Consider the following 44,925-nt stretch of genomic DNA (forward strand, 5'->3'; position numbering starts at 1 on the left):
CTAGAAAACAAAATCTATATAACTGTGTATTTACAAAATTATAATAATCGTATGAACTACCGATATAAGCAGTCAACATATGTGTACACTTATTCATTTTATCTCTAAACATATAAATTATTATCCCGCTAAAAAACTTTCATAAAAACAAAAAGAACTATATATTTTTGGTAACTGGATGACATAATTTATAAGAATTTTATGAATCTTAGTCCCTATAGCTTTGCGTCAATAAATTTCTATAGTTTTGCTGATTTAGTTTTATTCTACAATTACAATGATATATTAGAATTAATTATTATTCAACATACATGTCAGAAAATTAAAAATTTTAATAGTTATCTTAATAATATGAAAATTATTTCGCCTTAAAGAACAAAACAAATGGGTTGAATATATGGTAAATTTTACCTGTAGTTTTTGTATAAAAAAGCTCCTATTATTAATTTAAGCTAGATTGAATTTGAGGAAGTGACATAAAAATGGAGCAACAAGAGGTAATAGACAAACTACGTAGAGGAGAATTGATATTGATGGAATATGTGTGGAGGAAAAAGTCTATTCTATCTAAAAAAGAAATAATATTAGCAATGCAGGAGAGGTATAAATGGAGGAAAAGCACTACAGAAATTTTACTTAAAAGATTAGTAAAGATGAAAGTATTAAATAAGAAAAGAGCAGGTTTTAAATCAAATTATAAGGTACTAGTAACTAAAAAAGAATATTTAAGTGCTAGAAAAGAAGAAAGATATACAAGTAGAGATAATAACTTTTTTATAAGAATATTTACAACGATACATAAAATAAATAATGTTATAGAAGAAAAATCAAAAAGATTTATAAAAAATATGCAAAACATAGCAAAAAGATAATTTTATGTTTATATAGAAAGAAGGAATATATTATGTTGAATAAAAAATTGCCAGATGCAGAATTGAAACTCATGAAATTCATTTGGAACTCTGGTTATAAAACTGTAATATCAAAAGATGTTGCAGATGAGATAGAAAAAACGTATGGCTGGAAACATACAACTACAATTACACTTTTAACTAGACTAACTAAAAAGGGTTTTTTAATATCTCAGCGAATTGGAAAACATGTACACTATACAGTATTAGTTAAAGAAAAAGAATATCTAAAATTGGAAGGTAAAAGAATTTTTGGAGGTTTACATAATAATCCTCTCTCAGAACTAATTTCAAAGCTACATAATGGAGAAGAAATAACAGAAGATAAAATAACAGAAATAGGGGACTGGATAAAAAGTTGGAAGGATGAAGATTAATAGATGAAAGGTAGCGACTAATATAAGTGCTACCTTTTTATTGTTGTGGATAATTTTGTGGATAAGATGTGGAAAAGTTATGTAAAAAATGTGGATAAAATATTTTACTGACATTTAACTGACATAAAAGTTAGGATTTAATTTTCAAATGTTGAAATACCAATGAAAAATCACATAAAAACAGAAAAGATATTATTTTAATAAGGAATAATAAATATATAGATTATAAAAGGTTAAATCTAGTTAACAAATTTTAATAGCAGATATAAATAATAAATTACGTGTAGTACGTATTATTACTTATATCTGCTATTTTATTGTTGCCAAATATAGTTAAATTGTAAAGTAAATGTCAAATATAGTCCAAAAAGTAAAATTAATGTTAAAAAAGTGAATATAATTTTACACTTGTTTAACTTAAACCTAATATAGATTTAACTTAAAAAAAGTAGAATAAAAATATAGAAAATTTAATAATGACGAACTTATAAAAATTTAAATTTTAAATACAGAACGAAAATAAATAGGTATATTTTAATGGGAGGATATTATGATAGTAAAATCTAGGTTAGTAGGTTTAGAAAAAAATGACAATAATGGAAATAAGACTAAATATATAGTCGAAAAAGTAGCAAAAAATATATTTCTATTAAGTGCTTTAGTAGCAGTCGCAAGTTTACTTTTGATAATAGGATTTGTATTTTATAAAGGGTTAAGACCTTTTATATTTGAGGGATACTCATTTATAGATTTTTTAACAGGTGCGGATTGGGTTCCTTCAGCTAATAAGTTTGGAATATCATCTATGATAGCAGCATCAATAGTTGCTACAATTGGTGCACTTGTAATAGGAGTACCAATTGGAATATTAACATCTGTATTTATAGCAGAAGTAGCACCTAAAAGATTAGCAAAAATAATGTCACCAGCAGTTGAACTTCTGGCAGGTATACCTTCAGTACTATATGGGGTGTTTGGCCTTGCAGTAATAGTTCCAATGATACAAAGTATATTTAATCTTCCAAAAGGACAGAGTTTATTAGCAATAATAATAGTATTAGCAGTAATGATGCTTCCAACAATAATATCTGTATCAGAAACAGCTATAAGAGCAGTACCAAAAGCATATAAAGAGGGTTCATTAGCACTTGGTGCATCAAAAATAGAAACAATATTTAAAGTTGTATTACCAGCTGCAAAGTCTGGAGTATTAGCAGCAGTAGTACTAGGCGTAGGAAGAGCTTTAGGAGAGACAATGGCAGTAATACTTGTTGCAGGAAATTCACCAGTTATGCCAACTTCTATAACAGATAGTGTAAGACCACTTACAACTAATATAGCACTTGAAATGGGATATGCATTTGGGACACATCAAGAAATGTTATTTGCAACTGGAGTAGTATTGTTTACATTTATATTAATTTTAAACTTAGTTTTAAATAAACTTTCAAATAAGGCGGTAAATTAAGATGAGAAAGTTCAGAGAGAATATATTGAAATTATTAGTATATCTATCAGCATTATTTACAATAGTATCATTAGTAGTTATAGTAGGATTTATATTTATAAAGGGAATCGGAAATATGAATTTTAACTTCTTATTTAGTAATTATTCAGCATCAGGTGATGGTGGTATATTCCCAATGATAATTACAACATTATATACTGTATTGGTTTCTATAATTGTAGCAACACCAATAGGAATCTTAGCAGCTATATATTTACAAGAATATGCTAAAAAAGGAAAAGCAGTTACAGCTATAAGGTTTGCCACTGAAAGTTTGTCAGGAATACCATCTATAGTTTATGGGTTATTTGGAGGAATTTTCTTTGTAGTTACCTTAAAAATGGGATATTCAATAGTTGCAGGGTCACTTACAGTTGCAATAATAATATTACCAGTAATAATTCGTACAACAGAAGAAGCTTTAAAGACAGTTCCTCAATCATATAGGGAATCATCTCTAGCATTAGGAGCTACTAAATTTCAAACTTTATATAAAGTAGTACTTCCAAGTGCAGTACCAGGAATTTTGTCAGGAGTAATATTGTCAGTTGGTCGTATAATTGGAGAATCAGCTGCTATACTACTTACAGCAGGTACTGTAGCTAAGATGCCAGGAGGAATATTTGATAGTGCAAGAACACTAACTGTACACTCATACTTACTAACTAAAGAGAGTGGAGACATAGCGACAGCAGCTAGTATAGGTATTGTTTTAATAGTAATTGTATTAGTATTAAATATGTTAGCAAGATTTGTTGCTAAGAAGTTAAATAAGGCTAATTATTAAATTTAAGAGGTGTGAATGATGGAATTAATCAATAAAATAAAAATGAGTGTAAAAGATTTGGATTTATTTTATGGTGACAAACAAGCTCTAAATAAAATAAATATGGATATAAAAGAAAATAAAGTTACTGCCTTAATAGGTCCATCTGGATGTGGAAAATCTACTTTTATAAGAACATTAAATAGAATGAATGACCTAATAGAAAATGTAACAATTACAGGGACTATTTCCGTTGATGGAGAAGATATCTATACTTCAGATGATGTTATAAACCTTCGTACAAAAGTAGGAATGGTATTTCAAAAACCCAATCCATTTCCTATGAGTATATATGATAATGTTGCATATGGACCTCGTACGCATGGGTTAAGAGATAAAAAGCAACTAGACAAGATAGTAGAAGAAAGTTTGAAGGGAGCAGCTATTTGGGAGGAAGTTAAAGATAGGCTTAAATCATCTGCATTAGGATTATCTGGAGGACAACAACAACGTATATGTATAGCGAGAGCAATTGCTATGAGACCAGAAGTTATACTTATGGATGAACCTACATCTGCTTTAGACCCAATTTCAACATTAAAAGTAGAAGAACTTATAGAAGATTTGAAAAAGGACTATACAATAGTCATAGTTACACATAATATGCAACAAGCTGCTCGTATATCAGATGAAACAGCTTTTTTCCTAAATGGAGAGGTTATAGAATTTAGTGATACAAAAACTATGTTTACTACTCCTGTGGATAAAAGAACAGAAGACTATATAACAGGTAGATTCGGTTAAAATATATAACTATAAAGGAGTTAGACAATGGTCAATAATAGTTTAGATATAAGTATTGATACTTTAAAAGAGCAGACAGTACTTATGATGGAAAAATGTGAAGAGGCAATAGAAAAGTCTGTAACTTGTATGATAGAAAAAGATTTAGAGGGTGCAAGAAAAGTAGTGGATGATGATGAAGAAATAAATAAATTGAGAGAAGAAATAAGAGATAAAAGTATAGAATTAATAGTGCTAAAACAGCCAATGGCGAGAGACTTAAGATTTATTTATTCTTTGGGAAACATATCAATAGAATTAGAACGAATTGGAGATTATGCAGCGAATATAGCTAGAGAAATGTTGAAAATAGGTGGAGAAGCTTATATAAAAGAGTTGATAGATATACCTAAAATGGCAAAGGAATGTAAAAATATGATGTCTCAAACTAGAGAGGCTTTAATATCATTTGATGCAAGTATAGCTTATAATGTTGGAAGTAAAGATGACATTGTAGATGATTTATATGAGCAAGTACAAATTGATTGTTTAAAAATAATGCATGAAAATTCAAATACAATAGATCAAGGTGTAAAACTTTTACTTATAGGAAGATACCTTGAACGAATTGGAGACCATATAACAAATGTATGTGAAAAAATAATCTTTGCAATTGAAGGTAAAATGGTAGAGATAGGATAAAAAACTGCTTTATAGCAGTTTTTTTATTGTCTAAATTAAAAAGCAATTGTTAAAAAAATGCGATTAATGGGTAAATTTAAAAAATTGTGATATACTAGGAACATATTAAATATGAGGATGCGTATTTTATATAAGGTGCTTTTAGGAGGTGGAAATTTGAAACTTCAAAAGATGGGTATGAGGACTATAAAGACAGGAATTAGTGTAACTTTATGTATGCTTCTTGGTAATTATTTAGTTGAGAATATGTTTTATTCTCTAGTAGCATGTATAATTTCTGTTCAGGACACAGTGAAAGGTTCTTTAAAGACAGGAATCAATAGAGTAGAAGGTACTATTTTGGGTGGTATAATAGGATTTTTATTTGCTATCACCAAAGCAGGAGACCCATTTTTATGTGGTCTTGGTGTAATGTGTTCAATATATCTATGTAATCTGTTTAAAATAAAGTCAGTAGTTGTTGCCTGTGTCACTTTTCTAGCCATACATCTAGGTGTAGGAAACAATGACCCCGTATACTATTCTTTACACAGGGTATTAGATACATCTGTAGGAGTTTTATTTGGTGTACTCGTTAATTATTATGTTGCTAGACCAAACTACCTAAATAGTGTTATAGATGAGTTTAAAAAAATAGAAGAACTTTCAATGTTGCTTATTGAAGAAAAAATACTTAGAAAAGAAAATCTAGATGTAGAAAAATTTGAAGAAGAAGTAGAAAAATTGGAAGAAATATATTCAAAACTTATCGACGAGCTAGACTATAGTTTAAGTGAAACCAATATAGAAAAAATAGAAAATGCCTTAAGGATATGTAGAGAAATCCACTTTCACATGCAATCTATAGAGTTACTAGAAAATAAACTCTATTTAAAAGAGCATACATATAAATACCTTAAGAAAACATATGGTGTGGATGAACTGGATTGGAACGTAGATGAAGAAAAAAGTCCAGTGTTTAACTATCATTTAATGAAAATAATGCTTGAAATAGAATTATTGAAAAAATTAAATAAGTCATATCAATAATAGTCAATAAATAATAAATAAAAAATAGTATCTTTGTAAATATTAAACATATATAAGTTTAATTTACGGAGGTACTATTTTTTATGAATACTATAAATGATAATTCTAAAATATTAGAAAGATACAAAATGAAGCTTTTTGGAGAACTTGTAAAGGCAGTATGGAATGAGGATACAGAAGATATTGAAAACTTGCCTGAAAAAATTTTAAGTGAAGAGTTAAACGAAAATTTAGATAGTCATTTTGATAATCAATTTGACAAAGATACTATGGTGAATTTAATCAGGGTAACTATGGGATTGGATGTAACAGGAGATACAGATAAAAACCTAAAAGATGCATTGCACGAAGCTGTAAATTTGGATGAAGTAAAAAGACCAATAATATCTATAATATCAGATGCTTGTAAATATTGTGATGAAAATAATAAAGAAGATGAGTCATGCAATATAAGAAATAAGCATATTAATTGTAATGAGGAAGATACATGTAGTGCCTGTGGTGATTGTGTGTCAAGATGTAAATTAGGTGCGATATCAGATAAGATTGAATTCATACCAATGATAAAGCTATTAAAAGATATAAAAAGTCCCGTATATGCAATAGTCGCACCAGCTTTTGTAGGTCAATTTGGAAAAGATGTAAGTCCTGGTAAGTTAAGAACTGCATTAAAAAAGATAGGATTTGAAGATATGATAGAAGTTGCTTTAGCAGCAGATATGCTTACTGCAAAAGAAGCATATGACTATTATGAGCATATGAAAAAGGACGAAGAAGGATGCTTTATAACTAGTTGCTGTTGCCCTATTTGGGTTAGCTTAATACAAAATAGTTTTCCTCAAATATTAGATAAGGTATCACCATCTGTGTCACCTATGATTGCTTGTGGTAGAGCTGTAAAGATTTTAAATCCAGAGGCTAAAGTTGTATTTATAGGCCCTTGTATGGCAAAGAAGAAAGAAGCAATGTTGGAAGATATAAAGGATGCAGTTGATTTTGTACTTACGTTTAAAGAATTACAGGAAATATTTGATGCATTAGAACTAAATCCAGCAGTAATGGATGAAAGTAATAGAGTAGAAGCATCTCTTTCAGGTAGAGTTTATGCTAGAACAGGGGGTGTAAGTAAAGCAGTCAAATTATCAGTTAGAAGAATTGATAAAAACATAAAGTTTAAAGAAAAAGCATTTGAAGGAACAAAAGAATGTATGGATGGTCTGAAGAAAGTTTTAAATAAAGAGATAGAGGCTACTTTCATAGAAGGAATGGGTTGCGTAGGAGGTTGTGTAGGAGGTCCTAAGCGTATTTTAAGTGTAGAAGAAGGTACTAAGAATGTTGATGAATACAGTGAAAGTACAAATATGGAAACACCATTTGATAATTTAAATGTTCTACAATTTTTAACTTCTATGGGAATAAAGAGAGTAGAATCATTGGGAGAAAAAGAAGAAGAACAAGTAAAGAAAATATTTAGCAGAGACATAAAAAGTAATAAGAAGGACAATAAATATAAAAAATAATTTTTTTAGTTTGAGTTTATGTTTTTATAAAAAGGGAGATATGGGGGATGAAAATTAAAGATAATAAAACTGTTTTTCATGTAATTATACGTGTATTTCTTGTAGCTGTTTTAATTTTAACTGGGACATTATTAGAAGAAAAAATTAACAATGTTCCAGTTGAAAATCTCAATACAAAAGATAAAACTACATTAGAATTACTTTCTCAAAATAACACTTTAGGAGAAATTATATATAAAACATCTCAAGAAGAGAGGAAAGGACCAGGAGCTACATCTGAAAAAGTTGCATACATAACAATAGATGATGGACCATCAAAATATACAAATGCGTTGCTCGATATTTTAAAAGAAAATGATGTCAAAGCGACATTTTTCATGCTTAATCAAAATATGAAAAACCACAAAGAAGAGGTGAAGAGAGTCTTAGAAGAACAAAATTCGATAGGATTTCATAGTGTAAGTCATGATATACATAAGTTGTATAAGAGTCCAGAAGTAACAGTTGGAGAATTTGACACATGTAATAAAACGCTACAGGATATAACTGGTCAAAGCTCAAAGTTAATAAGACTACCATATGGAAGTAAGCCATATATGCCAGAAGGTTCATACGATAAGCTTATGGCAAATAATTACCTAATTTGGGATTGGAATTTAGATACACAAGACTGGAAATCGTCCACAAGTCAAATAGTTAGTAATATTTTATATTATGGAAGAAAAAGAGATGAATTAGTAGTATTAATTCATGAAAAAGAACAAAGTGTAAATGCTTTAAATAATATGATAAGAATTTTAAAAGAGAGAGGATATACTATATTGCCAATTACAGAGAATGTTATGCCTAAAAACTTCTGGCAAGAAAACCTATAGTGAACTTTAAAAAATATAAAATAAAGCATTTATAAAATATAATACATAACTTAATTACATTTAAAATATTATAGTTAAAATGTCATATAGGAAAATAACATATAAAGTGAAACTAACATAAAATTGATAAAATAGTAGTAAAAATGTCAATAAAGTAATAGAATAATTATTGACTATGTAAAACAAAATAATTTAAAAAAATAGTATAGATTATAATAATTAGCATAGAATATAAAAAATGATAATTGGGAAAATTCAGAAAAAATAAAATAAAAATAATTGACAAAGAGAATAATATTTGTATATAATAATATATAATATTAAAGACTAAGAAGAAGAGGAGTAAGTAAATACTACTAAAAGAGAGGAAAATTCACTGGCTGTAAGATTTTCTAAGTATAAGGTTTGCTGAATGTAGCTTTGGAGTTTCTAAACTGAACTATTAGTAAGTTTAGACGGTTAGAATCGTTAAATTCTTTGAGAGTCAAAGTTATTAAGATTGTCATTAACTATTAATTTAATTATGTGTTGATGAATTTTTAATCTTTGGAATTAAGGTGGTAACGCGAGCTTTTCGTCCTTTTAAAAGAGGATGAAAGGCTCTTTTTTATTCCCAAAAATATTTAAAAAATTTATTTATAAAAATATAGGAGGCAATACAATGGAAAATACGAACTTATCAAAAACTTATAATCCTAAAGATTTTGAGGCTAGGCTATATAAAAAATGGATGGATGAAGGGTATTTTAAATCTAAACCAAACCCAGATAAAAAACCATTTACAATAATGATGCCGCCTCCAAATATAACAGGTCAATTGCACATGGGACATGCTCTTGACCATACTCTTCAAGATATACTTATTAGATGGAAACGTATGGATGGATATGAAGCTTTTTGGCTTCCAGGAACTGACCATGCTTCTATAGCAACTGAAGTTAAAGTTGTTGAAAGAATAAAAAAAGAAGAAGGTAAGACTAAATACGAAATAGGAAGAGAAGAATTTTTGAAGAGAGCTTGGGCATGGAGAGACGAATTTGGAGGAAAAATAGTTAATCAGCTTAAACAATTAGGAGATTCTTGTGATTGGGATAAAGAAAGATTTACTATGGATGAAGGTTGTAATGAAGCAGTTATAGAGTTCTTTGTAAACCTATATGAAAAAGGACATATATATAGAGGGAATAGAATAATAAACTGGTGTCCAGACTGTAAAACTACTTTATCAGATGCAGAAGTTGAGCATGAAGAGCAGGATGGAAACTTTTATCATATAAAATATCCATTAAAAGATAGTGAAGACTTCTTGGAAATAGCTACTACTAGACCTGAAACAATGATAGGGGATACTGGTATAGCTGTGAATCCAGAAGATGATAGATACAAACACTTAATAGGAAAAACAGCAATACTTCCATTAGTAGGAAGAGAACTTCCAATAGTTGCAGATAGTTATGTAGATTTAGAGTTTGGAACTGGTGCTGTTAAGATGACTCCAGCTCATGACCCTAACGATTTTGAAGTAGGTTTAAGACATAATCTTGAGCAATTAAATACAATGAATGAAGATGGAACTATGAACGAAGTTTGTGGAAAATATGAAGGTATGGATAGATTTGAGTGTAGAAAAGCCATCATAGCAGACTTAAAAGAACAAGGATATCTAATCAAGATAAAAGAGCATAATCACAATGTAGGAACTTGTTATAGATGCCATACAGTAATTGAGCCTAGATTATCAGAGCAATGGTTTGTTAAGATGGAAGAACTTGCAAAACCAGCTATAGAGATTCTTAAAAAAGGAGAATTAGAATTTGTTCCAGATAAATTTGATAAAACTTATTTACAATGGTTAGAAAATATAAGAGATTGGTGTATATCAAGACAATTATGGTGGGGTCATCAAATACCAGCTTACTATTGTCAAGAGTGTGGAGAAATAGTAGTTGCTAAAAAGATGCCAGATAAATGTCCTAAATGTGGAAGCACTCATTTTAAACAAGATGAAGACGCACTAGATACTTGGTTTAGTTCTGCATTATGGCCTTTCTCTACCCTAGGATGGCCAAATAAGACAGATGCATTAGATTATTATTATCCAACAAGTGTACTTGTTACAGGATACGATATAATATTCTTCTGGGTAGTTAGAATGGCATTTGCAGGTATGTTCTGTATGAATGAAAAGCCATTTGACCATGTACTAGTTCATGGCTTAGTAAGAGACTCTCAAGGTAGAAAAATGAGTAAATCTTTAGGAAATGGTATCGACCCATTAGAAATAATCGAGCAATATGGAGCTGATGCACTAAGATTTACATTAACAACTGGAAATTCCCCAGGAAATGATATGAGATTCTATATGGAAAGAGTAGAATTTGCTAGAAACTTTGCTAATAAATTGTGGAATGCATCAAGATTTGTATTTATGAATATTGATGAGGAGATAATTAAGAATATAAATAGAGAAAATGTAAAAGATAATTTAACTCTAGCTGACAAATGGATAATATCAAGAGCCAATAATATTGTAAAAGAAGCTACTAATAATATGGATAAATTTGATTTAGGGATAGCATTACAAAAGATATATGATTTTACTTGGTCAGAATACTGTGACTGGTATATTGAAATGGTAAAACCTAGATTATATGGAGATGATACAGATGCTAAGTCTGCTGCTTTATATACATTAACTTATGTACTTGAAAAAATATTAAAATTACTACATCCATATATGCCATTTATAACAGAGGAAATATATACTCATCTTCCTACTGTTGAAGGTTGTATAATAGTATCTGAATGGCCAAAATATAATGAAGAAGATAATATGGTTGATGAAGAAGAAATGATGAGTTTATTAATGGAAGGTATAAGAAGTATAAGAAATGTGAGAGCAGAAATGAATGTACCACCTTCTAAGAAAGCTAAATTAATAATAGTACCAAGTGAAGATAAGATAGAAACTATTGAACTTGGTAAGGATTATTTTATAACTTTAGCATCTGCTTCAACTGTTGAGATAGCAAAAGACAAATCAAATGTACCAGAAGATGCAGTTGGTGTAGTTATTGATGGTGTTGAAATATTCATACCTCTTAATGAATTAGTTGACTTTGAAAAAGAAATTGAAAGGCTATCTAAAGAAATGAAAAAGTTAGAGGGAGAGATAAAGAGAGTTAATGGAAAACTTGCAAATCAAGGATTCTTAGCAAAAGCTCCTGAAAGCTTAATAGAAGAAGAAAAAGCTAAAAAAGAAAAATTTGAAGAAATGATTAAATCTGTTGAGGAAAGATTAGCAAATTTAAAAACTAAAGTAAAATAAATGTGTGGGATAAAAACATACAAAGAGTACTAAATATGTATTCTTTGTATGTTTTTCTTTCTATGTAGATAAATATGATGTTATAATTTTTTAGAGATATGTGATATTTTTATCTTATTATGACTGTATTAATTTTATATTTTTGAACTTTATAATCAATAAAAAATTGATATATTATAATATTTAATATAGGATAATAAATACATGTTGCGTTTGTTTTCCTATATTTTTTATGTTGTATAGTTAAAAAAAAAGATAAATATGTCAAAAAATAAGTTTATATATCAAAAATAATTGTTATGAGTAATTTAATCGACAATTTAAATTTATATCAAAATTTAAATATAAAGCTAGTTAGATACAGTTTGTAAATTGAAATAAAGTAAACTAAATGATATTTTAGATTTGGAGGTGATATTATGTTTAGGGTAGTTATATGTGATGACGAGAAAATACAAAGAAGCATACTAAAAGAGTTTGCAGAAAAACTGTTGTCTGAAAGGTGTCTAAATTATCAAATATTGGAATTTTCCTGTGGAGAAGATTTACTCTCCAAATACCCAGAAAAAATTGACATTATATTTTTGGATATCCAAATGAAAGATATTAATGGAATTGAGGTGGCTAAAAAAATAAGAAAATTTGATGAAAAGGTAGAGATTATATTTACGACAGCTTTTTCAGAGTATGCCCCACAAGGTTATGAAGTTCGTGCTTATAGGTATTTAGTAAAACCTATAGAGTATAGTAATTTCGCAATGGGTGTAAATCTTTGTATTGACAACCTTCAAAGAAAGAAGGAGCGTTATATAGTTTTGTACAATAAAAAAGGATTTAACAGAATACTGATAGATTCTATTTTGTATGTTGAAACTGTAAAGAGAGATTTAGTTGTACATACATCAGGTAGAGATTATAAAGCTAATATGAGTATGAAACAAGCGGAAAAGTTATTGTGTGAAAATGGCTTTTTTAGATGTCATACAAGTTTCATTGTTAACTTGAGAAGAATAGAAGATATTGGTGACAATATGATTACTATTAATGAAAAATTTATACCTATTAGTAAGTACAGACTTAAAGATTTAAAAGCAACTTTAACAAGCTTGTTATGTGATATAATGTATTAATTTTGAAAAAGGTAAAGAAATATAGTAAAAAATATTTAATGTCATCACAAAGCTATTGATTCAAAGCTGTCTTAATGTAGAAGAAATTTTCTATATTAAGACAGTTTCTATTATGTAAAGTGGTAATTTAGTAGTTATCAATATTGTTTTATATGTAAGGTATCCCAATTATAATCTGTATTAATTTAATTTTTAAATATTAACCTCAATATAGTATATTTTATATTTTGTACTATATCATATGTTGTATATAGTATTATAATATAATTCCAAATAAAAATATGGATATTGCACCTACAGCTATTGATACTGCAATAGATTTAAATTTATAAGCTACTAATAGTACTATTATGCCTGAAATAATCTTAGGATTAGTAAATGAAAGGTATAGATTATCTCCATTAAAGAAAATATCTTTTGCTATTAGTGAACTAAGTATAGCAATAGGTATAAATTTCATGATATCTTTAATAGATTCAGGCATATCATTTTTTGAGAATATTATCATAGGTAAAATTCTTGGAATATAAGTAACAATTGCCATGCCTAAGATAACTATAATTATGTAGTTATTATTCATAGTTGCCTTCCTTTCTATGTGTTAATTTTTGAATATAAAAACCAAATAAAGCAGATAAAATAGATGCTATTATAATAACTAAACTATTCTTAAAGAAAGTATATAAAACTACTGATAATAATATAGAAAGTATAGAAACAAGTACATATATTTTATTTTTAATTTGATTAACTATTAGAGTAATGAACATAGCTGTCAGCAGAAAGCCAGCAACAGAATCGCTTATATGAACAATCTCTCCAAGAAATGCACCCACGAAGCAACTTACAGCCCATACTATTATACAAAGGTTATTTAAGTATAAAGCATGTGTATCAGTCCAATTTCCATAAGTATATTTTTCTAAGTTTATAGCAAATGTTTCATCTGTAACACCATGACAAAAATACATTAAAAATTTCATGTTCTTATTTTTTATGTGCATATGTAAGTTAGAGCTCATTAGGAAGTTGCGAAGATTCAATATAAATGTAGTTAAAATTATTGAAGTAATACTTCCGTTTGAAGCGAGCATAGAAGCAGCTACAAATTGTGAGCTACCAGCAAATACTATAAATGACATAAACAATATATAGAAGGCTGGTAGACCTGATTTTTGAAGCATAATACCACAAATAAGTCCTAAGGGAATATATCCTAGAAATATTGGGATTGATGCTAGAAAGCTTTCCTTTAAGATTTCTCTTTTTGACATGTCTTTTTTCAAATACAATCACCCCTTAAAAATAATGAATATTTATAAAATTCTATAAATAATTGTTTCATTTTATTATAGCTATTTTAGCTAGTTATATCAATGATTAAGATGGTAGCCTGTAAGTATCAAAAATTCACTTATAGTCTGTAGAACTTATGGTAATGATTTTATAAATAGTTTAATTCTATTAAAAGATTTCCTTTTATGCAATTTATTTATTGAAATATGATATAATGTATAGATATATGGTATTATTTAACATGCAAGAGAAATTTTATTTGATTGGATTTTTTAGATACTAACAAAATATAGTTTTTTAATATTACTTACGGATATTAATTTTTAGAATAGTGCTTAAATGGGTTGTACAACATATAAAGATAATTATTCCCCTAGATAAATAGAATTAAGATATATAACATTTAAATTACAAAATATGAAATATAATTAATTGTGAATAATAAATAATAAAATATACAAGGGGATTGTCTAATAAAAAAGACAGTCCCCTTTTTACAAATAATTCTAAAATGTGATATAAATCTAAAAATTTTATCGTAATATTTAACAATTTAATGACAATAATTGATATAATTAAGATGAATTAAGTATATAGTGTACTTATTTTACGTTTTTAGCAACAAATATAGCATTTAAAAGATAAATTGTGCCACATAAATTAAAGTTTAAGATGAACTATTAATGTAGATATATTAAAAACTTTTAGTAATGGAGAATATATGTGATATGAATAATAAAGTTAAGGTTGCAGTATTAGATACAGGAATAGATAAAGAACATGATTACTTAAAAGATAACTTAGTTGGAGGAATTGCTTTTGAATGTATGCATGACTATATCTTTATATCAGACAAATTTGATGATGAGGATGGTCATGGAACTGCTTGTGCATCAATAATAAAAAAGGAGTATGAAGATGTAGAACTATTTGTGATAAAAGTTTTAGGTAAAGATAGTATTGCAAATATAAAGGTTCTTGAAGAGGCATTAAAATACCTTTTGGATACTAATATAAGACTGATTAACTTAAGTTTATCAGTTATAGGTGTAGAAAGTGTTAAAGGTTTATTTGAAGTTTGCTATGAATTGTTTAGAAAAGGAAAGATAATAGTATGTTCCTTAGCCAATAACTTTGACTTGAGTTATCCAGCTATGTTTAACAATGTTATAGGTGTAAGGGCTTCTACTTTAGATATAGAGAATTCTTTTTGGTACAATAAAAAATATGATGTTCAATGTGTTATGGATAGTAATTCATATATAAGTTGTGATATAAATAATTCTTTCAGATTGCCACCAAAATGTAATAGTTATGTAGCTGCAAAATTTACTGGGAAAATAGCTAAAATATTGTCAGAAGAACCAAACATAACAGTATCTGCGTTAAATAAAAAACTTGAGTCTCTAGCAACCAAAAATTGTTGGAGTAGTCGTGATTTAGATAAGTATAGTAGGATTCCAGATTTTAAAGTGGATTTATATGATAAGGAAAATGCTCTGCTTATGGAAGTTGCGGATGTTATTAGAGAGTGTTTAAATACTGAAGCTGAGAATGAAAAATTATTTCAATGTAGTCTTTTTAATAAAGAGATAGGATTAGTTTATGATAATTGTTTTAATCTATTAGAAAAATTAGAGAAAAGATTTGATTTGAAATTTAATTATATGGATATATCAAAATATGACTTAGTTTCAATATATACATTAACTGAATTAGTAGAAAGATATAAAAATACAAAAAATAAATAAAAATTTATTAACTAAATTTAATGTAGAAGGTGTTAGATTATATGTATTCTTTGTCAGTAGATTAAAAGTTAAAAATATACTATAATTAGATAACATAAAATAAAATGCCAATACAGGGGGAATTAGATAATGAAATATGAAGAAGCATTAGAATATATATCACAAACCAATAAGTTTGGTATAAGATTAGGGTTAGAGAATATTGGAAAATTATTAGAACTGTTGGGAAATCCACAAGAAACTTTAAATATAATACATGTAGCTGGAACTAATGGAAAAGGTTCAGTGTGTTCTTTTATTTCTAATATATTAAGAGAAAGTGGATATAAGGTCGGCTTATACACATCTCCATATCTAGAAACTTTTACTGAGCGTATAAGAGTAAATGGAGAGAATATACCACAAGAAGATGTTGCTAGAATAATTGGTTTAATAAAAGAAAAGATAGAAGTCATGGTAAGCCAAGGTTATGCATATCCAACTGAATTTGAAGTGGTTACTGCAATGGCATTTTATTACTATTCTGAGCAGAAAGTAGATTTTGTAGCTTTAGAAGTTGGATTAGGTGGAAGATATGATGCTACAAATATAATAACAAAATCACTTGTAAGTGTAATAACATCTATAAGTTTAGACCATACAGGAATACTTGGAGATACAATAGAAAAAATAGCATATGAAAAAGCTGGTATAATAAAGGAAAATGGAATAGTACTTGTATATGACCAGACTGATGAAGCAAAGGATGTTATAAAGTCAGTTTGCAAAGAAAAAAATGCAAAATACATAGAAGTTAATTTTGATGATATAAATATAAAAAAATCAAACATAAACTCTCAAATATATGACTGTAATATAATGGGAGAAACTTATAAGAATCTTGAAATAATGTTGATAGGTGAACATCAAATAAATAATTCTATATTGGCAATGAGTGTACTAAAATATCTAAAAGATATAAAAAAATTAGATAATATAAGTGAAGAATCTATAAGAAAAGGTCTTATAACTACTAAATGGCCAGGAAGAATAGAAAAGATAAAAGAAAGTCCAATATTTATAATAGATGGAGCACATAACGAAGATGGAGCAAAATCTTTAGCAAAAGCACTTGATAAACATTTTAAAGACAAAAAACTAACTTTATTAATAGGCATGTTGGAAGATAAAGATATTGATGGTGTCTTGGACATACTAATGCCTAAATTTAGCAAAGTAGTGACAACAACTCCTAATAATCCAAGAGCTATAAATTCAGATATATTAAAAGAAAAAATATTAAAATATGTAAGTGATGTAACATCAAAGCATGAAATAGAAGATGCAGTTAATTATACATTGGAAATATCAAACAAAGATGATATTATAATAAGTGCAGGTTCTTTATATATGATAGGCACAGTTAGAACTTTGGTAAAGAAATTATAATCTTATAAAATAAATACATAGATATAAATATATGGATATAAATAAAAGATATATAAAGAGGAGTTGGCTAAAATAATAGACAACTCCTTTTTTAATGAAATCAGTTTTTAGATTAGCGTATCACTATATATTAGTAATATCTATATAGATTGACGAATAGCTTTAGATAATTGGTCTGGACAAGAAGTACCCTTACCTCCACAATCAATACCATTTAATTTATCAGCAATTTCAAGAGCATTTTGACCAATTATTAAACTCTTAAGCCCTAATAAATTTCCATTACATCCGCCTATAAACTCAGCATCAACAATCACATTATTTTCATCAACTTCAAAAAACATCTCTCTACAACAAACACCACTTGGGTTAAAAGTAACCTTCATAAAAAAGACCTCCATTAATTATTATTTCATTGTGTCAACATCAATAATAATACCAAATATATGTATAATAATGCAACTATAAAGCATAATACAAGCTAATAAAATAATATATTATTGTAGTATATGTATTGTAGAGAGGAGGGGTTATGTGAAAATCTATATTTCTAACTACCTATCAAAGAGCATTAGTATAGTTGATTATTCTACACTTGAACTAGAAAAAGAAATAGTATTAGAGGATAATATATATCCACATCATTTTTGCATAGAAAAGGAAAAAAATTTGATATACATACCTAGTTCGAGCAATGGAATACTATATGTTTTAGACTTAAGTAATGATAAAATAATTGATACTGTTTCTATAGGAGGAAGTCTTAGTCAAGTTATGCTTAGTGATAATGAGCTATTTGTAGCAAATGAAGATTCAAATAGCATATATGTGTTGGATAAAAATACATTAAATCCAATAGGAATCATTGGTGTTGATAATATGCCACATGGATTTGATTTTGACAGAGAGAGTAAAAAGTTATATGTACCATGTATAAATTCGATAGTATGTATAGACACAATAAATAAAAGTATACAAAAGAAAATCAATATGGACTTTAGAGCATGGCATATAGCACTTGATAAACAAAAGAAAGAAATGTATATATCAACACTTGATGGAAAGCTTGTAATAGTTGATGAAGTAAGTATGGATATAAAAAAGGTATTATATGAATTCTTATTGCCAGTAGAAATAAGGTTTAATTATAGTGGGAAAAAAGTTTATGTTGCTGACTTGGGTTATAATAATGTAAGAATTTTGGATTATACAACAAGTAAATATATTGGAAATATTGAAATAGATGGAATTCCTCAGGGATTAGAAATATCTAAAGATGAAAAGTTATTATTTGTATCAGATACTCAAGAAAACTCAGTTAAAGTATATGAAACTGCAAATAATAAATTAATAAAAGTAATCAAGGTAGGAAAAGAGCCTACAACTATAGTTTGTTTGTAGGCCTTAATGTATGTCTCTTATAAGTAAGTCGATAACTTCAGCATACATATAAGATGCATTGTTTTTCCAATTGTTACAAATAAGTTTTGCTTGTTTCTCTGATGAAACATTTAGATTTAAATCTATTAAGTTAGATTGATTTTCTATGACTCTAAGATTGACAATAAATTCATTATCACTTTGTTTTACGAAGCTAGATTTTACTTGAGTATCTGCTAGTAAATTTTCTTTATTAGAATCTATATACTTGTCTATTTTTTCAGTAACACTAGTAGGTATTCGATTAAAAAAGTATTCTAGACTTTCTACACCTCTTTGAGTAAGAGCATAATATTCTCTGTCAGAGTCTTTATATGTAGTCAAAAACTTAGATTCCATAAGCTGAGATAAAAGCTGTTGTAATGAAAAGTAATTCATCATTTCAGTCTCTAATACTACTTGAGTTATTTGAGAATTAGTTAAATCCATTTTAATTTTTTCCAATATATACAAAATTAAAAGTTTGTGATAAGCTAATTCTTCAGATGAGTTTTCAAACATAAATATCATCCTCCGTCAAACTATTTCTATATATAATATATTAAACTAATTTATACAAAATTAAAAGAATAATTTGTATAGTATCATTAATCTTTAACAAATTAGATAAAATTAATTTTATAAATGAAGACAAGAAAACAGGGCTACCAATCGGCAGCCCTGTTGATACCCAGGTGTCAAAATTTACTATCTATTTTCCAGCCATTTGTCTTTCAGCCATTTCAACTAATTTCTTAGTCATGTATCCACCAACATATCCATTTTCTCTAGCTGTTAAGTTACCTTTGTCTATGTTTTCATAGTTAGATAAACCTATTTCGTTAGCTATTTCTAATTTCATTTGATTTAAAGCTGCTTTTGCTTCTGGCACTACTGTTCTGTTTGAATTTGACATAGTAAATTTCCTCCTTAAATAATTAGTTTATGATGTCTAACAACACTTTTATTTATGTGATGTTAATACTAATTTCTCCAAAATAAAAATAATATATACAGAAAAATAAAGGTAAAAATGTAAAAAATATAAAAAAATTAAAAAAAGTAGTATTTTAAAGGATTTAATTGGCCTAATATAGAGTTTATTTTTTTATTTGTTGTCCTATAAATTAAATATTACAGTACTTTTTTGAACTAAAAAAAAATAAATTTTAAATATAGAAGAATTTATTTAAAAGGGGGAACAGTATGAAAAGAGAAGTTAAGAGAACTAAAGCTTTAATATATAGTGTTTTATTTTTTTCATTATTATTGGTACTAATATTTGCTCTTGTTTATGGAATAAAATATGTGTGCGCTAAATCTGATAACTCAAAAATGCCTATATATAGAGTTGATACAAATGAGAAAAAGATAGCTCTGAGTTTTGATGTTGCTTGGGGAACTGATAACATGGATGATATTCTTAAAATTTTGGATAAACATAACATAAAAGCTACTTTTTTTCTAGTTGGTAGTTGGGTGGATGATAACAAAGAAATTGTTAAAGCTATAGATGAAAAAGGACATGAGATTGGAAATCATTCGAATACACATGCTAATTTAAAAGAGATATCAAAAGAGGATATAAAAGAAGAAATAGAAACTACATCGGAAAAAATATTTAGCATAACAGGTAAAAAGACTAATCTATTTAGACCACCTTTTGGAGACGTAAACAATAAAGCTATGGACATTTGTGGGGATTTAGGTTATAAAGTAATTAAGTGGGATGTAGATTCGATAGATTGGAAAGAGCTTGGCCCAAATCATGTAATTGAAAAAGTAATAAAAGAATCTCAGCCTGGTTCAATAGTTTTATTTCATGCTAATATAAATGATGTAGATAACTATTTGGACACCATAATAAATAGACTTAAAAAAGATGGATATAGCTTAGTAAAAATATCTGATTTATTATATAAAGACAATTACATAGTTGATTCTAATGGAGTACAAAAACTAAAAAATTAATAATTAATAAATGTATATTTTTAGCAGTGTTGTGGAAAATTATATAGTATATGTTAGAAAAGTGTCGATAAAAAGACGGTGTCTGTTTTTTGACACTTTTTTATGTATGTATGTAATATCAATAATTATAGATTAAATCAGTAAAAAAAACGTCTAATAATTGACTTTTTTTTATTGGGTTTAAATGATTAAATTGAATTATAAACGCTGTAAGATAGTATTTTCAAAGGGTATAACTTTGTTTAAAAGTTGGCATAGAAATTGCTTTGATAATAAGCGATATGTTCTATAGAAATAAACAATATGTTAAAGTCTTGTAATAGAAAAACAAGATTAATATTATTTGAACAGCTTATAAAAAAAATTAATATATTTAAGGGGGCGTACTAGTTGAACAAACTATATTCTATTTTATTAAAACAACACGTTGGTGGTCCAGATAAGCCAGTAGTAAGTGTTGGAGATGTAGTAAAAAAAGGAACTCTAATCGCAGAACCAGCTGGATTAGGAGCAAATATTTATGCCAGTGTTAGTGGAAAAATAAGTGAAATAAATGACCAAGCTATAGTAATTGAAGCTGATGAAGCACAAGATGATACTTTTGAACCATTAAAAGGAGAAAGTATACTTGACTTAATTAAAGAAGCTGGAGTTGTAGGAATGGGTGGAGCAGGATTCCCTACTCATATAAAATTAAACATAGATTTAAAAGGTGGAACAATATTAGCAAATGCAGCTGAATGTGAACCTTTACTAGCTCATAACATAAAAGAAATAGAAGAAAATCCAGAAATAGTTTACAAAGGTATAAAATATGCTATGGAAGTTACTAATGCTGGAAAAGGTATGCTAGCAATAAAAAGCAAACATCCAGAAGCAATAGCAGCATTCAAAAAAGTAATAAAACCAGGAGACAATATAGAAGTTGCTGAACTAGTTGATATGTACCCAATGGGAGAAGAGAGAGCTATAGTAAGAGATGTTCTAGGAAAATTACTTGAGCCAACTCAATTACCTTCAGAAGCTAATGCAGTAGTAATAAACGTAGAAACATTAACTAGAATAGTAGAAGCTGTTGAGCAAAAAAGACCAGTTATATCTAAAAATATAACTGTAGTTGGTCAATTAAACAGTGGAAAAGAATCTATAGTATTTGAAGATGTGCCAATCGGAACTACTGTTGGAGAATTAATTGAAAGAGCTGGTGGAATAAAAGGTGAATATGGTGAAATAATCCTAGGAGGACCTTTCACAGGAAAAGCTACTACTTTAGATACTCCAATAACTAAAACTAGTGGTGGTATAATAGTTACTATGCCATTTGTTAATGAAAAAAGAAAAATGGGTCTTTTAGTCTGTGCATGTGGACCTAACGAAGAAAGAATGAGAGATATAGCAGCTAAAATGGGCGTTACTGATATAGTATCAGTTCAAAAATGTAAACAAGCTCAAGAAATAAAAGGTGCATTAAAATGTGAAAATCCAGGACACTGTCCAGGACAAGCTCAAAAATGTATAGAATTTAAAAAAGCTGGAGCAGAAGTTATATTAATAGGTAACTGTACTGACTGTAGTAATACAGTAATGGGTTCTGCACCAAAATTAAAATTAGGTGTATATCATATAACTGACCATGTAATGAGAACAGTTAATCACCCATTAATAAGAAGAATAAAAGGTGACGTAAGATTAAAAATAAAATAATTAATTAATGTAAAATCATATATTAATTAATGTAAAATCATATAATAAAAACATCTTTAGAAGTGAGTCTTAAAAATTACTTCTGAGGATGTTTTTTTATGTAATATATAAGTTAAATTTATAAAATATATAAATTAAATGGAAAAAATAGACAAAAATTAATCTATATTGTATAATAATGACAATAGCTATTAAAATTATATCAGACAAAAATAGTAAAGCTCAAGTATGTGATTTGTGTTGACATATATAAATTAAATTTAGTTAACTATCCAATAGAGTAAAAGTTTTTGTGTTATTTAAAGATACTCCATGGTATCTTTTTTAGTATAGAAACGAATTTTTGTCTTATTTTTGTCTTATATTAGAAAAATTATTTTGAAATATTAGTTTGTATTTTAATACATTCATAAAAAGTGCACTTAAAGAGTTAAAGCATTGAACAAAATATTAAAAAAATAAAAATTACAAAAACCTATTTATAGAAACTTTGAAGTATATCTTAAATTTGGGCACTTAAGGGATATATGGAGTTAGTAGTGCAACCTGCTATAAATATAAATAGGAGTAACTTTTAATTATCAAAAATATATAAACAGATATAATAAAGTACATAAATCATAGTAAATATAAATAAATATAAAATATATTTTTGAAATAGCTCCCTACATTCATAAAGAGTGTAGAGTGGCAGAACATCTGCCCAAAACTCCTTTAATTGCTGGAAGTTCCTAAAGCTAACTAAACCACAACATAATCATGAAATAAGGATAGATGTGATAGAGTGTTTATTTGATAGATACTTGATGGTTACGAAAGTAGAAAAAATTAGTTAGATAGCATAAGGTTAAATCCTAAGTGCCTTAAAAATGGATAATCAGCAGGTAAGCTTCGAAAAGAAGAAACTTCAACGACTAGAGAGAAATCTCGTACCTACAAGTGTGGGGAAATGGGGAGTACCTAATTATTAGGTAATGATATAGTCTGTGCTTAATAGAAATATTAAGAAGTTCATTAGAGAACTGGTTAGGATTAACGACCCTAATTGAACACGCTAAAGATGTATTGTGGAATCAAATCTATACAAGAATATAATATTTTGAATTATATTAGATAGATACAATATATATTTTTAGTATCAGGAGAATTTTGAAAGTAAAAATTAAAAAATCAAGCATAATTAGTTTAGCCATCGCTTTTAGTATGGTATTTGCTACATTTACGCCAATAGTATCTTACGCTGCTGAAATGAAGGGCAAAGATGTAGTTCTTGATGGTGAGAAGACATCAGAGGGACAAACTCCAGAAGGAGAACAACCATCAGAGGGACAAACTCCAGAAGGAGAACAACCATCAGAGGGGCAAACTCCAGAAGGAGAACAACCATCAGAGGGACAAACTCCAGAAGGAGAACAACCATCAGAGGGACAAACTCCAGAAGGGGAACAACCATCAGAGGGACAAACTCCAGAGGGAGAGCAACCATCAGAGGGGCAAACTCCAGAAGGAGAACAACCATCGGATGAACAAACTCCAGAAGGGGAACAGCCTTTAGAAGAACAAACTCCAGAAGAAGAACTAGTAGTAGAAGAAATGAACTTAAAGCAAAATATTGAGAAAATTCTTGATATGACTTTATCTCAGATAACTAAAATTGTATATAATTTCTGGGAAGATGAAGAATCTGTAAAAACAGATGAACAATCAGAAATTAGACAAGTACTTACTTCAAAAGATCAAAATTTACATCTATGGTATGATAAAAAAGCAAAAGTAAAAAATACATGTTTACTAAAAGAAGATGGTTCAAATAGACCTTATTATGATATAAGATTTGATGATATTACAAAGACGTTAACTTTTGATTATATAGTAGAGGGTCTTATAGGCGCAAGTACTAAAGATAACAAATATATAATAGATGGAGAAGATGGAGAACAAACTGCATTTTGTTATAATAATCATCTAAAAGCTCCAACCAGTGATGGTAAGAGTCCATATTTACCAGCAGAAGATTTTAATGGTCAAGAAAATAAAAATGAAGATGCAATTAAATCTATAATCTATGCAGGTTCTGAATTTGATGGATTTGGATATAAACAACAGTTCAATTTAGGTGGAGAAGAAAATGAAGGTGCAGTTTATTCAGCAACTCAAAGTGCAATATGGATTATGCTTGGACAAGTGGATGAACAAGCAAAACTTAAACAATATCAAGGAAGTATAAACTTTTATGATATACTTATAGAAAGTGCAAAGACTGAAGAAGAAAAAGCTGAATATCAAAAAGGTAAAGAACAAGCAATAAATATAAAAGCTTATTTAGAAGCATTGTTAGATGCAGGTCATAAACAACTAAAACCAGATGATACAGGAAAACCTAGCCTAAGCAATGGTTCAACTGATATTAAATTTGATAAAAATGAAGATGGAACTTATGAAACAGAAGCTATAGCTTTAGTGGGTTATAGTGGTGTAGTTAAGTTAAGATTGCCAAATGGAGTAACTGCCTATGACGAAGAGGGTAATATAATAGGTACAGGTGAAGTAGAAGTTTCAACACAACATAAATTTAAACTTAAAAGTGTTGAAAAGCCAGATTCAAAGGCTAATATCTCTGCAGTATCTTATGATTATATTTTCCCTAAAGCTATTCAATATTATAAGTCAGTTTTTGATTTTGGAGAGAAAGACCATTCATCTTTATTACCAGCTAGTAAGCAAAATTTATTGAGTTATACAATAGAACAAAAGAATGGTGAAGAAGTTAACTTTAATATAGGTTTACCAACAGATGGAGGTTCAGATGTAAATCCACCAGTGCCACCAACAGATGATACTGTAAATCCACCAGTACCACCATCAGGAGGAGGAGATTCAAATGGACATAAGCCATCACCACCAACAGATGACACAGTGATAAATCCACCAGTGCCACCAGCAGATGATACTGTGATAAATCCACCAGTGCCACCAACAGATGATACTGTGATAAATCCACCAGTGCCACCAACAGATGATACTGTGATAAATCCACCAGTGCCACCAACAGATGATACTGTGGTAAATCCACCAGTACCACCAACAGGTGATACTGTGGTAGATACATCAGTACCACCAACAGATGATACTGTGGTAAAATCACCAAAAACAGGTGACGAAACTCAAATAATGTCATATGTATTTATTGGCATAATTGCAATTTGTGGATTAGGGTATCATTGTAAAAGAGCAAAAAATTAATCTAGATTATTATTTATTAAGTTTAAAAATACATTGTCTCAAATTGATTTAAAAATCGTTTTGAGACATTTTTTTTGCGTAAGTATAACTTATTTTAAAGTGTACACTAACTGTTTTATGAATAGAAAAATGGTTTGAAGGTGAAAATAGTATTGAAAAAGTAATGTACTAAGTATATAATTCATTTGATTTTATTTGTATGAATTATAAGTCAATTTTAGTGATTATACAAATTTAGATATTAATCTCTTAAGAAATTTTAATATTAATTATTCAATAAATTATTATTATAATATGCTAGAATAAATATATATAAATAAGTTTTGATGAGGTACTACTATAAAGGGGGGACTTTATGTTTTCGATACCAGAAGTAAAAAAAGTAGAAGAAGTAATGGATACAAAATTTACAACTATAGACGAAGACACAAAAATAGAAAGTGCAATAAAAGAAATGATAAGAAGTAATACAAAAACTCTAATGGTAATAGATTCATCTAGTGAATTAAAAGGAATTATATCTATGACTGATATACATAATCTTTATGAGATGCATAAAAAATATGAAGGCCAACCAGTAAAACTTATAATGAAAAAAGATGTTATATATGTCAGTGAAGGCTTAACCTTAGATGAGTGTAGAGATATAATGATATTAAAAAATATAGGTATTCTTCCTGTGCTTAGAGATAATAAAATCATTGGTGTCTTGAAACAAGAGCATATTAGAGATTATTTATACATGCATTTAGAAGATTATGGATTAACTTTAAAATACATTATAGGTCAGATTAAAGAAGGAATTTGTGCTATAAATAATGAAGGTGTTGTAATTTTATGGAATAATTTTATGGAAGAAAGGTATGATATAAAGTCTGAAGACATAGTGGGTCGACCGATGAACGAGTTTTTGGAAAATACTATTTCAGAAAAAGTACTAAATAGTAAAGTCGGTATGAGTGATTTATATTTTACTGACAAAAAAGAAAACATGTATGCATTAGTTCATGCAAATCCTATATTTTATAAAGAAGAATTCATTGGTGTTGTATGTACTGAAGTAGACGTTACAGAAGCTAAGATATTAGCTCTTGAACTTGAAAAAGTAAATGATACATTAAAATATTTAAAAGATGAAGTAAAAAATTTATCTAAAGGTAGCTTTGACAAGATTTTAGGTAAAAGTTATAAATTGGAAAAATCGAAAGCGATTGCAAAACAAGTAGCTAGAACCAACAGTAGTATATTCATTTGGGGCGAAAGTGGTACAGGTAAAGAAGTATTTGCTAGAGCTATTCACGATTATAGTGAGAGAAAAGGTCAATTTATACCTGTTAACTGTAGTGCTATACCAAATGAATTATTTGAGAGTGAATTTTTTGGTTATGAATCAGGTGCATTCACTGGAGCAAGTAAAAAAGGTAGAATAGGTATATTTGAACTTGCGAAGGATGGAACAGTATTTTTGGATGAAATCGCAGATTTACCTCTTAGTATGCAAGCTAAATTGCTTAGAGTATTGCAAGAAAAAGAAATAAGACGAGTTGGTGGAGATACTACAATAAAAATAAATCCTAGAATAATATCAGCTACTAATAAAGATTTAGAAAAAATGGTAAAAGCAGAAAAATTTAGAGAAGATTTATATTATAGATTAAATGTTGTAGAAATAAAAATACCACCTCTTAGAGAGAGAAAAGAAGATATAGGATTATTAGTGCATAGTTTCTTGGAAGAAATATGCAAACAAAACAATAAGCCTGTTCTTACAATAAGTAAAGATGTAATTGATATATTTCAAAATTATAGATGGAAAGGGAATATAAGGGAATTAAAAAACACAATTGAAAATATTGTTGTCCTATCCCAAAATCCTAGAATAGAAGTAGATGATGTACCAAGCTATATGATGGATTCTAGAAATAACAATACAGAGGAAGAAGAATATCCTCTAGATTTGACGAAAGCTACTCAAAAGATTGAAGTAAAAAATATAACAAAGGCACTTAAAATGTCTAATGGAAATAAAGCTAAAGCTGCTAAAATATTAAACATACCAAGAACTACGTTATATTATAAGATAGATCAGTATAAAATAGATGTGTCTAAAATATGACACATGACTAAATTTTGACAAAATAATAATCTTTAATTTGAAACCAAGCAAAATCAATGTTTGGAGTAGTATGATATATGTGACTGTGTTAAAAAAAATAAAAAAGTGTTGATTAATTGACACTTTTTTTGTTTTGAGAAAATGTTTCCAAACATAAAAAACAGGGTGTTGTAAATAAATAGTTATATAATATTTGGCTAAAAATAGCGATAGAGGAAGGTTGTATTATAGAAAATATCTTTTTGTTAATAAGTTGGCATAGGAATTGCTTATATATAAAGTGACTTCAAATGAGAAAAAAATAGTATTAATTATGACGATTTATGTAAGTTGAAAAGTTTTAACACTTAGGGCTGTTAGTAGGGAACAGTAAATATGTTAATTATTAAGAGTGTTAGGGCATCAATATAAATTAAAAATCAAATGAAGGAGGCATTTTATTATGTCAATAACTTTAGAAACAGCTCAAGCCCATGCAAATGATCCAGCAGTATGCTGCTGTAGATTTGAAGAAGGAACAATAATAGCACCAGAAAACTTAGAAGACCCAGCAATATTTGGAGATTTAGAAGATTCAGGATTATTAGTTATTCCAGAAAATCATTTAACAGTTGGTCAAGTATTAGGAGCTAAATTAACAAAAACTTTAGATGCATTATCTCCAATGACTACAGATAATGTAGAAGGATATAAAGTAGCAAAAACAGATGCTGAAGAATCTGCTAAAGAAGTAGAAGCTCCAGTAGCTCAAGTAACGCCAGCTCAAGGTGCTACAGTTCAAGCTACAACAGGTCAAGTAATAAAAATACACATAAAAGAAGGTAAAGATATAAACTTAGAAATACCTTTGAAAATAGCTGCTCAAATGGGAGTAGTACCACAAAAATAATAGTTGAAATATAACTATTAAAGCCGGTTTTAATTTACTTGATTCCTCAGTTAAGGGGTTACCTGTTGAGGAATCGAGATTTAAAATAATAAATAAGAAAATAATGTAAGGAGGTATTTTATACTATGTCAATAACTTTAGAAACAGCTCAAGCCCATGCAAATGACCCAGCAGTATGTTGTTGTAGATTTGAAGCGGGAACAATAATAGCACCAGAAAACTTAGAAGATCCAGCAATATTTGCAGACTTAGAGGATTCTGGATTATTAACAATACCAGAAAATGGATTAACTATAGGTCAAGTACTAGGAGCTAAGTTAAAAGAAACTTTAGATGCTCTATCTCCAATGACTACAGAAAATGTAGAAGGATACAAAGCAGGAGAAGCTAAAGAAGTAGTAGAAGAAGCAGTAGTAGAAGAAGCTCCAGCAGCTTTAGAAGCAGTAGTGCCAGTAAGCACAGGAGTTTTAGGTGAAACAGTTAAAATACACATAGGTGAAGGTAAAGATATAAGCTTAGAAATACCTTTATCAGTAGCTGGTCAAGCGGGAGTTGTTGCTCCAGTAGCAAACGTTGCTGCTCCAGTAGCAGGTGCAGTAGCAGAAGTAGCTCCAAAAGCTGAAGAAAAGAAATTATTAAGAAGTTTAACTAAAAAACACTTTAAAATAGACAAAGTTGAATTTGCTGATGAAACTAAAATAGAAGGAACTACTTTATACATCAGAAATGCAGCAGAAATATGTAAGGAAGCTAATGACACTCAAGAATTAGTTGTTGATGTTAAATTAGAAATAATAACTCCTGATAAGTATGAAACTTACAGTGAGGCTGTATTAGATATACAACCAATCGCTACTAAAGAAGAAGGCGAATTAGGTTCAGGTATAACAAGAGTTATAGATGGAGCTATAATGGTATTAACTGGTACAGATGAAGATGGAGTTCAAATAGGTGAATTCGGTTCTTCAGAAGGTGAATTAAACACTACTATAATGTGGGGTAGACCAGGTGCTGCTGACAAAGGTGAAATATTCATCAAAGGTCAAGTAACAATAAAAGCTGGAACTAACATGGAAAGACCAGGACCTTTAGCTGCTCACCGTGCTTTTGATTATATAACTCAAGAGATAAGAGAAGCTTTAAAGAAAGTTGACAACTCTTTAGTAGTAGATGAAGAAGTAATCGAGCAATATAGAAGAGAAGGTAAAAAGAAAGTTGTTGTTATAAAAGAAATAATGGGACAAGGTGCAATGCATGATAACTTAATATTACCAGTTGAACCAGTTGGTACATTAGGAGCTCAACCAAACGTTGACTTAGGAAACATGCCAGTTGTATTATCTCCACTTGAAGTATTAGATGGTGGTATCCATGCATTAACTTGTATAGGACCTGCATCAAAAGAAATGTCAAGACATTACTGGAGAGAGCCATTAGTAATAAGAGCTATGCAAGATGAAGAAATAGATTTAGTAGGTGTTGTATTTGTTGGTTCTCCACAAGTAAATGCTGAGAAATTCTATGTATCTAAGAGATTAGGTATGTTAGTTGAAGCTATGGAAGTTGATGGAGCTGTAGTAACTACTGAAGGTTTCGGAAACAACCATATAGATTTCGCATCTCACATAGAGCAAATAGGTATGAGAGGTATACCAGTAGTTGGTGTAACTTATTCAGCAGTTCAAGGTGCTCTAGTTGTTGGTAATAAATACATGACTCACATGGTAGACAATAACAAGTCTAAGCAAGGTATAGAAAATGAAATATTATCAAACAATACATTAGCTCCAGAAGAGGCTATAAGAATCATGGCTATGCTTAAAAATGCTATTGCAGGTGTAGAAGTTAAAGCTCCTGAAAGAAAATGGAATCCAAATGTTAAGTTAAATAACATAGAGGCTATAGAAAAAGCTACAGGAGAAAAAATAGTATTAGAAGATAATGAGCAATCTTTACCAATGAGTAAGAAGAGAAGAGAAATATACGAAAAAGACGAAAACTAAAATTTAGATAATAACTAAGATTTAGATAACAATATAAATTTAGATCCAAGTTTAAAATAAGTATAGAGAGGTAAAATTATAATGGATAGATTAAAATATATCTCATCAGAGACTTTTTATGAGGGTGTTATAGTCGAAATCATGGGTGGTGGAGTAACTATAGACCTAAAAGGTAGACTTGGACAATTTAAAATACCTAATAGAATGCTTATAACTGACTACGAACTTAAGATAGGTCAAGAGGTTGGATTCATGCTAAGCTATCCTGAGGTATTAAGTCCAGAACCTAATCATGAGTATGTAGAAAATATTAGGAGAGAAAAAGAAAAGCAAGCAGAAATGCAAGCTAAAAAGAAGCAAGAAGAAGAAAAATAATAATAATTAATCGTTTGAAAATAGAAGGGAGAGGAAATATATGAGCCTTACAACAGTACAAGGACTTCAATCTGAAATATTTGTTCCAATAACACCTCCTCCAGTTTGGACTCCTGTAACTAAAGAATTAAAAGATATGACTATAGCTTTAGCTACAGCAGCTGGTGTTCACTTAAAATCTGACAAGAGATTCAATCTAGCAGGAGATACTACTTTTAGAGCTGTACCTAACACAGCTACAGTTGATGAAATGATGGTATCACATGGTGGATACGATAATGGAGATGTAAATAAAGATATAAACTGTATGTTCCCTATAGATAGATTACATGAATTAGCTGCAGAAGGATTTATAAAAGCAGTAGCTCCTATGCACTATGCATTCATGGGTGGTGGAGGAAACCAACATGTCTTCACTGAAGAAACTGGTCCTGCTATCGCTGCTAAACTTAAAGAAGAGGGAGTAGACGGTGTAGTCATGACAGCTGGCTGAGGTACTTGCCATAGAACTGCCGTGATCGTGCAGAGAGCAATAGAGGAAGCTGGAATACCTACAATAATAATCGCAGCTCTTCCTCCAGTAGTTAGACAAAACGGAACTCCTAGAGCAGTTGCTCCATTAGTTCCAATGGGTGCTAATGCTGGTGAACCACATAACATAGAAATGCAAACACATATATTAAGAGATACATTAGAGCAATTAGTTGCTATACCATCTGCTGGTAAGATAGTTCCATTACCATACGAATATAAAGCTCACGTTTAAAATGTAATTTATATTTGAAAATACAAAACCCTTCTCCTACATAATTAGGAGAGGGGTTTTAAGAACAAAGGTGGCTATTATGGAAGAAAAAATAATGAGAAGACTTGTTATAAAACCGTTTCATATGAATGAAGTTAATTTCGGTTCAAAAACTTCTATAAAGAAAGATGTACTTACAATTGATTTATCAAGTATAGATGAAATAAAAGCAAGAGAAGATTTAATAACAGATATAAAAGTAGATATTATAAAACCTGGAGACTATGACAGGGAAATTAATACTATTATGGACATTATACCAATATCAACCAAAGTTTTAGGCAGATTGGGAGAGGGAATTACACATACTTTAACTGGTGTATATGTAATGCTAACTGGTGCAGACGAAGATGGAAATCAAATGCATGAATTTGGTTCTTCAGAAGGAATTTTGAGTGAACAAATGGTGTTTGGTAGATATGGGACTCCATCAGTTGAAGACTATATAATCCATGTGGATGTAACTCTTAAGGGAGGTTTACCTTTTGAAAGAACACTTCCACTTGCAGCATTTAAAGCATGTGATGATTTTATACAAGAAATAAGAACGTCTTTGAAAATGGAAGACGGAAGAAATGCTACTCAAGTTCGTGAATATTTTGACAAAATTCGACCAAATGCAAAAAAGGTTGTCATAGTAAAACAAATAGCAGGTCAAGGGGCTATGTATGACAATCAGTTATTCTCAAAGGAACCTAGTGGTTTTGAAGGAGGAACATCAATTATAGATATGGGAAATGTACCTATGATTATATCTCCTAATGAATATAGAGATGGTGCCCTTAGAGCTATGACTTAAGAGAGGTGGATATTATGGGAATAGGACCTTCAACAAAAGAAACATCTCTTCATCACTTTAGAGACCCACTTTTGGATATAGTTGAAAGTGATAAGGATGTAGATTTACTTGGAGTAATAGTAGTAGGAACTCCAGATGGAAATGAAAATAAAACTTTTGTAGGACAGAGAACAGCTGCTTGGCTGGAAGCTATGAGAGTAGATGGAGCTATAGTCTCTTCAGATGGTTGGGGAAACTCACATGTTGACTATGCTAATACATTTGAAGAAATAGGAAAAAGAGATATACCTGTAGTTGGAGTAACATTTAATGGTACTCAAGCTAAGTTTGTTGTAAGCAATCAATATATGGATACCATAGTTGATATGAACAAATCAAAAGAAGGTATTGAGACAGAAGTTGTTGGAGAAAACAACACAAATGAGATTGATGCTAAAAAAGCTTTGGCATTTTTAAAATTAAAAATGAGAAAGCATGGATAAAAAATTTAAGTAAGGGGATGAGTTTTGTGGGAATTTCTACATCAATGAAAAACACATCACTTCAGATTTTTAGAGACCCATTACTTGATTTAATAGACAATGATCCTGACGTAGATTTGCTAGGAGTAGTTGTAGTTGGTACATCAGAGCACAATGAATGGAAATCCTTTTTATCAGCCAGGCTTGGAAGATGGGTTGAAGCATTGCGACCTGATGGAGTGATTATAACCTTAGATATGGCAGGAAACCAGCATATTGATTTTACAAATGCTATATCAGAGTTTGTAAAATCAGACATACCTACAGTAGGTCTTACTATTATGGGAGCAGATGGTCTAGTAGTTACCAATCAGTACTTAGATAAAGCTACCATAATTGATTATAAAAAGACAACAGGCTACATAGAAACAGAAGTAGTTGGAGACAATCACTTGGATGAAGTTGATGTAAAAAAAGCATTAGCTTTTCTAAAACTAAAAATGCGTAAAAACGCAAAATAAACCTAAGGGGGAATTTGATATGAAATTTAGCAGAAGTATACAAGCTATAGACTCTCATACAGCAGGAGAAGCAACTAGAATAGTTGTAGGTGGAATACCTAACATAAAAGGAAATTCTATGCCTGAGAAAAAAGAATATTTAGAAAAAAATCTAGATTATTTAAGAACTGCTATAATGTTAGAGCCAAGAGGACATAATGATATGTTTGGTTCTGTAATGACTCAACCTTGTTGCCCAGATGCTGACTTTGGAATAATCTTCATGGACGGTGGCGGATACCTTAACATGTGTGGCCATGGTACAATAGGAGCTATGACAGCAGCTATAGAAACAGGTGTAGTTCCAGCAGTAGAGCCTATAACTCATGTAGTTATGGAAGCTCCAGCAGGAATAATAAGAGGGGACGTTACAGTTGTAGATGGAAAAGCTAAAGAAGTATCATTCTTAAACGTACCAGCTTTCTTATATAAAGAAGGTGTTGAAGTTGACTTACCAGGTGTTGGAACAGTTAAATTTGATATATCATTTGGTGGAAGCTTCTTTGCTATAATACATGCAAGTCAATTAGGTTTAAAAATAGAACCTCAAAATGCTGGTAAATTAACTGAACTAGCTATGAAACTTAGAGATATAATAAACGAAAAAATAGAAATACAACATCCAACTTTAGCTCATATAAAAACTGTAGATTTAGTTGAAATATATGATGAGCCAACTCATCCAGAAGCTACTTACAAAAACGTAGTTATATTTGGTCAAGGTCAAGTTGACAGATCTCCATGTGGAACTGGAACAAGTGCTAAATTAGCTACTTTACATGCTAAAGGTGAATTAAAAGTAGGAGAAAAATTCGTATATGAAAGTATATTAGGAACTTTATTCAAAGGTGAAATAGTTGAAGAAACTAAAGTTGCAGATTTCAATGCTGTAGTACCTAAAATAAGTGGTTCTGCTTATATAACTGGATTTAATCACTTTGTAATAGATGAAGAAGATCCACTTAAACATGGATTTATTCTTAAATAGAAACAAATAAATTGGGAAATTAAAATAGAATAGTAACCTCTTGCTGGTTACTATTCTATAGCTTTTAGGCTATAAGATTCAGAATATATAAAAAAATAAAAAAACAGGAGGATGGATTATGGTAGCAATCTTAAAGGCATTATACGTAGTATTCGCAGCAATCTTTGCAGTTGTATTTGGTAAAGACGTAGCTAAAGCAAACAAAGAGGGGAAACTAGAAGAACAAAGTACTCCAAAAGTTGCTGTAACAGGATTTATAACAGATTTTTTTGATACATTAGGAATAGGCTCATTTGCTCCAACAATAGCAATGTCAAAAGCTTTAAAATTAAACATACCAGATAAGAAAATGCCTGGTACGTTAAACGTAGCACATACTATTCCAGTTGTTACTGAAGCATTTATATTTACATCAATCATACCAGTTGATGGTGTAACTCTAGTATCTATGGTTGTAGCAGCAGCAGTTGGTTCATATATAGGTGCAGGAATAATAGCTAAAATGGACGAAAGAAAGATACAAATGGTTATGGGTGTGACTCTAGCATTAACAGCAATATTAATGTTATTAGGTCATCCTTGGGTTAATGTATTACCAGGTGGAGGAAATGAATTAGGTCTTACTGGTGTTAAGTTAGTAATAGGTGTAGTAGGTAACTTTATACTAGGTGCTTTAATGACAGCTGGTATAGGACTATATGCTCCAGGTATGGCAATGGTTTACTTCTTAGGAATGTCTGCAAAAGTTGCGTTCCCAATAGTTATGGGTTCTTGTGCATTATTAATGCCAGTTGCAAGTATGAAATTCATAAAAGAAGATGCATATACTAAAAAAGCATCAGTTATAATAGCTATCTGTGGTTTAATAGGGGTTTTCGTAGCAGCATATATAGTAAAAACTTTACCAATGGATATATTAAAAGCATTAGTAATAATAGTTATAGCTTACACTTCTGCTACAATGATAATGGCTGCAAATAAAAATAAAAAGACTGCTTAGTATTTATTAAATATTACAGCTAACAATAAAAATTATAAACTGCTTTGGAACGTTAATATTAATGTTCTAAGGCAGTTTTTTATTTATTAGATATAATTATATAAAGCAATTAGTGTGCCAATTATACAATATATATATATAAGTTTAGTAAATTAAGTATAAATATAGCTATATTTTCTAAAGTTAAGGTGTAAACTGAAGTTAAATATTTAAATTTAATACTAGATATAAGAAAAAAAGTTAATATATTGATGTATATTAACAAAAATATTAGTATAATAAGTCGAATATAACTTATAATTGAAGAAAATTGAGTTTATAATGACTTGATAGTTATCTGAATCATTTGAATTAATTTGAAATATTGATATTGCTTATGTGTATAAATTAGCCTTGAGTTATATATGACTTAAAAGTAGATAAGGAGTAATTTAATAATTAATTTTGATTAAAATAAATAATATATTGTATGAATCCATAATAGTTTTACAAACTTTAAATCAAAAGATTAAATGAAATTTATAAATAAATAAAAAGTTTTAAACAGCAATCAAAGATTTGTAATAAAATACATCACTCACAAATATATTTATTATATAAGCTGATACCAGAAATATAAGAATTAACAATTGTGGAGGGATAAAATATGATAGCTGTTAAAGATGAGAATAACGTAGTAAACTTAAGAGGGGAGTTAGACAATAAGCTAGAATTTAGTCATGAGATATTTGGAGAGAAATTTTATAATGTGAAAATAAAGATAAACAGACTAAGTGATTCCTTTGATACACTTCCTATGACTGTGTCAGAGAGACTTCTTCAAGATATTGATATCAATAAACAAAATTTAGTCAATGTTGTAGGTCAATTGAGATCATATAATAAAACCTTAAATAATAAAAATAGATTAGTGCTTACAGTATTTGTTAGAGAAATAAAGGCTATAGAAGAGGAAAATAAAGACCCAAACAGCATATTTCTAGATGGGTATGTATGTAAAGAGCCTGTGTATAGGAAAACTCCTTTAGGCAGGGAAATAACTGATTTATTGGTAGCTATAAACAGACCTTATAATAAATCTGATTATATACCATCAATAGTCTGGGGGAGAAATGCAAAGTTTGCAAAAAACTTAAAAGTTGGTGATAGAATACAGCTTTGGGGTAGAGTTCAAAGTAGAGAGTATGAGAAAAAAATAGATGAGGATAATGTAGTGAAAAAAATGGCATATGAAGTATCTATATCAAAAATAAAAAAATTAGATGAAAATAATAATGATTAAATATTAAAAATATATTGTTTTTTCATTAAAAAAACTAATAAATTTGCTATAATAATATATTAAAAATAAATAAAGATTGTTTAAAAAAATACTAATGAAATATCTCTTGAATAGTTGCTCGCCATTTATTATAATGTAATCTGTACATAATTTATAATTGAGAAAATGAAGAGGTGAAGCATTGTGAAAAGCATATTATATCAGATAAATAGACAGCCAGTTAAAGCTAAATATACATCTGATGAATTAGAATGTTTTTTGGATACAATTGAGTATAATGTAGGGGATAAAATATTGCTTGTTGGCCATATAGGAAACCTAGGCAAGAGATTAAGAGGTCTTGGTACTTCTGTGACTATACTAGAGAATAGTAACTATGAAGATGTATGTTATTCTTTAGTATATAATGAAAATTGCAATGTAGTTAAAGGTAAGTTAGAGTTTTTGCCGTTTGATGATAATCAGTTCAACAAGATAATAATAGTAGACCAATTTAATGTTATTACAGATTGTGAAAAAGCTTCATCTGAAATACAAAGAGTTTTAAAAGGTAATGGAGAGGTTATATTAGAAGATTTAAACTTAAAAAATTTAAAAGTTAAACTAAACTATCTTAAGCATAAATTTTGTGGTTCTGTAGCAAAGATTCACTATCCACATGAAGTATTTAATATATTTTCAAGATTAAATTTTGATGGTATGATTAAAGAGTCAAATAAATTAAAATATATTTATGTGGGAAAAAGAAGATAAATGAGTTAAAATATAAATATGGATATAATATAAAAGACTAGGTTAAGCCTAGTCTTTTGTTATAAGGAGATGTAGATATGGAAATAAATTATGAGTTAATAATAATTGTTATGCTCTTTGTAATCCTAATGTCAATTCAATTTACTTTAAATAAGATATATTTAATCCTTAAGGAAATAAGACAAATACTTATGTTAAGAAAAAATAAGGAATGATAACTATGATAGATTTAGAATATATAAAATCTGATATTCAGAACATAGCTGAAGCTATAGTTTCAGTACTCAATATAGATGTAACTATAGTAAATAGAGACTTATTTAGGATTGCGGGTACAGGTATATATGTAGATAAAATAGGTGAAAAAGTAGATAAATATACAGCTTTTAAAAAGTCACTTACAGAACAAATTACAATACTAATTGATGACCCAAAGAGCAGTGATATATGTAGAGAATGTTATAAAAATAATGTCTGTGTGGAGTTTGCAGAAGTATGTTGCCCAATTATATGTGATGGAGAGTCTCATGGTGTTATAGGTCTTATAGCATTTACGAAAGAACAAGCACAGATTATAGAAAATAATAAAAGTGGACTTATAAACTTTTTATGTAAGATGGCAGACTTGATATCCAATAAACTAAAAGCTCAAATTAAAACGTACGAACTGGAATTAGAAAAGAAAAAATTAGAGACTTTATTAAACAATATGGATAAAGCTGTTGTGTCCATTGATGTAGATGGTAAGATTGATAAATATAATTCAAAGTTTAAAGAACTTTTCAATCTAAAGGACAATATAACTGGGAAAGATATATTCACTGAGCTAGATTTTATAAAGAAACCTTCTATAAATAACTTTAAGAAGGACAAATCATGTAGCTTTTTTTATAGGAGATACGGATATGATTCAAAAGGGATATATAACATCAATAAAATAGTATTAAAAAATGAACTAAAAGGATATGTTATTGACTTTATAGATAAAAGAGATGCTATAAAAAACTACAATAAGATGAATAAAGATTATAAGATAAAACTGGAAAATATAATTGGAGAGAGTATGGCTATAAGAAATTCAAAAAAAGAAGCCTTAATGGCTTCTAAATCTACTTCAACAGTACTTATTACTGGTGAAAGTGGAACAGGTAAAGAGCTATTTGCAAGAGCTATACACAACCATAGTAATAGGGTAGATAATCCTTTTATAGCTGTAAACTGTGCAGCGATACCAGATAATTTATTAGAGAGTGAATTATTTGGATATGAAGAAGGTGCTTTTACAGGGGCTAAAAAAGGTGGAAAACTTGGTATGTTTGAAATAGCCCATAAAGGAAGCATATTTTTAGATGAAATAGGAGATATGAGCTTGCATTTACAGTCAAAGTTGTTGAGGGTATTACAAGAAAAAGAGCTCAACAAGATTGGTAGTAAATCCAATGTTCTTATAGATGTAAGAATTATTGCTGCGACAAATAAAGATTTAGAAAAAATGGTTCAGAATGAAACTTTTAGAGAAGATTTATATTATAGATTAAATGTCATACCAATAAAGCTCCCAAGTTTAAGAGAAAGAAAAGATGATATACCACTTATAATAAAGCATATGATTAGAGAATACTCAAAAAAACTAGATAAAAATGTTATCGATATAGATACTAGGGTTGTCGATGCTATGATTGAATATAGGTGGCCAGGGAATATAAGAGAATTGCAGAATATTATTGAATACAGTGTGAATATGTCTTCATCTCCAATAATTACGATGAATGTAATTCCTCAGAAGATTAAAAATACATCAATAGAAGAATTAGAAGTTAGAAGTGATAAGATAATTCCATTAGAAGAACTTGAGAAAATTGAGATAATAAAAGCTTTAAATAAATACAAAGATTATAAAAGAGATAAAGAATTAACAGCCAAGGCACTTGGAATATCAAGAGCCACATTATATAGAAAAATTGAAAAATACAATATAATTTCTTAGTGATATAAAGTAATATAAGAATACAATAAAAAGTGATATAAAATTTAAATGTAAACAAATAACAATAGTCTATAAAGAGTAGTGGATGCTTAAATCCTGAGAATCTAAAAAATAGTAACTATTAAAATAATAATCGTCTCAAAATGATATAGAATCTCATTTTGAGATTTTTTTTTGTCTTTTTGCGAAATTGTCGTCTATTTAGCGAGTAAAAAAAATATAAAATCTATATCTGAGTAAAAAAAAATATAATTAAAAGCAGTTATTTCAATGGATATACAATATCAAAGTGAAAAAATTGAAAAAAATAAAAAATGTGGCATGTATTTTGCTATAAATATAGATAAGAAATTATTTAATAAAATTATTTAAGTACTAAAATTAAACTTAATTGGGAGGTTTATATATAATGAGAGATATAAGAAAAGAATTAGTGGAAATGTTAAAAGCAGAGGTTAAACCAGCAGTAGGATGTACTGAACCAGTAGCTTTAGCTCTAGCATGTGCAAAGGCAAAAGAATTACTAGGAGAAGAAATAGTAGAAAATCATATGTTAGTTAGCCCTAGTATCTATAAAAATGGTATGTGTGTAGGTATACCAGGAACTGAAAGATTAGGATTAAAAATAGCAGCAGCTCTAGGGATAATAGGAGGACATTCTGAAAACGGATTAAGTGTATTAGAAACTTTAACAAAGGAAGAAGTTAAAATAGCAGAAGATTATATGGACAATACTCCTTTATCAATAACACCTGCTGATACAAGAGAGAAAGTTTTTATAGAAGTTGCATTAAAAGGAGCAAATCATAATGCTAAAGTTAGAATAAGAACTAAACATGATAACTTTACATTTTTAGAAAAAGATGGAGAAGTATTATTGGATAATGAACCAAAAGTATCAGTTTCAAATGCTTCAGCAGAAAAAGTTGAGAGCTTAATGGATACTGTAACTATACAAGAATTAATAAAGAATGTAGAAGGCATTGATTTTAAAGATATAGAGTTTTTACTAGATGGAGTAAAAATGAATGAAGAAATGGCTGAATATGGATTGAAACAAAAGACTGGAATTGGTGTTGGATACGGAATCAAAAAGTCTATGGAAGAAGGTCTTTTAGGTAATGATGTTATAAACTATGCAATGATGTTAACTGCTGGAGCTTCAGATGCAAGAATGGCAGGAGTAAAAATGCCTGTTATGAGTTCAAATGGTAGTGGAAATCACGGATTAACAGCAATTCTTCCAATTGTTGCTTACAACAAAAAATTCCCACAATCTGATGAAAGACTAGCAAAAGCTTTAGCTATATCTCATTTAGTAACTGGTTATATTAAGAATTATACAGGTAGATTATCTGCTGTATGTGGCTGTGGAGTTGCAGCATCTACTGGAGCAACTGCTGGTATATCTTGGCTTATGGATGGAAGCGAAAAACAAATAGAAGGTGCAATAGAAAATATGATAGCTGACTTAAGTGGAATGATATGCGACGGAGCAAAAGCTGGTTGTGCATTAAAATTATCATCTGCTGCATCTGCTGCAATACAAAGTGCTATAATAGCTAAGCAAGACTGTTTTGTACCACCATTAAATGGTATAGTTGGTTCAAGTGTTGAGCAAAGTATACAAAACTTAGGAAGAGTAAGTGATAAAGGTATGTCTATAACAGATGAGATAATATTAAATGTAATGAATGACATGAATAAAGTTGATTAATATATTACAATATTTCTTATATTGCAATATATAGTAAAGCTGATATAAATAAATTTAATTAGTACCCTCTAATAAATTATGATTATGTATAAATGGGAAAAACTTGCTAGTGCAAGTTTTTTCTTTTTTGTCTAAAATATATAGTATATGATTTAGTAGAGATATATGATTTACTTAAAATAGATAATATCTTGTTAATAATTGTTGAATATACTTAAAAACTCAATAATATTGGCTAATATTGAATAAGAGTATTGAAAAAGTGAGCAATCTCTTATAAAATTAAGAAGGATTATTACAATTGGAGGTCTTTTTATGGATATAGAAACAAAAAAATGGGAAGTATTGTATTCAGAAGAAAAAATTAATGATAAATTAAAAGAATTAGGAGCAATTATAGAGAAGGACTACAAAGATAAAAATCTTATGATTGTGTCTCTATTAAAAGGAAGTTTTATATTTTGTGCAGATTTAGTTAGAAATATAAACTTACCTCTTAGAGTCAACTTTATGACTACTTCTAGTTATGGAAACAGTGAAGAAAGCACTGGAACAGTTAAGGTTGTTTCAGATGTAACTACTGATATAAAAGGATATGATGTATTGGTTGTAGACGATATTACTGACTCTGCCTTAACTATGGATTTTGTTTTAAAGCATCTAAAAGCTAAAAATCCTGCTAGTTTAAAATGTTGTGTACTTTTAGACAAGCCAAGCAGAAGAAAGGTTGATTTAGTACCAGATTATTGTGGGTTTGAGATAGAAGACAAATTCGTAGTAGGATATGGATTTGATTTTGGGGATTACTATAGGAATGTTCCTTATATATTTAATGTAACTGATGAAGATAGATAAGCAATTATTTAATTTTATAGGTATCTCGATATGATTTTGATAAATTATATTGAGGTACCTTTTTATTTTTAGGTCTGATTTGGAATTATCTTCTATTTATATCAAGCTATAAGTCCAACATAGTAAAATTGTTTTGATAGTTTTATCCAAGTTTTAATTCTGTGTTTGGAAATATAAAAAAATTTTGAAAATTTGATAGGAAATACGATTTTTAATTGTATTAGTAGTTGTAGAAGCTTTTACAAAGGAGGAGTTAACTTGGAGGATAAATTGATAATTAAAAATATAATAAAGAAAAAAGAAAAGGGTATGGAAATGCTTATAGATGAATATGGGAATTTTATAGCATCTATAGTTAGAAGGACTCTTATGAATGCTAAAATTTATGAGGAAGAATGTATTGATGATGTGCTTTTGGCAATTTGGAATAACATAGAAAAATTTGATAATGAAAAAAACTCTTTTAAAAACTGGATAGGTTCTATTTCTAAATACAGAGCGATTAATTATAGGAAAAAGTATATAAGTAGTAACACTTATTTAAATATAGAACATGAAGAAATACCATATATAGATAAAGAGTTGAGTATGAGAGAAATTGAAGAGGAAATAAATGACCTTATAGGCACATTAAATGATAAAGATGCAGAAATTTTTAGAAGATATTATTTAGAAGATATATCACTAAAGGATATAGCTATACAAAATGAAACCACCGTTGAAAACTTACATAATAGATTATCAAGAGGAAGAAAGAAGTTGAGGCTGCATTTAAATAAAAAGAAAGTTTAGAGATAAGATAATTAAGAATTTAAATATAGAAAATATAGAATAAAAGGAGAATTTTTATGAAAGATAAATTTGATTTATTTAATGAAACAAATATAGATATAGAAAAATACGATGATGTTGTATTAAGTAATAAAGAAAAAGATGAAATGAAGAAGAGAATGAAATCTAAGGTTCAATATAGTAAAAAGAATAATTTTAAGAGATATGCTTTAGTAGGAGGATTATCAGTGGTTATTTTAGGTTCAACTGCATTTACTAATGAAACTACCTTAGCATATATGCAACATCTTGGAAAGCAGATAGAATATTTCTTTAATAAGGATACTGAGGAACTTAAACCTTATAAAAATATTGTAGATGATATTGCTACAGATAAAGGAATAGATATAAAGTTAAATGAGATTATGCTTGGCGATGGAGAATTATTTTTAAATATAAGTGTTGATGATAGCAAACTTGATAAAGATGCTTTGGGATTAAAGAAACAAGAAGGATTTTTAGGAATTGATGATATCAAAATAAAGGTTGGAGATATGAATTTTGTTTCAATAACAGGTCCTTCCACATCAGAAAAAAATAAAGATGGTACTACTAATATGGTTATGACTTGTAAGCTTGATAATCTGGATAAAGATGGAGATGGAAAAGGCGATATTGAAAATTTTGATTTACTAAAAAATGTGGATTTAAATAAAGACTATGATATAAATATAAGTATAAATAAAGTTGAGTATGAATTAAATAAAGATATAAAAACATCAAAAGAGATAGAGATAGGAAATATGGGAGGAGTAGAGGGTGAACACCTAAATGGCTATCTTAGCGGGAATTGGACATTTAATACAAGTATAAATGGTTCAAATATAGTCAAAGATACAAGAGTTTATAATGTAGATAAAAATGTAAAATTAAAAAATAAAAATATTGATGTGGATTTAGTCTTAAAAGAAGTAAGAGTCTCTCCTACGAAAATCAGAGTGATTTATGGATTTAAAACTAACAAATATAATTTCAATAAAGGTGATGATACACCAAAGATACTTGAGTTTGCACTTAAAGATGGAAGAGGAAAAGATTTAGAATTACTTAGTGGAGCAGGAGGTTATGACTTAAGTTACTCTAAGGGTAATTATATTGAATCTTCTTTAGAGTATGAAATTAAGAAAGATGTTAAAAACCTAAAAATAACGCCAACAATAGAAGATTGGAGTAAAGAAATTAATAATATAATAGAATTTAAAAATCAAAGTATAGATGTTGATATAAGTAAATAGATGTTGACATAAGTAAATAGATGTATTATCACATAATAAATTGTCTATTCATATAATTATATAGAGCAATGTTAGATACTTATATAATATTGCTCTAATTTTAAAATAGAGAGGATTTATTATATGGATGATTACAAAGACAATTTAGGTCCAAGTTTATATCAAGATGTAGGACCAACGGGACCAACAGGACCAATTGGTCCTACAGGTCCTAAAGGAGCAACAGGGGCAACAGGAGCAAATGGAATAACAGGACCAACAGGAAATACAGGAGCAACAGGAGCAAATGGAATAACAGGACCAACAGGAAATACAGGAGCAACAGGAGCAAATGGAGCAACAGGAGAAACAGGACCTAGAGGGGCAACAGGAGCAACAGGAGCAAATGGAATAACAGGACCAACAGGAAATACAGGAGCAACAGGGGCAAATGGAATAACAGGACCAACAGGAAACAAAGGAGCAACAGGAGCAAATGGAGTAACAGGAGCAACAGGTCCAGCAGGAGCAACAGGAGCGACAGGGGCAA

The 44,925-nt window shown here is 29.0% G+C and carries 38 protein-coding genes, 2 pseudogenes, 2 riboswitches and 1 other annotated feature; of the genes and pseudogenes, 35 read left to right on the forward strand and 5 right to left on the reverse strand.

What is annotated here, in order from left to right; genetic code table 11:
* Positions 1 to 166 precede the first annotated feature (166 nt).
* Positions 167 to 262, reverse strand: a riboswitch (cyclic di-GMP riboswitch).
* Between the two features lie 220 nt (positions 263 to 482).
* The 11 genes from IC173_RS17530 to rgaR all read left to right on the forward strand — a co-directional run bounded on the left by IC173_RS17530 (position 483) and on the right by rgaR (position 12,928).
* Entirely contained in the window at positions 483 to 872 is a 390-nt protein-coding gene (locus tag IC173_RS17530) for a BlaI/MecI/CopY family transcriptional regulator (RefSeq protein WP_227855991.1), read from the forward strand.
* A gap of 32 nt (positions 873 to 904) precedes the next feature.
* Positions 905 to 1,288, forward strand: a complete 384-nt coding sequence (locus IC173_RS17535) for a BlaI/MecI/CopY family transcriptional regulator (protein ID WP_227855992.1) — start codon at positions 905 to 907, stop codon at positions 1,286 to 1,288.
* A 550-nt stretch (positions 1,289 to 1,838) separates the two neighbouring features.
* Positions 1,839 to 2,756 carry a phosphate ABC transporter permease subunit PstC gene (gene pstC, locus IC173_RS17540; protein WP_227855993.1) on the forward strand — a complete coding sequence of 306 codons (918 nt, stop codon included), beginning with the start codon at positions 1,839 to 1,841 and terminating at the stop codon, positions 2,754 to 2,756.
* A gap of 1 nt (position 2,757) precedes the next feature.
* Positions 2,758 to 3,582, forward strand: coding sequence for a phosphate ABC transporter permease PstA (pstA, locus tag IC173_RS17545; RefSeq protein ID WP_227433689.1), 825 nt, complete (start codon positions 2,758 to 2,760; stop codon positions 3,580 to 3,582).
* An 18-nt stretch (positions 3,583 to 3,600) separates the two neighbouring features.
* Positions 3,601 to 4,365, forward strand: a complete 765-nt coding sequence (gene pstB, locus IC173_RS17550) for a phosphate ABC transporter ATP-binding protein PstB (RefSeq protein WP_227433690.1) — start codon at positions 3,601 to 3,603, stop codon at positions 4,363 to 4,365.
* Between the two features lie 27 nt (positions 4,366 to 4,392).
* Positions 4,393 to 5,046 (forward strand): phosphate signaling complex protein PhoU, encoded by a 654-nt coding sequence (phoU, locus tag IC173_RS17555; RefSeq protein ID WP_227433691.1) that lies wholly within the window; start codon positions 4,393 to 4,395, stop codon positions 5,044 to 5,046.
* A gap of 156 nt (positions 5,047 to 5,202) precedes the next feature.
* Positions 5,203 to 6,075 (forward strand): FUSC family protein, encoded by an 873-nt coding sequence (locus IC173_RS17560; RefSeq protein ID WP_227433692.1) that lies wholly within the window; start codon positions 5,203 to 5,205, stop codon positions 6,073 to 6,075.
* 83 nt (positions 6,076 to 6,158) lie between these two features.
* Entirely contained in the window at positions 6,159 to 7,595 is a 1,437-nt protein-coding gene (locus tag IC173_RS17565) for a [Fe-Fe] hydrogenase large subunit C-terminal domain-containing protein (protein WP_227433693.1), read from the forward strand.
* Positions 7,596 to 7,642: 47 nt separating this feature from the next.
* Positions 7,643 to 8,470 (forward strand): polysaccharide deacetylase family protein, encoded by an 828-nt coding sequence (locus tag IC173_RS17570; RefSeq protein ID WP_227433694.1) that lies wholly within the window; start codon positions 7,643 to 7,645, stop codon positions 8,468 to 8,470.
* 320 nt (positions 8,471 to 8,790) lie between these two features.
* Positions 8,791 to 9,055: a binding site (T-box leader), on the forward strand.
* 76 nt (positions 9,056 to 9,131) lie between these two features.
* Complete coding sequence (locus tag IC173_RS17575) at positions 9,132 to 11,798, forward strand: valine--tRNA ligase (protein WP_227835082.1); 2,667 nt, start codon at positions 9,132 to 9,134, stop codon at positions 11,796 to 11,798.
* A 419-nt stretch (positions 11,799 to 12,217) separates the two neighbouring features.
* Positions 12,218 to 12,928, forward strand: coding sequence for a two-component system response regulator RgaR (gene rgaR, locus IC173_RS17580; protein WP_227433696.1), 711 nt, complete (start codon positions 12,218 to 12,220; stop codon positions 12,926 to 12,928).
* 256 nt (positions 12,929 to 13,184) lie between these two features.
* On the opposite strand, the gene IC173_RS17585 is transcribed toward rgaR, so the two are convergent.
* Together IC173_RS17585 and IC173_RS17590 are read right to left on the reverse strand one after the other, a co-directional pair.
* Positions 13,185 to 13,508, reverse strand: coding sequence for an AzlD domain-containing protein (locus IC173_RS17585; protein WP_227433697.1), 324 nt, complete (start codon positions 13,506 to 13,508; stop codon positions 13,185 to 13,187).
* Positions 13,501 to 14,214: an AzlC family ABC transporter permease gene (locus tag IC173_RS17590; RefSeq protein WP_227481866.1), complete on the reverse strand. Its 714-nt coding sequence runs from the start codon at positions 14,212 to 14,214 to the stop codon at positions 13,501 to 13,503. The genes IC173_RS17585 and IC173_RS17590 overlap by 8 nt, the downstream gene beginning before the upstream one ends.
* Positions 14,215 to 14,952: 738 nt before the next feature.
* Between IC173_RS17590 and IC173_RS17595 the strand changes: the two genes are divergently transcribed.
* Together IC173_RS17595 and IC173_RS17600 are read left to right on the forward strand one after the other, a co-directional pair.
* The gene (locus tag IC173_RS17595) at positions 14,953 to 15,975 is read left to right on the forward strand and encodes a S8 family peptidase (protein WP_227831780.1); all 1,023 of its coding nucleotides are present in this window, start codon (positions 14,953 to 14,955) and stop codon (positions 15,973 to 15,975) included.
* Positions 15,976 to 16,104: 129 nt separating this feature from the next.
* Positions 16,105 to 17,403: a bifunctional folylpolyglutamate synthase/dihydrofolate synthase gene (locus IC173_RS17600; protein ID WP_227855994.1), complete on the forward strand. Its 1,299-nt coding sequence runs from the start codon at positions 16,105 to 16,107 to the stop codon at positions 17,401 to 17,403.
* Positions 17,404 to 17,543: 140 nt separating this feature from the next.
* Here the strand turns inward: IC173_RS17600 and IC173_RS17605 are convergent, their stop codons facing one another.
* A complete protein-coding gene (locus IC173_RS17605; protein WP_227433701.1) occupies positions 17,544 to 17,789 on the reverse strand; it encodes a TIGR03905 family TSCPD domain-containing protein in 246 nt (81 codons plus the stop codon).
* 148 nt (positions 17,790 to 17,937) lie between these two features.
* Between IC173_RS17605 and IC173_RS17610 the strand changes: the two genes are divergently transcribed.
* The gene (locus IC173_RS17610; RefSeq protein WP_227433702.1) at positions 17,938 to 18,804 is read left to right on the forward strand and encodes a YncE family protein; all 867 of its coding nucleotides are present in this window, start codon (positions 17,938 to 17,940) and stop codon (positions 18,802 to 18,804) included.
* 3 nt (positions 18,805 to 18,807) lie between these two features.
* Here the strand turns inward: IC173_RS17610 and IC173_RS17615 are convergent, their stop codons facing one another.
* Entirely contained in the window at positions 18,808 to 19,344 is a 537-nt protein-coding gene (locus IC173_RS17615; RefSeq protein WP_009891708.1) for a DUF4364 family protein, read from the reverse strand.
* A 190-nt stretch (positions 19,345 to 19,534) separates the two neighbouring features.
* Entirely contained in the window at positions 19,535 to 19,738 is a 204-nt protein-coding gene (locus IC173_RS17620) for an alpha/beta-type small acid-soluble spore protein (protein ID WP_003422115.1), read from the reverse strand.
* 290 nt (positions 19,739 to 20,028) lie between these two features.
* Between IC173_RS17620 and IC173_RS17625 the strand changes: the two genes are divergently transcribed.
* The 21 genes and pseudogenes from IC173_RS17625 to IC173_RS17720 all read left to right on the forward strand — a co-directional run.
* Positions 20,029 to 20,793, forward strand: a complete 765-nt coding sequence (locus IC173_RS17625; RefSeq protein WP_227433703.1) for a polysaccharide deacetylase family protein — start codon at positions 20,029 to 20,031, stop codon at positions 20,791 to 20,793.
* Positions 20,794 to 21,183: 390 nt separating this feature from the next.
* The gene (prdC, locus tag IC173_RS17630) at positions 21,184 to 22,497 is read left to right on the forward strand and encodes a proline reductase-associated electron transfer protein PrdC (RefSeq protein WP_227433704.1); all 1,314 of its coding nucleotides are present in this window, start codon (positions 21,184 to 21,186) and stop codon (positions 22,495 to 22,497) included.
* Between the two features lie 474 nt (positions 22,498 to 22,971).
* Positions 22,972 to 23,057, forward strand: a riboswitch (cyclic di-GMP riboswitch).
* Between the two features lie 589 nt (positions 23,058 to 23,646).
* Complete coding sequence (locus tag IC173_RS17635; RefSeq protein ID WP_227855995.1) at positions 23,647 to 25,740, forward strand: Cys-Gln thioester bond-forming surface protein; 2,094 nt, start codon at positions 23,647 to 23,649, stop codon at positions 25,738 to 25,740.
* A 355-nt stretch (positions 25,741 to 26,095) separates the two neighbouring features.
* Positions 26,096 to 27,856, forward strand: a complete 1,761-nt coding sequence (gene prdR, locus IC173_RS17640; protein WP_227433706.1) for a sigma-54 dependent transcriptional regulator PrdR — start codon at positions 26,096 to 26,098, stop codon at positions 27,854 to 27,856.
* A gap of 442 nt (positions 27,857 to 28,298) precedes the next feature.
* Positions 28,299 to 28,560, forward strand: a pseudogene (locus IC173_RS21060) (D-proline reductase (dithiol) proprotein PrdA); the annotation flags it as partial.
* A 310-nt stretch (positions 28,561 to 28,870) separates the two neighbouring features.
* Positions 28,871 to 30,748 carry a D-proline reductase (dithiol) proprotein PrdA gene (prdA, locus tag IC173_RS17650; protein WP_227481872.1) on the forward strand — a complete coding sequence of 626 codons (1,878 nt, stop codon included), beginning with the start codon at positions 28,871 to 28,873 and terminating at the stop codon, positions 30,746 to 30,748.
* A gap of 81 nt (positions 30,749 to 30,829) precedes the next feature.
* Entirely contained in the window at positions 30,830 to 31,123 is a 294-nt protein-coding gene (locus IC173_RS17655) for a CBO2463/CBO2479 domain-containing protein (RefSeq protein ID WP_227433709.1), read from the forward strand.
* A gap of 40 nt (positions 31,124 to 31,163) precedes the next feature.
* On the forward strand, positions 31,164 to 31,889 hold the full coding sequence (gene prdB, locus IC173_RS17660; protein ID WP_079739805.1) for a D-proline reductase (dithiol) protein PrdB: 726 nt from the start codon (positions 31,164 to 31,166) through the stop codon (positions 31,887 to 31,889).
* 79 nt (positions 31,890 to 31,968) lie between these two features.
* Entirely contained in the window at positions 31,969 to 32,727 is a 759-nt protein-coding gene (gene prdD / locus IC173_RS20800; protein WP_255287823.1) for a proline reductase cluster protein PrdD, read from the forward strand.
* A 14-nt stretch (positions 32,728 to 32,741) separates the two neighbouring features.
* A complete protein-coding gene (locus IC173_RS20805) occupies positions 32,742 to 33,209 on the forward strand; it encodes a glycine/sarcosine/betaine reductase component B subunit (RefSeq protein ID WP_003422094.1) in 468 nt (155 codons plus the stop codon).
* A 26-nt stretch (positions 33,210 to 33,235) separates the two neighbouring features.
* On the forward strand, positions 33,236 to 33,709 hold the full coding sequence (locus IC173_RS17670) for a glycine/sarcosine/betaine reductase component B subunit (protein WP_255606343.1): 474 nt from the start codon (positions 33,236 to 33,238) through the stop codon (positions 33,707 to 33,709).
* 19 nt (positions 33,710 to 33,728) lie between these two features.
* Positions 33,729 to 34,736 carry a proline racemase gene (locus IC173_RS17675; RefSeq protein WP_021386243.1) on the forward strand — a complete coding sequence of 336 codons (1,008 nt, stop codon included), beginning with the start codon at positions 33,729 to 33,731 and terminating at the stop codon, positions 34,734 to 34,736.
* A gap of 118 nt (positions 34,737 to 34,854) precedes the next feature.
* The gene (locus tag IC173_RS17680; RefSeq protein WP_227433711.1) at positions 34,855 to 35,736 is read left to right on the forward strand and encodes a TSUP family transporter; all 882 of its coding nucleotides are present in this window, start codon (positions 34,855 to 34,857) and stop codon (positions 35,734 to 35,736) included.
* A gap of 646 nt (positions 35,737 to 36,382) precedes the next feature.
* Positions 36,383 to 37,018 carry a single-stranded DNA-binding protein gene (locus tag IC173_RS17685; RefSeq protein WP_227433712.1) on the forward strand — a complete coding sequence of 212 codons (636 nt, stop codon included), beginning with the start codon at positions 36,383 to 36,385 and terminating at the stop codon, positions 37,016 to 37,018.
* 183 nt (positions 37,019 to 37,201) lie between these two features.
* Positions 37,202 to 37,771: a class I SAM-dependent methyltransferase gene (locus IC173_RS17690; protein WP_227433713.1), complete on the forward strand. Its 570-nt coding sequence runs from the start codon at positions 37,202 to 37,204 to the stop codon at positions 37,769 to 37,771.
* A 211-nt stretch (positions 37,772 to 37,982) separates the two neighbouring features.
* Positions 37,983 to 39,758, forward strand: coding sequence for a sigma-54 interaction domain-containing protein (locus IC173_RS17695; RefSeq protein WP_227433714.1), 1,776 nt, complete (start codon positions 37,983 to 37,985; stop codon positions 39,756 to 39,758).
* Between the two features lie 409 nt (positions 39,759 to 40,167).
* Positions 40,168 to 41,475 (forward strand): serine dehydratase subunit alpha family protein, encoded by a 1,308-nt coding sequence (locus IC173_RS17700; RefSeq protein WP_227433715.1) that lies wholly within the window; start codon positions 40,168 to 40,170, stop codon positions 41,473 to 41,475.
* 315 nt (positions 41,476 to 41,790) lie between these two features.
* The gene (gene hpt / locus IC173_RS17705) at positions 41,791 to 42,330 is read left to right on the forward strand and encodes a hypoxanthine phosphoribosyltransferase (RefSeq protein WP_227433716.1); all 540 of its coding nucleotides are present in this window, start codon (positions 41,791 to 41,793) and stop codon (positions 42,328 to 42,330) included.
* Between the two features lie 258 nt (positions 42,331 to 42,588).
* A complete protein-coding gene (locus tag IC173_RS17710) occupies positions 42,589 to 43,122 on the forward strand; it encodes a sigma-70 family RNA polymerase sigma factor (RefSeq protein ID WP_227433717.1) in 534 nt (177 codons plus the stop codon).
* 56 nt (positions 43,123 to 43,178) lie between these two features.
* Entirely contained in the window at positions 43,179 to 44,396 is a 1,218-nt protein-coding gene (locus IC173_RS17715) for a DUF4179 domain-containing protein (protein ID WP_227433718.1), read from the forward strand.
* Positions 44,397 to 44,519: 123 nt separating this feature from the next.
* A pseudogene (locus IC173_RS17720) lies at positions 44,520 to 44,925 on the forward strand (collagen-like protein); the annotation flags it as partial.

The organism is Clostridioides sp. ES-S-0048-02 (genome assembly GCF_020658495.1).
Taxonomy (GTDB): domain Bacteria; phylum Bacillota; class Clostridia; order Peptostreptococcales; family Peptostreptococcaceae; genus Clostridioides.

Excerpts from the sequence above, each read along its gene's own strand:
- IC173_RS17530 (WP_227855991.1), top strand. The coding sequence starts at position 483 with ATGGAGCAACAAGAGGTAATAGACAAACTACGTAGAGGAGAATTGATA.
- IC173_RS17535 (WP_227855992.1), top strand. The coding sequence starts at position 905 with ATGTTGAATAAAAAATTGCCAGATGCAGAATTGAAACTCATGAAATTC.
- pstC (WP_227855993.1), top strand. The coding sequence starts at position 1,839 with ATGATAGTAAAATCTAGGTTAGTAGGTTTAGAAAAAAATGACAATAAT.
- pstA (WP_227433689.1), top strand. The coding sequence starts at position 2,758 with ATGAGAAAGTTCAGAGAGAATATATTGAAATTATTAGTATATCTATCA.
- pstB (WP_227433690.1), top strand. The coding sequence starts at position 3,601 with ATGGAATTAATCAATAAAATAAAAATGAGTGTAAAAGATTTGGATTTA.
- phoU (WP_227433691.1), top strand. The coding sequence starts at position 4,393 with ATGGTCAATAATAGTTTAGATATAAGTATTGATACTTTAAAAGAGCAG.
- IC173_RS17565 (WP_227433693.1), top strand. The coding sequence starts at position 6,159 with ATGAATACTATAAATGATAATTCTAAAATATTAGAAAGATACAAAATG.
- IC173_RS17570 (WP_227433694.1), top strand. The coding sequence starts at position 7,643 with ATGAAAATTAAAGATAATAAAACTGTTTTTCATGTAATTATACGTGTA.
- IC173_RS17575 (WP_227835082.1), top strand. The coding sequence starts at position 9,132 with ATGGAAAATACGAACTTATCAAAAACTTATAATCCTAAAGATTTTGAG.
- rgaR (WP_227433696.1), top strand. The coding sequence starts at position 12,218 with ATGTTTAGGGTAGTTATATGTGATGACGAGAAAATACAAAGAAGCATA.
- IC173_RS17585 (WP_227433697.1), bottom strand. The coding sequence starts at position 13,508 with ATGAATAATAACTACATAATTATAGTTATCTTAGGCATGGCAATTGTT.
- IC173_RS17595 (WP_227831780.1), top strand. The coding sequence starts at position 14,953 with ATGAATAATAAAGTTAAGGTTGCAGTATTAGATACAGGAATAGATAAA.
- IC173_RS17600 (WP_227855994.1), top strand. The coding sequence starts at position 16,105 with ATGAAATATGAAGAAGCATTAGAATATATATCACAAACCAATAAGTTT.
- IC173_RS17605 (WP_227433701.1), bottom strand. The coding sequence starts at position 17,789 with ATGAAGGTTACTTTTAACCCAAGTGGTGTTTGTTGTAGAGAGATGTTT.
- IC173_RS17615 (WP_009891708.1), bottom strand. The coding sequence starts at position 19,344 with ATGTTTGAAAACTCATCTGAAGAATTAGCTTATCACAAACTTTTAATT.
- IC173_RS17620 (WP_003422115.1), bottom strand. The coding sequence starts at position 19,738 with ATGTCAAATTCAAACAGAACAGTAGTGCCAGAAGCAAAAGCAGCTTTA.
- IC173_RS17625 (WP_227433703.1), top strand. The coding sequence starts at position 20,029 with ATGAAAAGAGAAGTTAAGAGAACTAAAGCTTTAATATATAGTGTTTTA.
- prdR (WP_227433706.1), top strand. The coding sequence starts at position 26,096 with ATGTTTTCGATACCAGAAGTAAAAAAAGTAGAAGAAGTAATGGATACA.
- prdA (WP_227481872.1), top strand. The coding sequence starts at position 28,871 with ATGTCAATAACTTTAGAAACAGCTCAAGCCCATGCAAATGACCCAGCA.
- IC173_RS17655 (WP_227433709.1), top strand. The coding sequence starts at position 30,830 with ATGGATAGATTAAAATATATCTCATCAGAGACTTTTTATGAGGGTGTT.
- prdD (WP_255287823.1), top strand. The coding sequence starts at position 31,969 with ATGGAAGAAAAAATAATGAGAAGACTTGTTATAAAACCGTTTCATATG.
- IC173_RS20805 (WP_003422094.1), top strand. The coding sequence starts at position 32,742 with ATGGGAATAGGACCTTCAACAAAAGAAACATCTCTTCATCACTTTAGA.
- IC173_RS17675 (WP_021386243.1), top strand. The coding sequence starts at position 33,729 with ATGAAATTTAGCAGAAGTATACAAGCTATAGACTCTCATACAGCAGGA.
- IC173_RS17680 (WP_227433711.1), top strand. The coding sequence starts at position 34,855 with ATGGTAGCAATCTTAAAGGCATTATACGTAGTATTCGCAGCAATCTTT.
- IC173_RS17685 (WP_227433712.1), top strand. The coding sequence starts at position 36,383 with ATGATAGCTGTTAAAGATGAGAATAACGTAGTAAACTTAAGAGGGGAG.
- IC173_RS17695 (WP_227433714.1), top strand. The coding sequence starts at position 37,983 with ATGATAACTATGATAGATTTAGAATATATAAAATCTGATATTCAGAAC.
- IC173_RS17700 (WP_227433715.1), top strand. The coding sequence starts at position 40,168 with ATGAGAGATATAAGAAAAGAATTAGTGGAAATGTTAAAAGCAGAGGTT.
- hpt (WP_227433716.1), top strand. The coding sequence starts at position 41,791 with ATGGATATAGAAACAAAAAAATGGGAAGTATTGTATTCAGAAGAAAAA.
- IC173_RS17715 (WP_227433718.1), top strand. The coding sequence starts at position 43,179 with ATGAAAGATAAATTTGATTTATTTAATGAAACAAATATAGATATAGAA.